This window comes from Aquidulcibacter sp. (genome assembly GCF_044346625.1).
Taxonomy (GTDB): domain Bacteria; phylum Pseudomonadota; class Alphaproteobacteria; order Caulobacterales; family Aquidulcibacteraceae; genus Aquidulcibacter.
On record NZ_JBIIYV010000017.1, the window covers coordinates 1 to 50,857 of the forward strand.

The following is a 50,857-nucleotide window of genomic DNA, read 5'->3' on the forward strand; positions in this document are numbered from 1 at the left end:
AATGATCAATGACCAACCGCCAATCCCCCCGCTCCGCCAGCTATGTGACGAGCGCTGCGCAGGGGGATTAGCTGTCACCGCGTGTTACACCACCAAATGGGACGTGATCCCTTAAGTGATGCAATTTTGACAGAAATGCGACTTTAACCTTACTAAGGTTGTGAAAAACCCCGTTTAGGAGAAACCATGGAAGATTTGATGCGATCCCAACAAATTGAAAACATCCTTGAAGTTGCAGGAGATCTCTTTTTCGAATTTGGCTTTGTGAATACGAAGGTAAGCGACATTGCCGCCCGCAGCGAAATCTCAACGGCTTCGATTTATAAGGCGTTTCGGTCCAAGGAAACTCTTTATTGCGCCGTGCTGGTACATGGTATTGATAAACTAAAGCTACTTACCCGGCCTTTAGCCGTCGAGGGCGATCGGGTAAGTCAGCTCTTGAAAGCTTCCGACCACTATCAAAAACTTTGTGCTGCGGCTTTGTTTCGAGACTTGATCAGGGCACCACTTGAGCACAACACCATTCCGATTTCGTTTTGGCGGTCGATATGTCGCCAACTCAGGTCTGCGCTTGAGCAGATGAGCATGCCCGCCCTAAAGGCCTGCGCAACCGGGGGATTGCTTGATCCCCATCCTATCAAGGAAGCCTTTCGCCTGTTAAGCGCCTATATCGAACATCAGACGATTTGGTCTGGGCTATTCATCAGAGCGACAGCGAGAAAGTCAGCCGAAAAAGTTCACATTGCCGACGAGGCTGTGCGTATCGTATTGGCGGCTTATCCCTCTAAGGTTGGCGGGGCGTTTGACCCCTATGACGCCGCTCTTCAAAGCGCTTAGCGGATACCGCTGCGGATACGTCCCGCTCCAGAGGACTGGGCTCACCGAACGCGAGGGACGCGACATGCTCGGCCAACCAATGCGCGGTAGTAAATCCGCGAGACCCAAGCGCCCCTAGCACAAAGAAACCGGGTCCCTCCTGACTTGCCTTTGGTGAAGCGGCACCGGCAATCGGTAGCCGGTCTTTGGCGGCAACGCGAACGCTGGAACGGCCGAAAGCGGTGGCAAGATTGATGCGGTCGGAAAGCTCGGGCGCAATGCTGGACAGGGAGTCTAGGTTCCGTTGATGGCCCGATGCTAGCACAGCGGGCTTTTCAGATCGGCTCAAGTCCCATGGGTCAAAGGTTGCGCCAAATAAGAGCTGGCTGTGAAATGACGCAGCATAGGGACCACCAGCCAAAGCGGTTTCGGGCAAGACACCGTTGATTTGAGCGAGGCTGATCTGCCCGGCGCGCCCTTCTAATTCCGTGTCCAGCTTTACAAACCGGTCTAGTTGCGTGCCGGAGGCAACAACGCAAACCTCCGCCTCAGCCAAAACATCTCCTGCTTCATTTAAGGCCTGCCACTGCCCAGACTGATAGCGTAGCGCGGCCGCCGTCACCGGGTGCCGGGTGGCATTTCGGGTCAGGCTCGGCAACAGTCGGTCTGGGTAGACCAAGCCACCGGTCCTATGAAGCAAGCCACCAGTATCAAGCCTGCTCAGAAGTTCTGGCGGCAAGGGTGGGTTCTGGCCCAAGTCGTCGAGTCGCACGCGGTCGCGGTCATCGCCGGGCAATTCCTGAACTTGCGTTTGTATAAAACTCTCCCTGTCCACACCCTCATAAAGGCTTGTCGCGCAAAGATACGCGGCCCGGAAAAAGCGTGCTTCGCGTGTATCGCCACGGTCCAAACGGGGCATGACCAGAGCTACAGGATTATGGCTGGCCTTGGATTGGCCGCAAGGGTCCCCGTCCAACAGCTCAACCCGAACGCCCCTGCGCGCAAAAGCAAAGCTAGCTGCGGCCCCGGCAATGCCGCCGCCAATCACCAGGACAGAGGCTGGCTTGGCAGGTGCGCTTTCTCGTTCACCCGGCCAAACCGCTTCCAGTCGTTGGCGTTTTGAGCCAAAGCCCGGCTGACGACTAACGCTAAAGCCGCAAGCCTCAAGGCCACGGCGGACGGCCCCAGCTACAGAGTAAGTCGCAAGTCGGGCTCCCGGAGCGCACAGTCGTGCCACTTCTTGGAGAAGCTCTGGCGACCACATGTCTGCATTGCGGCTTGGTGCAAATCCATCCAGGAACCAAGCATCCGCCTTAAAGTCCATCGCCTGCAGGCTGCGCAGCGCGGGCCCCACTAGGACCGTCAGGCAGAACCCATCATCCTCGAACCAGATGCGCTGGTTGCCAAAAGCCCGAACGGGCCAGCGCGCCAAAAGTTGTCCTGAAAGGTCGGCCAGTTCTGGCCAGTGCGCATGGGCTTTCCCGGCATGCTCAGCCGTCATCAAAAAAGCTTCGGTGGTGATAAAGTGGAGTATCTGGCCGGGCTGGCGGGTTTTGCGCCATAGATTCCAAGTTGCCAGCACATTCAGCCCAGTGCCAAAGCCCAGTTCTGCAAGGATGAAATGTGACTGTGATTGCCAAGCCTCAGGCAGACCGCACCCTTCTAAGAATACTTTGCGTGTTTCTTCTAGGCCATTATCGCGAGAGAAATAGCTGTCGTGAAAGGCTTTACCCAAGATCAGCCCACTGTCGTCGAATGAGATTTCGGGCTCAAGGGGCAGGCGTGAGGAAGGGGTGGTCACGATGTTTCGGCACTCTCTATTGTTCTAGCCCTTGGATTGAGAGGACCCTAACGCAAAAAGGCCGCCCATTGGGCGGCCTTTCGCGCATCTACTTTCGCGTAAGCGAAAGTAAGTGACTTACTTCTTTTCTTCGGTGACTGCGTTCACAGCTTCACCAGCTGCTGCGTCAACAGCGTTGGTTGCTTCGGTAGCTGCTGCGTCGACAACGTTTGCTGCTTCGGTTGCAGCTGCGTCAACAGCGTTGGTTGCTTCGGTAGCTGCTGCGTCAACAACGTTAGCTGCTTCAGTAGCTGCTGCGTCTACGGTGTTGGTGGTTTCAGCTGGCTGGCCGCATGCGGAAACGCCGAGAACTGCAACAACTGCTGCTGCTGCGAAAAGCTTCTTGAGCTCGATCATTGTCTAAATTCCTTCTTTGCCCTGAACGCCTCGTCTCGGGCGCAGTAACGGGTTCATTAGAAGGTGTCTCGTCCTGAAGCAATAGCGTTACATCAGCAACTTTTGCCAAGTCTGCTATGCGTTTTTGCTGTAACAATGCCGTGTCCATACCCGCAACGGCATAGCTGCTGCGGGTGGAAATCCTTGTTAACTAAAAGCAATATCAATCGCTTAACATTAACAGCCGATCATTCAGCAAGCACAACATAAGTCAAATCGGCGACAAGTAAATCTAGTTTTTCTGACGATTTAGATCACTTATGCGTCGTTTGGCATATTGTTGAGGGCCTCTTCCAGCTTGGCGAAAGACGGTGCGAGCGAGCTAGGAACGCTGCCGCGGCCAATTTCTACCGACACTTGCGCAGCATTTCCATGCAAATGGGCGACCAAAACGTCCATGATGATCTTATAGAATTGATGCTCTTCATCCACGACCTGGACCAAACGGGTCGCCATCGGGCCAACGATACCATAGGCCAAGAACACGCCCAAAAAGGTTCCGACTAGAGCTTTACCGATCATGCCACCCAGAACTGCAGGGGGTTCGGTGATGGCACCCATGGTTTTCACGATACCCAAAACGGCCGCCACAATCCCCAGAGCGGGCAAGCCGTCTGCCATGGATTGTAGGGCATGCGATGGGCCATGAGCCTCATGATGATGCTTTTCCAATTGCTTTTCCATCGCAGCTTCGACCTGATGGGGGTCATCCAAGTTCATCGTCATCATGCGCAAGGTGTCGCAGATGAAGTCAGTTGCGTGGTGATCCTTCAAAATCTTCGGATAGCGCTTGAAAATAGCGCTATCCTCTGGCTTTTCGATGTGGGCTTCTAGGGCCACAACGCCCTTAGCCTTCATGGTTTTGGTCAAAGCAAACAAGAGCACCAGCAGATCCTGATAATCTTGCGCTTTCCACTTTGGACCACCAGCAATTTTACCGATGCCAGCGCCAGTCGCTTTGATGGTGTCAAGCGAGTTACCAATCACGAATGCGCCAATGGCGGCACCAAAGATCATCATAAATTCGAGAGGTGCTGCAGCGATAATAACATCAAAGTGGCCGCCGGCGAGCGCAAACCCACCAAAGACCATGCCAAAAACGATCAGGAGACCGATTACGAGAAACATAGTGCTTAACCCATTCTGGAGTAATCGAACGGTGCTAAGTCGCACCAGACACTCAAACTGCTTGCCCCCATTCATACAGGACAAGACTTAACAGGCGGTGCAAAAAAGGTTTTTGAAGTCTTTAATAGATCGATCAAATGCCGAATTTACTTGGCCTTTGCCGAGAAACGTCGCATGGAGGAATGACCCATCGAGGCTTTGGCCCGCTCCACTCAGGCTTAAATCAAACACAAACGAGCTGCCGCCCAATGGCCGACCAAAGTCACAATCCAAACAATCCCAAACAGACCTACCGGCTTTTGTTTGCGTGCCTTGCAATTGTTGGGATTGGGAATTCGATGTTGTTTGCGGTTCTGCCGCCAATTGCGCGTGAAACCGGTATGCCGGATTGGTCAGTTTCGGCGATCTTCACTTTGTCGGCTGTTCTCTGGGTGCTGACGAGCCCTGTTTGGGGTCGCATGAGCGACAGCAAGGGCCGCAAGCCGATGATTGTAATGGGTCTAAGTGCTTATGCGCTATCGACCGGTGCCTTCACCGTGATTGCGGCGATTGGTTTGATGGACCATTTCCACTGGCTGACCCTGTTTATGGGTTTGGCGGCGGCGCGTCTGATCTTTGGCGCTTTTGGTTCTGCAACCAATCCAGCTGCGCAGGCTTATGTCGCCGACACCACCACACCGGAAATTCGGACCAGGGAGATTGCAGCCGTCACCTCTGCGTTTGCTTTTGGGTCTGCGGCCGGTCCTGCCTTGGCCGCAGGCATGATTGCCAATATGGGCTTGTTGGCACCCTTGTTCGCCACCACCATCTTGGCGATTATCGGCGCCTTATCGGCCCGCTTGTTCTTGCCGAATATCGAAATTACCCCGACCGCTAAAAAATCGGCGGCCCCATCTTCGGTTTGGCGGTTGGCACTCAACCCTTCTGTGCGTCCGTGGTTGCTGTTTGGCGTGATTTTGTCAGCTGTTACCGCGGTTATGTTTCAGCAAGTCTCCTTCTATTTTATCGACCGGCTGGGCGTGACGCCGCGAGAAGGGGCAACACTCAGTGCGGTCGCCTTGGCTCTCGGGGCGATGGCGCAAATCATCGCACAATTGGTTCTGATCCCACGGCTCAGCCTCTCCCCGCGCGGCCTGATTGTTTGGGGTTGTCTTATCACTGGCGCGGGCGCTGCCTTGACTGCTTTTGGGGATAGTTTTGGTACGCTGTCGGTCGCGCAAGCCTTGGTTGGGCTGGGCTTTGGGTTGGCGCGCCCGGGATTTACCGGTGGAGCTTCACTCGCCGTCAGCCAAGATGATCAGGGCAGTGTTGCAGGGTTGGTGGTCGCGGCCAATGGGGCTGGATTTGTCGTAGCACCCATATTCGGGGCAGGCCTTTATGCGCTCGTCAGTCACCAAGCACCCTTTGTCCTCTGTGCATTGGTGCTGTTTTTGTTGGCAGTTTATGGCCTCACCAGCAAACAATTGGTGGGCGCACCGATGGAAGAAAGCCCGCCGGATCAGCCCGGGGTTTAGGGCTTTGCCCTAATTTCAGAATTAACGCGCAACTTTGATCCGAACGGATCAAACCGCTCTCGTTTTGGATTAACGCGCAACTTTGATCCGAACGGATCAAACCGCGCTTTAGTCTTCCGCCTCCAGCCGTTCCATATCAGCATCAGAGAGGCCCATATGATGGCCGATCTCATGCACCAGCACGTGGCTGACCATGTCTTCGAGGCTCACATCGCCGCGCGTCCGCCATTCATTCACAATGGCTGCCCGGTAAAGCCAGACTTCTGGCGGTGGCAGGAATCCTGAGTTGGCCAGATCTGCCCGGACACTTGCCCCGCGATAGAGGCCAGCCAATTGTAATGGGTGGCGCAGGCCAAGACCGTGCAAGGTAGCGGGATCCGCGCCTTCAGCCACACGAAACACCACCCGCCCGCACGCAATACGAAAGGGCTCTGGCAAGCGCGCAAACGCTTCTTCTGCCATCAGGGAGAGATCATCGAGGCTGGGTTCACGTGGGAATGAGCCTCTGGATGAGAAAGCGAAATTCTGCATTATCCCCATATGGGGAGGCAGGTCGCCGCGCGAAAGTCCCTACTTTATCCCAGAAAGTGCGAGTTCAGCGCGTGAGGCGGCGGCCGTCACGGCAGCGGTTGCAGCCGGGGCTTCAGGAATGGTCACGCTTGGAAACAAAGCCACCAAGGCAACCACATCTTTTGCCAATTGCGCTGTGCGTTTCTCATCCTTGGCGGCAAGTTTGTTTTGCGCGCTTTTGAAAGCCTGCTCGGCTGCCAAAACAGCCCCGTAAGCGTGCTGGTACTCCGTTGGGTCATTGCCGTCTGGATGGACAACGCCGCTGTAAAGCCCCGATGCAATCCCTAACATGCCTTTGATCACATCGCTCTCTGAGGCGGCTGCGCTGGTTTGGGCGGCTTGCGTCGCTTTGAAGGCTTTCGCAAAGGCTGCTTCGACTTCAGCTTTGCCTTTTTTGCCATCAATGGCTGCCACAACTGCGTCATAGCTCGGCTTCAAGTCTTTGACTTTGCTATCAAGCTCTGCGGCGTCTGGCTGATAAACTTCCAACAGACCTTGGGCGATCAGGACCGAAGCTTCATCAACCTGCCCAGCTGCAAAGGATTTCTGCGCAATCAACAAGAAGCCACCTAAATGGCTCACGCGCAGGCCCAACCAGGAAGCTGGGTCCACGTTGGAATAGGCGTTCGCAGCACCGGCCTCACCACTTTCACCACCTGCACGGGCAGCCGCAGGGGCGGGGGCAGGCTTTGCGCCTTCCCCTTCGCCTTCACCCGCCTTGCTAGAGGCCGCAGCCTTTTCGCCGTCTGCCGCAGAAGTTCCAGCTTCGCCGCCCGGTTGGCATGCCGCAGCACCGGCCAAGGCCATTGCGCTGACACCCATCAAGGTCCACATGCGGGGCTTGAACTCAATCATATCTAATTCCTTGCTGCGAAAAACACTATTTTGTGATTGTGGCCGAGGCTAGATGAAAATGCAAGTCGTTTGCAGGTAGGGTGCTGATGTTGATCATTGTGGATCAGATTCTGGGATCTGAAGACCTTGAGCGCGCGCGTTCAGAGATCGAAACGCTGTCTTTTGTCGATGGAAAAGCCACGGCTGGCGCTTTGGCGAAATCGGTGAAGAACAACCAGCAAGCAAAGGGTGGTGCAGCAGACGCGCTAATTGAATTTGTCCAGCGCGCGCTTGAACGCCACGATGTATTTCAATCTGCGGCACAGGTGAAAACCTATGGGCCGATCCTGATCTCCCGCTATCAACCCGGCATGGCTTATGGCCTGCATGTCGACAATGCCTACATGAATGGTGTGCGATCAGACCTGTCCTTCACGCTTTTTCTGTCTGAGCCTGACAGCTATGACGGCGGCGCTCTGTGTGTTGAACAGCCCGCTGGCCGCCAGACCATTAAATTGCCGGCGGGCAGCTTGGTGCTTTATCCTTCAACGACACTGCATGAGGTTGAGCCCGTCACGCGGGGTGAACGCTTGGCCGTTGTTGGCTGGATCGAGAGCCGGGTGTTGTCCGCAGAAGGCCGCGAAGCTTTGTTTGATCTGGCCCAGGTACGCGCCAGCCTCGCCAGCGTGCCACAGGTTGATCCCATGGTGCGCCTGACGCTACAGAAGGCCGAAGCCAATCTGATACGCCTGTTGAGCCGAGTTTAATCCCATGAACGCCGCTGACCTGTTTTATAGCTTTCCGCGCAAGATCGATCTGGGGCTTGCCCGCGTTGCGGCGGCTTTAGAGGCTTTCGGGCGTCCGCAAGACCTGATCCCGCCTGTTATCCATGTCGCAGGCACCAATGGCAAAGGCTCCACCGTCGCGTTCCTGCGCGCCATGGCAGAAGCCGCGAACTTGTCAGTTCATGCTTATACGTCACCGCATTTGGTCTCGATTTACGAGCGCTGGCGGGTCGCCGGGCAGCTTATCGACGAAGAGGCCCTGCTAGACATTGGCCATCGGATCCAAGCAATAAGCAATCAGATCCCTTTGACAGTCTTTGAAGCAGAAACAGTTGCTGCCTTTGTTGCCTTTAGTGAGACCATGGCCGACCTGACCTTGTTGGAAGTCGGCCTTGGTGGGCGCTTGGATGCGACCAATATTGTCACCAAGCCAAAGCTGACCATCATCACCCCGGTTGATTTTGACCATAAGGAGATGCTGGGCGACACCTTGGCCAAGATTGCGGGCGAGAAGGCCGGCATCTTAAAGCCGCGTGTGCCCTGCATTGTGTCGCGTCAGGCTGACGAAGCCTTGGCTGCAATTGAACGCCGCGCAGAAGCGCTGGCCGCCCCACTCTTGGTCTTTGGTCGCGATTGGGATTGCTATGCAGAGCGCGGGCGCCTGATTGTGCAGACCCAAGACCGCCTGCTGGACTTGCCCTTGCCGGGCCTTGCCGGGCACCACCAGCTTGAAAATGCTGGGGCAGCCGTCGTGGCCATGACCTTGTACGGTTTGGATGAGGCTGCAATCGCTCAGGGCGTCCAAAACGTCAGCTGGCCTGCCCGCATGCAGCGCCTACATGCAGGGCCGTTTGCAGAAGCTGCAGCTTCAGCGGGGGCAGAGCTCTGGCTTGATGGCGGACATAATCCCCATGGGGCTGCGGCCGCGGCTGCCTATATGGCAAGCTTGCAAGCCAAAGACCCCCGCCGCTTGGTGCTGATCACCGGTCAATTGGCGACCAAGGACCCCACAGGCTTTTTCCAGGCCTTTCAAGCACTCAAGCCCGAGGTTATCACCGTGCCGATCCGAACGTCGGATGCCGGGCGGCCACCCGCCGAACTGGCAGAGCTCGCGCGTGCCATGGGCTTTGAGGCCGCGCCTGCTGACACGCCGATGGATGGGCTGAAGCTCGCTTTGGCGCAGGCGGAAGGCCCAGCGCGCGTGCTCATTTGCGGCTCGCTCTATCTGGCTGGGGATGTTTTGGCGGATGGGCCAAAACTCACTTAATCCGCCACGCTGCAACGCCAGCTGCGGGTAAGTCCGGCCCGCCGATGACGTAGTCGAATTTCTCCGCGTCGACGATATGATCGCTTAAGCGCACTGGCTCAGCTTCATAATTGATCGCGAACAAGAACGTGCCGCGCTGGCGCAAGCGCAATCCATCTGGCAGGCTAAATATGGCTAGCCCTAATTCTTCGCAGCGCCGTCGCAGTAAAGTGTCTAAGAGCTCGGCATCAGGCCAGCAGGCCAGATAGTCCACCATGTCTGTGTGATACCAAATCCCATGGCCGCTGGCGGTAGAGGCCTCTGGGACAAGCTCGGACTGGATATGCTCCAGCCAACGCGTCACTTTGAATGGCCCTGCCTGTTCGACATGTCCCGGCCGTAGGCTCTCAACCCGGTTCACCACCAGCGGGATCAAGTCCTGCGCCAAACCGGGTGCAAGATTGGCGGGGATCTGGAAATCATCGGTTTTAGAACCCGCACGTGGCCCCAACACACAAGCAGCCCCGCTGGCCTTGATCCTGGCACTCAAGCCCTCTGGCCAGAAAATCTGCAAGGGGCACAAGATCAGTTGATAGCCGCCTAAATCTGCACTTGGAGACACAATATCTACCGACAGGCCCAAGCGGCGCGCGGCACTGTAGAAGTGGATGAGGAGTTCAAGGCCGCGATAATCCCGGCCTTGCGGCTGGATCTGATTTGCCCAGATGGCTTCATAATCAAACAAAAGTGCGACGGGTGCTTGGGTAGTTGCTGCCCCGGCAACAGCGGCCAATTCAGCGGCGACCTGGCGGGCTTCACCAGCGGCCTCTGCTTCCACGCTGTCGGGCCGCAATAGGCCCGCATGCATTTGTTCTTGCGCAAAGGGTGCTTGCCGCCAGCGGAAATAGGAAACGCATTCAGCGCCATGGGCCAAAGCCTCCCACGTCCAAGCACGCACCATGCCGGGCAAGGGAGCAGGGTTCCATGCCGCCCAATTCACAGGCCCCGGCTGTTGTTCAATCACTTGCCAACGACCACGTCCGACGCCGCGATAGAGGTCGTGATGAAAGGCGGTAAAGTCTGGATGGCCTTGGCGCAAAAAGCGCTCCTTGGTGACGTCCGGCCACCAAGCCTGTTCCAGAAAGCCCAATGGATAGGAATCCCAAGCGGCAACATCAAGCTGCTCACCCAGTTTGAAATGATCAAAGGCGGTGAACATGCCCATATAATTGTGCAGCACATCCCGGCCCGGACTCTGGGCCCGCAAAATATCTGTCTGTACACGGTCAAAGGCGGCAACTTCGTCGCTGGCAAAGCGTGCCCAGTCTTGACGGTGGGCTGGATTGGCTTCGGTGACGGTCTCGACCGGCGGGTCGATTTCCGCAAAGCTTAGATATTCCATACTCCAAAACACATTGCCCCATGCCTGATTGAGGGCTTGGATGGAGGGGTACTTGGCTGCCAACCAGGTTCGAAACCCCTCACGAGCCGCCTTGGAGTAGGAGATAATCGTATCGTGGCAGCCATATTCATTGTCGGTCTGCCAGGAAGCAATTGCAGGATGGGTGCCATAGCGGCGGGCTATAGCCTCCACAATCCGCGCGCACTCGGCCCGATAGGTCAGGCTTGAGAAACAATAATGACGTCGGGAACCGAAATGGCGCGGCCTGCCGTGCGCGTCCAAGGCCAAGACATCTGGATGGGCATCAATCAGCCATTTGGGTGGCGTCGCCGTCGGTGTTCCCAAGACAATGTGCAGGCCCGCTTGATGCAAGGTTTCAATCGCCCGGTCGAGCCAGCCCCACTCAAACACACCCGGTGTTGGTTCAATCCTGCTCCAAGCAAACTCGCCAATCCGCACTTGGCTGATGCCAATTTCGGCCATGCGCTTAGCGTCTTCGGCCCACATGGCTTCGGGCCAATGTTCAGGATAATAGCAAACGCCTAACTTCATGTCCGTGTCCCATCTTGGCAGCGGGCCGAAATAGACCTAGCGGTGTTGCCATGACGACAGCACCTCAGTCTCAGATTGCCCTCGCTCGCTTTAAGGATGCTTTTAGCGGCTCGCCAAGGCTTTTTCGTGCGCCGGGCCGTATCAATATCATTGGCGAGCATGTGGATTATGCAGGCGGCAAGGTTATGCCCGCCGCGATCGACTTTGCTTGTTGGGTGGCGGCCCGTCCAAACGGGTTAGATGTTCTCAGAGTCAGCAGTGACCTTGGCCAAGGCGACCTGCCGCTGGATCACTTTGTAAAACAGGGCGATTGGCGCGATTATGTTGCCGGGGTGGCTTTTGCGCTGGCCGATGCAGGTCATGGGGTGCAAGGCTATGATCTCGCGATTGCCTCAGATGTCCCCATGGGGGCCGGCGTTTCTTCTTCTGCCGCCCTCGAAGTTGCCGTTGGATTGGCCTTGAGTGGCGGTGCTGTGACTGGCAAGGACCTCGCGCTGATCGCCCAAGCAGCCGAGAACAACTATGTCGGCATGGCTTGCGGCATTATGGACCAGTTTGCCAGCGCCTGTGGTGTCGAGGGCCATGCTCTGATGCTGGATTGTGCAACCTTGGCGTATCAGCCAATCCCGTTACCCGCCACGGCTTGCTTCCTGATCGTCGATTCAGGTGTGAAACATCAACACACCAGTGGCGGCTATGCCAGCCGTCGCGCCGATTGTGAAACGGCAGCGCACACTTTGGGCGTGGCTTTGTTGGCTGGGGTAACCGACCTTGGTGCGCTCGATCAGTTGAGCGGGAATCCCTTGAAGCGCGCGCGCCATGTGCTCACCGAGATTGAGCGTACCCAACGCGCCGAAATCGCCTTGGTGCAAGGTGATTTGATGGAACTAGGTCACCTTCTAAACGCCAGCCACGCCAGCCTTTCGGCCGATATGGAAGTCTCAACCCCTGAAGTGGATCGCCTAACTGCTTTGGCGCAGGCCACAGCGGGTGTGTATGGGGCGCGCATGATGGGTGGCGGCTTTGGGGGCTCCATCATTGCCCTGGTTGAACCGGACCTAGCCGCGACGGCACTGGAAGCCATTCTGGAAACCTATTCTGTGTATCTTGGCGGGCGGCCCGGGGCCTTTGTGGTGCGGGCTTCAGCGGGTGCCGGGGAGGTTCTATGACGGACCAGAAGCCACATCGGCGGCAAAACCTACTGACCGGGGAATGGGTGCTGGTGTCCCCCCACCGGATGGGTCGCCCCTGGCAGGGTGAGACGGGAAGCACCGCAGCCCCTGAAGCAATGACCTATGATCCGGCGTGTTATTTGTGCGCCGGCAACACGCGGGTCGGCGGGGTGGTTAACCCCGCCTATGACGGCGTCTGGGTTTTTGACAATGACTTCCCGGCGCTCTTGGGTCCTGACGGGCAAGCCAGCCCACCCGTCGACAACATTCTCATCGCAGAACCTGAAACCGGTGTTTGCCGCGTCATTTGCTATACGCCCGACCATTCCAAAACCATGGCCAGCATGACGCAAGCAGAGATTACCTCGCTCGTAGAAGTCTGGACGACGCAATGGAAAGAGTTATCTGCGCGCGCCGACCTGGCTTCTGTCACTATCTTTGAAAATCGCGGTGCTATGATGGGGGCAAGTAACCCCCATCCCCATGGCCAGATTTGGGCGACATCCAGCGTTCCCAATGAACTGGCGATTGAGGTCGAACGGCAGGCGGCTTGGTTTGACAAAAGCGGTACGCCCCTTTTGATCGATTATCTGGAACGGGAACTGGCAGACGGCACCCGCATCGTGTGTGCAAACACCCACTTTGTCGCTCTGGTGCCGTTTTGGGCGGCCTGGCCGTTTGAAACTTTGGTCCTGCCGCGCCGATCAGTCGCCGCCTTGGATGAATTGAGCGCAGAAGAACAAGGCGATCTGGCCGATATCTTGCGGCGGTTAACTGCCAGCTTTGATCGGCTGTTTGCGGCACCTTTCCCCTACACAATGGGCTTACATCAGCGCCCGACACAGGCCCCGGCCCCGGGCTTTGTATTCCACATGCATTTTTACCCGCCGCTCTTACGCTCCGCCACCGTCCGCAAATTCATGGTCGGCTTTGAAATGCTGGCCATGGCCCAGCGCGACCTCACACCAGAGGCCGCCGCTGAGCGGTTGCGGGCTGTTTTGGTCGACTAAGCGCGTTTTGATCCATTTGGATCAAAGTTGCGCGATAATTTAAGATCAGAGAGCGTTTTGATCCATTTGGATCAAAGTTGCGCGATAATTCAAAATCAGAGCAAATCTAGATTTGCTCTAGGCGGTCACCTGCAAAGGCTCTGCGTCCAAGGGTTCTGCCAAGCGGGTCAGCATCTCCTTGGGCACCACTTGCCAAATATTGCCGATTTCGTTGGCCATATCATCCAAAATCCGCCGCCCTAAGGGTGAGCCAGTGGCTTTGACATGGCGTTCCAGCAATTCCGTGAACTGGCTTTCCCAATGCGGGCTACCAATCCGCCGCCAGACAACGCTGTCGGGATTGATCAGCTTGGGCAAGCGGTTGGCAGGGTCCCAGACATAGGCCATTCCGCCTGTCATACCGGCCGCGAAATTGTCACCAACCGGGCCGAGTGAAATCACCAAGCCGCCAGTCATATATTCACAGCCATTGGCCTCCATGCCTTCCACCACGGCTGAGGCACCCGAATTGCGCACCGCAAACCGTTCCCCCGCTTGGCCAGAGGCCAACAGCATGCCGGAGGTCGCGCCATACAGGCAGGTATTGCCGATGATGGCATTTTCCTCAGGTCTGAGGCCAGAGCCAGAAGGCGGCCGCAAGACAATCGTCGCGCCTGAAAGGCCTTTGCCGACATAATCATTGGCATCGCCCACCACGTCCAAGGTCAGGCCTTGCACGCCAAAGGCACCCAAGGATTGCCCGCACGACCCTTCAAGGCGCACCGTCAAGCGGCCTTCAGGCAGAGCGCCCATGCCAAACTTGCGCACAATGGCGCTGGAAGAACGGGTGCCAATGGCGCGCTGAACGTTGCGCACGCCATAAGCCAATTGCATCTTCTCCCCCCGCTCAAAGAAAGGGGCGGCATCGCGCAGGATTTGGGCGTCCAGCGTATCGGGCACTTCAACGCGTGGCTTATCGGTGCCAAAGCGGGTTGGCTTGGCCCCTTCGACGCGGACCAAAAGCGGGTTGAGGTCCAGGTCATCGAGATTGGCTGCCCCACGGCTGACTTGCCGCAACAGGTCGGTGCGACCGACCACTTCGTTCAAGGTCTTAAAGCCAAGGCTGGCGAGGATTTCGCGCACGTCTTCTGCGATGAAGCTCATCAGATTGACGACCTTCTCCGGCGTACCGGTAAAGCGTTGACGAAGCGCTTCGTCTTGGACGCAGACGCCCACGGGGCAGGTGTTGGAATGGCACTGACGCACCATGATGCAGCCCATGGCGACCAAAGACGCGGTACCAATGCCAAATTCCTCAGCCCCCAGCATTGCGGCCATCACGATATCGCGGCCTGTCCGCAGACCACCATCCGTGCGCAACACCACATGGTCGCGTAGGTTGTTCAGCGTCAGGACTTGATGGGCTTCGGCCAGACCTAATTCCCAGGGAATACCGGCAAATTTGATCGAGGTCTGGGGCGAGGCACCGGTGCCACCGACATTGCCTGCGATTAAAATGATATCTGCCTTGGCTTTCGCCACACCAGCCGCCACTGCTCCAATGCCCGATTGGGCAACCAGCTTTACGCAAACCTTCGCTTCGGGATTGATCTGCTTCAAATCATAGATCAGCTGAGCCAAATCCTCGATCGAATAGATGTCGTGGTGTGGCGGTGGGCTGATCAAGGTTACGCCCGGTGTCGCATGGCGCAGACGCGCGATCATTTCGGTGACCTTAAAGCCGGGCAATTGCCCGCCCTCACCGGGCTTTGCCCCTTGCGCGACTTTGATCTCAATCTCGCGGCATTGGTTCAGATATTCCGCCGTCACACCAAAACGACCCGAAGCCACCTGCTTCACCGCGCTGTTAGGATTGTCGCCATTGGGGAGGGGCTTATAGCGCTCACGGTCTTCACCGCCTTCGCCAGAAACGGACTTGGCACCAATGCGGTTCATCGCCACGTTCAACGTGCCGTGTGCCTCTGGGCTCAAGGCCCCCAGCGACATGCCCGGCGTGTTAAAGCGCTTGCGGATTTCGTTCAGGCTCTCAACGCCTTCCAGGGCTACGGGCTTACTGGTGGTTTGGAAGTCCAAAAGGTCGCGCAATTGGATCGGCGCGCGCCCGCTCAGCAGGCCAACATATTTCTGATAAGCCGCGTACGAGCCCGTGTTACAGGCCGTCTGCAACTGATGGATTTGAGCGGCTTCCAGTGCATGCGGCTCACCCGAGGCGCGCGCCTTATAAAGCCCGCCGATGGGCAGACTGACGACGGCTTCTTCCCACGCCCTGGCGTGAATAGCTTGGGCTTTAAACGCAATCCCTTGCAGACCAATGCCGGAAATACGCGAGCTCATGCCCGGGAAAAAGTCGGCGACCAAAGCGCGCGACAGGCCCAAGGCTTCGAAATTATAGCCACCGCGATAAGAGGAAATGACCGAAATCCCCATCTTGGACAGGATTTTAAGAAGGCCCGCTTCAACCGCTTTCTTATAATTTACGACAGCCTGATTGAGGGTCAGGCTGCCCAAGAGGCCACGCGCATGACGATCCGCAATCGCCTCTTGCGCCAGATAGGCGTTGACACAGGTCGCACCGACGCCAACCAGAACCGCGAAATAATGGGTGTCGACGCATTCGGCGGCGCGCACGGTGATGGAGCAATAGGACCGCAAGCCTCTGGCAACCAAATGGGCGTGTACGCCGCCAGTGGCCAAGATCATCGGGGCCGCAATTCGGCCAGGGCCCTGATGCTCGTCCGTCAGCACCAATTGGCTTTGACCGGCGCGGACAGCATCTTCGGCTTGCGCCTTGATCCGGTCCAACGCTTCGCGCAGAGCAGCGCCTGCAAGATCGGGGTCCTCGGGCATCTCATAGCTGCAGTCGATAAAGGCGACGCCTGCCCCCAACATGGCGACCATGCGGTCATACATGCCCGTGGTCAAAGCCGGGCTGTCGAGCACAAACACATCTTGCTGGGTCGCGTCTTGGGCAAGGATATTGCCGAGATTTTTAAAGCGGGTCTTCAGGCTCATCACGCGCTCTTCCCGCAACGGGTCGATTGGCGGGTTCGTGACTTGGCTGAAATTCTGCTTGAAGAAGTGCGACAATGGCCGATAGCGCGAGGAAAGCACGGCCAGCGGGGAATCGTCGCCCATCGAGCCCAAAGCCTCTTTGCCCTCTTCCGCCATGGGGGCGAGGACGACTTCCAATTCTTCCAGCGTAAGACCCGCAGCCACTTGCCGGCGCAGCAATTCTTGACGCGAATAAAGTTTCGGCTCTGGCCCCGGTCCGATGCGGGCCTCCAGATTAACGACGTTGGAGTTCCATTTGACGTAAGGGTGGGCGCTGGCCAATTTGTCGATAATGGCCTCGTGGGTATAAAGTTTGCCCTTCTCCATATCGACGGCGAGCATCTCCCCGCGTCCAACGCGGCCCTTTTTCGTGATGATGCGGCCATCGAGCGGGCACATGCCGGTTTCAGAGCCAACGGCCAGAATGCCGTCTTGGGTGACCGAGTAGCGCATCGGGCGCAGACCATTGCGGTCCATCCCGGCTACCGCCCAACGACCGTCATAAATCGCCAAAGCAGCAGGCCCGTCCCAAGGCTCCATCACCGCATTGCAATAAGCGTAAAGTGCCATGTGGCTGGGCTTCATGATGTTTTCTTGCTTGGCCCAAGCCTCTGGCACCAAAAGCGCCTTTGCCATCGGGGCAGAACGGCCCGCACGGACGAGGACTTCGCACACATTGTCCAAGGCGGCGGAATCTGACCCGCCTGCTTGCACGATCGGTTTCACGTCTTCCTGATAGTCACCAAAGGCTTCAGACGCCATCGGGATCTCGTGGCTCTTCATCCAATTGATGTTGCCTTTAACGGTATTGATCTCACCATTATGGGCCAACATGCGGAAGGGCTGGGCCAAGTGCCATTGCGGGAAGGTGTTGGTCGAATAGCGTTGGTGGTAGATCGCCACAGCCGACACAAACTTCTCGTCCTGCAAGTCCGGGAAGAAGGTATCGATGCTCTCGGCCAAGAACATGCCTTTGTAGATCACCGACTTGGACGAGAAGGAACAGACATAAAAGCCCGAAACACTCGATGCTAAAGCGCGTTTTTCAATACGGCGGCGGCAGATGAACAAGGTGCGCTCAAGCTCTTCAGCGCTGCGACCACGGGGGTCATAGAACAGGATTTGCTCAATCTCTGGCCGGGTCGCATTGGCCTTTTCGCCGATGACCGAGACATCGACCGGCACTTGCCGCCAGCCATAGATGTAAAAGCCAAAGTTCAGGATTTCGCGCTCAACAATCGTACGCGCGGTTTCTTGCGCGCCAAAATCGGTGCGCGGCAGGAAGATCATGCCCACGCAGATCGGATCATCGGTGGGGCTGTGGCCAGTGCGGGCCACTTGCTCGCGGAAAAAGTCTTGCGGTACGTCTACCCGCACGCCCGCGCCATCGCCGGTCTTGCCGTCTGCGTCGACGGCCCCGCGATGCCAAACGTTCTTCAAGGCCTTCAGGGCCATCGCCACAATATCGCGCCGGGGCTTGCCATCGAGCGCGCAGACAAGACCGACGCCACAGGAATCCTTCTCATCCTCCGGATTATAGGCATGGCCATCGGTCAAAATCTGCCGGTTCTTCAGATAGAGGTCGATGTCGCTGGAGCCGCTGGGAGGGAAAGAAGTGGTCATGATATGGTGCCTTTGGCGGGCCGAAGCCCTCTATTTATCTGCAAGGTGAAAAGCGGCTTACTGGGCCGCGAATTTGGCTGCGGTGGCGCGCATGCGGGCCTGTTTGCGCATCGCCGTGTGCATGTGCTCGGCGGCTTCGCGACCGTCCTTGATTGCCCAAACAACCAGCGAGGCCCCGCGAACAATATCGCCCGCAGCAAACACGTTCGCGATGGAGGTTTCACCGGTAATGGCGTCGGCGCGAATGGTACCCCAGCGGCTGACTTTCAAGGCAGGCTCGTCGAACAAGGTCTGCACGTTTTCGGGGTCAAAGCCCAAGGCCTTGATGACCAGATCGGCAGGCACATCAAACTCTCCGCCTGCGACTTCTTCAGGGCTTTGGCGGCCTGATGCGTCGGCTTCACCCAGGCGCATGCGCGCTGCGAGAACAGAGGTGACGCCCGCATCGCTGGAGTGCACGGCTTTAGGTGCAGCCAACCACTCAAACGTTACGCCCTCATCTTCGGCATTGCTGACTTCGCGTGCGCTGCCTGGCATATTGGCGCGGTCGCGACGATAGAGACAGGTGACTTTGGCGGCTCCTTGGCGGATGGCGGTGCGAACACAGTCCATCGCGGTATCGCCGCCACCAATCACGACCACGCGCTTACCAGCAGCATTGAGCGCGCCGCTGTCAAAGTCTGCCACCTGATCGCCTAGACCCGTGCGGTTAGAAGCGGTCAGATAATCCAGAGCCTCTACAACGCCTGCACCGTTAGAGCCGGGGCAGGGCAAAGCGCGCGCCTTATAAACGCCAATAGCGATCAAGATGCTGTCATGGGTGCCGCGCAAATCAGCCAGTGTGCCGTCACGCCCCACTTCGTAATTGGCTACAAACTTCACGCCCGAGGCTTTCAAATGCTCCACACGGCGGTTCACCACTTCTTTTTCCAGCTTAAAGCCGGGGATGCCATACATGAGAAGGCCACCCGCACGATCATAACGGTCATAGATGGTGACTTGATAGCCCTTGTTGCGTAGGGCCTCGGCTGCGGCCATGCCGCCGGGACCAGCACCGATGATGCCGACATGCTCTGCCAATTCCTTTGGCGGAACGATCGGCTCAATCCAGCCATTCTCCCACGCGGTCTCGGTGATATAGCGCTCGACGGCACCAATGGTGACAGCACCATGACCCGATTGCTCAATCACGCAGGCACCTTCGCACAAGCGGTCTTGCGGGCAGATGCGGCCACAGATTTCAGGCATGGAATTGGTAGCAGAGGACAGCGCATAAGCTTCCTCAAGGCGACCTTCAGCCGTCATTTTCAGCCAGTCGGGGATATTATTCTGCAGCGGGCAGCCCGTTTGGCAGAATGGCACACCACATTGTGAGCAGCGCGAAGCCTGTTCATTGGCCTTTTGCGTGATGAACTCACCATAAATCTCATGAAAATCCGCCGTACGCGCAGAAGCGGGCCGCTTCTCGGGCGTTTGTGGGTCAATGCTGACGAATTTGAGGAGCCGTTCGGCCATGATGTTCTCGCAATTCCATAGATTCAGGGACGCGCATGCTGCGCCTAGTCCGGGTCCGATACAGACAAACCCAACTCTTGCCAAGCCAAAACCGCACAATTAGGTAACATACTTTACCTATATATTTGATGGCGACGCATTCATCTGTCACTTCGTCGCGCAATAGTGAAAACCCGTCTGACTTATTTGGTATATAATCTTACCTAGTTGGCCGGTGTAACCTTGGCTGGTTTTGCGCGTGAAGCCGTGCCATGAGGCCTCAAACAACGCTTATCATTGATTGGATGTCATGAGCGATTATTTCGTAGCCATCTTGTTGGGTATTATCGAAGGCCTGACAGAGTTTCTGCCGATTTCCTCGACCGGCCATTTGATTTTGGCTGAGCAATTTCTGCCAGGAAAAGTCCCGGACACGTTTGAGACCATGATCCAGCTGGGTGCGGTTCTCGCGGTTGTCGTGCTCTATTTTGAAAAGCTGTGGGGGGTCTTTATTACCCTACCGTCCAGCCCCGCGTCACGTCAGTTCGCGGCTGCGGTCATTCTCGCGTTTTTCCCCTCAATGTTTCTCGGCGCGCTGCTGCATGACTTCATCAAGGGCGTTTTGTTTAGTCCGGTGGTGGTCTCGGTCACTTTGGTGGTCGGCGGAGTTCTGATTTTGCTGGCCGAGCGCTTCCGGCCCCAGCCCCAAATCCTTGACGTCGATGATATTTCGGTTGCCATGGGCCTGAAGATTGGCATGTGCCAATGTTTGGCCCTGATCCCCGGCATGTCTCGATCTGGGGCCACCATCATTGGGGCCATGATGCTGGGCGTCGACCGCAAGCCTGCAGCGGAATTCAGCTTCTTTCTATCCATCCCGACCATGGTTGGCGTCTTTGCCTATGAAGGCTGGAGCAATCGCGAAGCGTTGCTGGCGCAAGGCGGGCAGGATTTGATCTTGGTCGCCATCGGCTTCCTCGTCTCCTTCATTACCGCGATTTTCGTGATCAAGCTGTTTATTGGCGTCGTGCAGCGTATGGGTTTTGCGCCCTTTGCCTATTATCGCATTGTCGTCGGGCTTTTGATGCTGGGCATCTTCTGGCCGTTCTAGGCTGTTGTGACGCCGAAATGGGTGGCGATTGCGGCAACCAACCGCTCGGCAATCTGGGCCTTTGGGGCTTCTGGCCAGCTTTGGTGCCCGTCTGAGGTGACCAGCATGATCTGGTTGCTTTCCCCGCCCATGACTTCGCCAGAGACATCGTTCGCCACCACCCAGTCACAGCCCTTTTTCGCCCGTTTGGCAGTGGCATAGGCCAGGACGTCGTGGGTCTCAGCGGCAAAACCGATAACCAGGCTTGGCCTCATTGGCCCGGCTTGGGCGATGGTAGCCAGAATGTCGGGGTTTTCGACCAAAGTCATGGCTGGGGCCTTAGCGTCGCCCTTGAGTTTAAGCTTAACGTCGGCTTTGGCCTCCGGCCGCCAATCGGCGACGGCGGCAACCGCGACAAAGATGTCGGCAGGCAAAGCGGCTTGGCAGGCAGCCAGCATATCCCGCGCACTTTCAACCCGCGCCATGGTCACGCCTAGCACGTCATTCAGCGCGGTGGGCCCAGACACCAAAGTCACGTCTGCGCCAGCGTCGGCGAGCGCTTGGGCGATGGCATAGCCCTGCTTGCCGGACGAACGGTTGGATAGGAAACGAATGGGGTCGAGCGCCTCTAGGGTTGGCCCGGCTGTTACGATCGCGCGTTTGCCCTTCAAGGGCTTATCCGCCGATGCCTTAAGCCAATAAGCTTCCACCGCTGAAGCAATCGCGTCGGGCTCTGCCATGCGGCCTGAGCCATATTCGCCGCAGGCCATTGCCCCGTCATCGGGTCCAATGAAATAAACGCCATCTCCGCGCAAGGTGGCCAGATTGCGCTGCACGGCGGGATGCTCCCACATGCGCACATTCATGGCCGGTGCCATCAAGACAGGTTTATCGGTCGCTAGAAGGGCGGTTGAAGCCAAGTCATTGGCCAGACCATTGGCCACTTTACCGATCAGATCGGCTGTCGCAGGGGCCACAAGAACGAGGTCAGCACTTCGCGATAGTTCGATATGGCCCATCTTGGCTTCATGGGTCAGGTTGAACAGTTCTTGATGCACATCGTCCCTGGTCAAGCTGGCCAAGGTTAGCGGCGTCACAAACTGGCTGCCAGCTTGGGTCAGGATAACCCGACAGCCGATGCCACGCTTCTCCAGCGCCCGCACCAGTTCCGGGGTCTTATAGGCAGAGATCCCTCCACCCACGATCAAAAGGACGCGCTTTAAGCTCATACCTGCCATTTAGACCATAAAAACTTGTACCAAAAGCTAAATTCGCAAAGGCACAGCGGTAGTAAATTTGATCGTCTCCATCGCGAAGCTGGAACTGACGTCACTCAACTTCGCGCTGCGGATCAATTTCTTATAGACACGGTCATAATCGGCGATCGAGGCAACCAATAGCTTGAGGAGATAATCGGTATCCCCACTCATGCGGTAAAACTCGACGACTTCTGGAATGGCCGAGACCGAGCGGGCAAAGTTTTCCAGCCATTCATCGGAATGGTCTGACGTCTTAATGGCAACAAAGACCGTCATGCCAAGGCCCACTGCCTCTGGATCGATCAAGGCAACCCGCTTGGCAATAATACCCGCCTCTTCCATCCGCTTGATGCGCCGCCAAGCGGTGTTGGCAGACATGGCGGTGCGCGACGATAATTCCTCTAAAGATACAGAGGCATCGGTTTGAAGTATGGACAAAAGCTTAATGTCCGCTTCGTCAATTTTTTGATTTTCTGGCTTCATGATCGAAGAAATATACCAAAGCCAAGCTGATTTTCAATAAGAAAGTGAAAATTTACCATAGAATCTGTGAGAACCTTTGTCTTCAAACGGGGAGATAGCAACCATGTTCAAGAAATTGTTTGTCGAGCATCCAGAGAGTGTCGGCGAAAGCTATTTTGAACATTTGGGCGTGGCTTTCAGTTTCGGCTTCCAAATGCTGGGTGCAGCCTGTGCCTGCATTATTCATGGGCTCATCCCCGGCCTGTTTAAGTCCACCGGCAGCCAAACTATTTGTTGCCTGCATGAACGGATGGTCTTGCACCGCAATACCAAGCATGCGGCCGCACCGGCCCCAATTGCACGCTCTGGTGAAACAGCCCTAAGCTGAGCGTGTCGGCGCATTGGCTAGGCGCGCGTGATTGTGGGGCCTTATGTTTAAATCGCTTACAAAGTTTGGCCCCGGTGTTGGCCTGGGCCTCTTTCTGGCCGCCATCGCCTATTTCCCAACCCAAGGCACACGCGTCCCCACCCTGCTGATCGCCCTCCTCTTGGGCATGCTGGCCGCAATTTTTCTAACCAAGCCCACGTTCCAGCCCGGCAATGATTTGTTGGCCAAGCCTTTGTTGCGGGTCGGTGTCGCCCTGATGGGCTTTCGCATCACGATTTCGGACTTGCAAGCCTTAGGCTGGCAGCCGGCTGTGATCGCGGTCTCGGCGGCTTTTGGCACCTTATGCTTAGGCTATCTGGCAGGGCGGGCCTTGAAGCTCCCACGCGCCACCGCATTTTTGACCGCCACGTCTGTCGCCATCTGCGGGGCCTCTGCGGCTTTGGCGATTGCAACGGTTCTGGCACGCAGGCCCAATTCCAATGTTGAGCGCGATGTGGTGGCGACTGTGGCCAGCATCACCATCATTGGCACCATCGCCGTGGTGGCCTATCCGGCGCTTTGCCATTTCTTCAACATCCCGATGATCCCGTCTGCGGTGTTTCTGGGCGCTTCCATCCACGAAGTGGCCCAGGTGGTTGCGGCATCGGATGTCTATGGCGAAGCGGCCACTCCGGCTGCGACCACCGTCAAAATGATCCGCGTCGCCATGATGCCAGTTGTGATCTTTGGCCTCTTGATGATCTTATCCTGGCGCGACCGCAAGGAAGGCGATCAGGAAGAGAATGAAGCCACCGTTCCTGTGTTTCTGCTTGGCTTTGTGGCGGCAATTGTGGTGGCCAATACCGGTTGGCTAACGCCTACGGGCATTGCCGCATTGACCAAATTGTCCAGCATTTGCCTGATCGTCTCCATGGTCGCGCTGGGGGCTAACACGTCAATCAAAGGGGTGATGTTGTTGGGCCCACGCGCGGTGGGCGCACTTTTGATCCAGACCGCCATAATTGCCGCCATCTCCGCAACCGGGGTCGGCCTCATGATGATGATGCCAGCCTAGCGGCTAACCGACATCGAATAGGTGAAATGTTCGCCCGGATGGATGCTGATGCTGGCCTGATAGGCCTGACCCGAGGCATCTAGATAGCGCCGCCGTGTCCGCAAAGCGGGATCGCCCACATGCTCGTGCAAGCTCTTGGCCAGCTCGCGGCCCAATTTGATTGCGGAGATGTCCTGTTCAATCGTTGCGGCCAGAACCCCAGCGTGGCGGGCAATATATTCTGCAATTGCGTGTGGCCAGTCATCTAGGGCATCTCGCGGTGGCGCTAGGTCAGCTCGCACGCAGATACGGGTGTGGGCTAGGGGCCTGCCACCGGTCGTCCGCATGCGCAGGCCATCAATCCCAATCCAAGAGAGGCCCGCGTCCAGACCCATAGCCGCAATGTCGGCTGCGTCCGCCGCGCCATAGTTTAAGATCACAAGGCGGGTATCGCGCGCATATTGGAGAATATCGCCAATCTCGCCCCAGCCTTGCGAGAAAGGGCCAATCGGCTTGGCGGCAATCACGACCGAGCCTGCGCCCCGGCGGCGCTCAATCAGGCCTTCGTCGGTCAAGATCCGCAGCGCGTCGCGGGCAGTATGGCGCGAGACTTGATGGGTAGCGCATAAGTCTGACTCAGTGGGTAGAAGGCTGCCAGTTGGATATTGGCCTGAGGCAATGGCTTTGCGCAGATCATCTGCCAGGCGGCGGTAGAGGGGGGTGGGCGCACTCATGCTTTTGCACCTCTATGTTGGGACCAAGCCGATATCAGGTCCGCCCGATGCTGTCGCGCGGCCAGCGAGATAATCGCCTGCGCCCGGGCGTCTTGGTCCAAGGGCTCCAAATCAATGGCCCCCTGCTCAGTCACCAAGATCGGCGCATCAGAGCGGGCAATAGAGACGCTCGGCGTGGTCAGTCGGGGCACAATCCGAGGCTCGCCTTGCTTGCCGACGCTTTGCACCATCACAATCGGCTTGCCGCCGGGACTTAGGCGCGCGCCGCGCAGAAAGTCGACCGCTCCGCCAACGCCAGCCAGCGTGCGTGAGCCTGCAAACTCACAATTAATCTGGCCGAACAAATCCACCTCCAGCGCCGCATTGAGGCTGACAAAACGTTCTATCGCACCAAGATGGGCCGCACCGTGGGTCTCTGTAATCGGGATCAGCTTCAGGCGGGTCTCTTGCGCCATGCGGGCCTGTAAGGCGTGACTGCCAAGAATGATGCCAGCTTTCAAGCTATCCGCCTGATCGGCCAGCACCTTTGCCTCTATCAAAGGCAGGATCCAATCGCCGATCAGGCCAGAGTGGATGGAAAGCCCGCGTCGCCCGGTCAGCCCTGCCATGATCGCCCCGGGAAGCTTGCCAATCCCGGCCTGCAGGGTCGCGCCATCCTCAATCAAGCTGGTCACATGATGAACGATTGCATCCACGTCGCCTGAAGGGGCGGGGGTAGATAGTTGGGCAGGCGGCGCATCGGCCTCCACCCAAGCATCTAGGGCGCTTAAATGTAGCTTGGGTGCGCCTTTCACAAAAGGTAGGCTCGGATTGATCAAGCCGAGCTTGAACACATCGCGGTCAAAGAAGGCGGGGCTTGCATCTGCCGACAGGGATAGCGAGCAAAAACCTTCCGCATCAGGGGCTGCGACATGAAACACCGCAGCCTTGAACGGGGCCGTCCTCAAATAGCGCCAGGCCGCTGAGTAATGACAAGGGATGACGCGTGTTTGGCCTGTGGCGATGGTGGCGGCAAAATCGGGACTGGGTAGAAAAACCTCAGCCGAGGCTTTGAGTGATAAGGTCGCCCAGTCAAAACGATTGAGGCCCGGTACAAACAAGCCACAAAAACTTAGGTCGTCCGCTAGCTCCGGGTTTGCCCGAAATGCCTCTGCCAAGCTCAAGGGCTCTACCGGCCCGGCAGGTATGAAAACCCGCCCGCCGCGTGCCCGTTCAGCCAGAAGGGCAGCCGCTTCTGCCCGCGACGACAGCTTCACGGGATGGGCACTTTGGGCCGAAGAAGTCTTGGTTTGCACGTTTTTGCGGCCTCTTTCGGCAAAATGGGTCAGAGTGATTGCGCTTCGCTCATAGCATGCTATGTCCCCAATATGTCCGGACAAAGCTCAGAGTCTATACAGGCACAGTCACCACACACAGCGGCCCAGAAGCTGGCTCTGCATGTGGCCTCCACCACTTTGGCGACCTTGCCCCCCGAAGCGGTTCAGGCGGTGCGCAACTTCACCTTGGATTTAATCGGCGTTGGCATTGCAGGCACACGCTCTCCCTATGCGACAGGCGTTCGCCAAGCTGCGGCCAAATGGGGCAGCGGGGCTGAGGCCCATGTCTTTGCCACGGGTGAGGCTTTACCCGCGCCGCATGCGGCTTTTGTCAATGCATTTCAGGCCCATGCTTTAGAGTTTGATTGCGTCCATGAAGGGGCCGTGCTGCACCCGTTCACCGTGGTGATCCCGGTCCTGTTGGCCGAGGCGCAGCGGACAGGTTTGGCCGGCGCTCGTTTCGTCTCTGCTGCCGCAGTCGGGGTGGATGTGGCGGCAGGCCTCGGTGTCGCCGCTAAATCGCAAATCCGCTTCTTCCGCCCTGCGACGTGCGGCCTCTTTGGCGCGGTTGCGGCTTTGGCGCATGCACGGGGTCTCAATGCCGATCAGACCGCACATGCCTTTGGCTATGCGCTCGCCTTTGCGTCGGGAACAATGCAAGCCCATGTTGAGGGCACCCCTGCACTCGCGGCCAGTGTGGCAGGTGCGGCACGGTCTGCCTTCGTCGCGGTGGATTTGGTAGAGGCAGGCCTACCCGGCCCCATGGGGTCCATCGATGGCCCGTTTGGCTATCTCTCGCTATTTGAGTTGGAAACCGCCCTTGAGCCTGTGCTGTCAAGCCTTGGTCAAATCTGGCGCGCGGCAGAAGTTAGCTGGAAACCCTTCCCCAGTGGGCGTGCCTCGCACGGCGGGATCGACATGATCCAGCAATTGGTGAGCTTCGGTCTGACCGCAGACAATCTAGAGCATTTGACGATTTCGGCCCCGCCCTTGATCCATCATTTGGTCGGTCGCCCCATCGCGCCACCGCCCTTAGAGGTCAATTATGCGCGCTTGTGCTTGCCCTATGTCGGGGCGATAGCGCTGACCAAGGGTGACGTGGACCTTACCGATTTTACGCCCGAGCGCCTGAATGATCCGGTGATCCACCAGCTTGCCGCCCGCATGCAAGTGGTAGTCAATGACGTGCCCGAAGCGTCTGCGTTCGTGCCACAATCTGCCCGCGTTTTACTCAAGGATGGTCGGGTCCTGGAAGTGGGGATCGAAAGGCTTTTGGGCACACCTCAGCGCCCCTTGAGCCGCGGGGCGCATTTGGCGAAGTTTAGGGCCTGTTGTGCGTTCGGCTTTGGCGGGGCCAACCCTGCTCTGGAAAGTGCCCTCATTGAGGCTACTGACCAGCTGACTGAACTCACCGATGTCGGCCTGTTGGGCCGCCTTGCCGCAGGGATTTTGTCGTGACGGATTTACATACCAGCTTTGCCCAAAGCCTCGATTATCCAGCGCTCCTCAAAGACCATCCGATTGGCGATGACTTTGTAAAGATGGCGACCACCATCAGTCGCGACTACTTGCGCGCCCATCAAGAGCGCTTGTTTCAAAAGCTGGTTGCCCGGGCCGCCAAAACCCATTTCTACCGGCGCCTGTGGGGCAAGCATGGGATAGAGGCTGGCGACATTAAATCGCTCGACGATCTGCCCAAACTACCGACCTTCGGCAAGCAAGAGATTGTTGAAAGTATCGCGCTTCATCCGCCTTTTGGGGACTTTGCGGGCTTGGATTCCTATCCCGAGGGTGCCCGACCGCCGATGATTTTTCACACCACAAGCGGCACGACGGGGCGGCCACAGCCGCTGTTCTTCGGGGCGAAAACACGGGAAGTGCAGAACCTATTGCTCGCCCGCTTGTTTCGCTGGCAGGGCATGCGGCCAAGCGATGTGGTCCATTCGGTTTATGGTCACGGCATGATCAATGGCGGCCATTATATTCGCGAAGCCGTCACCCGCTGGACAAGTGCGACTTTCATGTCGGCGGGTACCGGGATTGAAACGCGCAGTGCGGCGCAAGTGGGCCTAATGCGCGACTTTGGCGCGACCGTCATTTTGGGCTTCACCGACTATATCAAAAAGCTCGCTGAAGTGGCCCGCGCCGAGGGGTTAGAGCCGGGTGTTGATATTCCGATCCGCATGATCTCGGGTCAATTTGGCCGCGAAGATAAGGATGCAGTCTCCGCCCTTTGGGGTGGGGCGGCATGTTACGATTGGTATGGCGTTGGCGATACCGGCATGATCGCGGGCGAAGGGCCAGACCGCGATGGTCATTATGTTATGGAAGACGCCCATTGGGTCGAAATCTGCGACCTCGATACCGCCCAGCCTGTGCCCGATGGCCAGACTGGTGATCTGATTGTCACCTGTCTGTTCAAGGATGATGTTTATCCCATCATCCGCTTCAACACCCATGATGTCAGCGCTTTTCGAACCGACAAAAGCTCCATCGGGGTGCAGTTTAAGCGGATTGAAGGCTTCCTTGGCCGGTCTGACAATATGGTGAAGCTGCGCGGCATCAATGTCTTCCCGCAAGCGGTCGGGCCGATCCTGGCCGAACTGCCAGCCTTTGCCGGTGAGTGGATTTGTAAGGTCATGCGCGACGCACAAGGCCGCGATGAACTTGTCGTGGTATGCGAGGATCGCGGCGGCAATCCAGAAGCCTATCGCGAGACCTTGAAGCGTAAACTCGGCATCGAAGCGCAAGTCGAATTGGTGCCGCCCGGTGGTACGGCTGCTTTGACCCAGATTGAGTCCAGACAAAAACCCATTCGCCTGCTAGATCACCGCTGATGGATCACTCAACCCTTCTTGCCGCCAATCAGGCCCTCAACGCCTTTATCGCCTTTGATGAAACGCCACCTGCTGCGGCCGGGCCACTGGCTGGCCTACGGCTCGGGATTAAGGGCAATATTGCGGTTCAGGGCCTTGCCAACACGGCAGGGGCCGAGGCGCGGTGCCATGCTATCGCGGCTACGGATGCGCCTGTGGTGGCGACATTGCGCGCTGCGGGTGCTGATATCATCGGTACACTGAATATGCATGAAGGTGCCTTGGGTGCCACCACCGATAACAAGGCCTATGGCCGCTGCATCAATCCCTGGCGGCCCAATTTCTCTCCCGGCGGCTCGTCGGGTGGTTCAGGTGCCGCAATTGCGGCGGGGCTTGTCGACGCGGCGCTGGGCTCAGACACCATGGGCTCCATCCGGCTACCGGCATCTTATTGCGGTGTGTATGGGTGGAAGCCATCAGGAACTTTGGTTTCACAAGTTGGTGTTGTGCCGTTGTCGACCACCTTGGATCAAGTGGGCCCTTTAGCGAAAGACCCGGAGACCTTGTGGGCCGTCGCGAAAGCCTTAGGCGCACCAGCGCCGCTGACTGATATGCAGGGCCTTCGCTTTGCTGTCGCGCGCGACCGTGTGGGTGCGCCACCGCTGGTTCAGCCAGTGTTTGATGCGGCCTGCCAACGCCTGAAAGACGCAGGGGCAGAGGTAGTCGAAGTTGATCTGGCCTTGGGCTTCTCCGATATCGATATCGTTTTGGCCTGCCTCTTGGTGTGTGAAATTGAAGGCGCACGCGAATGGGCCACCGAACTGGCAGATCCGAAGTCGGGCTTAACGGAAGAGTTTCGGGCCATGCTGCTTTACGGCAAGAATTCGCCGAAAGCGCGCATCGATCAGGCTTATGAGACCATTGCGCTGGCCAAAGAGCGCCTGCGCGCTTGTCTCGCGCGTGAAGGATTAGCAGGCGTTATCAGCCCTACCGTTTCACATGTCGCCTTTGACCACGACGTCGGTCCGCCCGTGGATCAGGCCTATGCCACAATGTACGCCAATGTTGGCGATCTGCCTGCCATCAGTGCACCCATGGGCCTGATCGATGGCCTACCCATCGGGTTCCACGCCATGACGGCACCGGGCCGTGAAGACATTGCGTTAGGTCTTGCTGGCATCTTTCCTGCGATGACTTTGCCGGTGTGGCAGGGGTCCTAGAGCACCTAAACACAAAAATATGTCTCGGCGAACAGTGGTTAACCCTTGCCGAATGAGGCCCTTGCGCGCATGTTTAGGTTCGGGACGGGCAAGTGGAGAGATGCGATGAGAACGCTTGTAACTTTAATTGCCCTTGCTGCTACAGTAGGCCTATCGGCTTGTGCCACGACGACGACCAAGTCTGGCCCAACGCCCTATCAAGCCGCAGCAACAGGTAAATTCGGCTTTACTGATCAACGGATTGAAGCCAATCGCTTTCGTATTACGTTTGACGGCAATACCAAGACCACCCGTCAGCAAGTTGAGGACTCGCTTTTGTTACGGGCCGCTGATGTGACCATCGACAATGGCTATGACTGGTTTCAAGTCGCCCAGCGATCCACCGATCCCAAGACCTATAGCCGCCCGCGCACGGGGTCGCGATGGGCATTTGGTGGCGGGATTGGCTATTCTTCGTTTCGAACCTTCCACCCACGGTATGGCTGGGTGAGCTATTATGACCCGTTCTGGTCAAACAGTTTCTACGACCCGTTCTTCGACCGGTTTGACAAAGAAGAAATCACCCGTTTTCAAGCCACGGCTGAGATCATTTTGGGTAAAGGCCCCAAGCCAGCGGATCGGGTCGAGGCGTTTGACGCCCGCGATGTGAAGGCGAATTTGGGCGCACGCATCACGCCGCCTCCAGCACCGCCTGTAGCAAAGCCCTAATGCGGATCATCCTGTTCCGCGATTGTACAGAAGCAATAGAGCCTTGGGAGCCAGAGCCCGATCGGGTTGTGGTTGCCGGGGCCACAGGCGGCACGCAGAACCTGTATGAAAGCGGCGATGGTCGCGTATTTTCAGGCGTCTGGCATGCGACACGTGGTTCTTGGCGGGTCATCTATGACGAGATGGAATATTGCCACATCACCAAGGGCCGTGCCCGTCTTACAGCCTCGAACGGCGACGTCATCGAGGTTCAAACCGGCGATGGCTTTGTCATTCCAAATGGCTTTGAAGGCGTTTGGGAGGTGCTCGAAGACATGGAAAAGCACTATGTGATCGTGCTGCCTGCGGCGGGCTGATTGGCTTGCTTTTGGCTAATCGTCTCGACATGGTTTTGGTGACCCTTCTGGTCCCCAAAACCATGTCGAAAATTCTGAAACGGTGATTTTGCGCGTCAAGGTCAGATTTCCGTTGGAAATCTGTCGCACCGCGACGCAGCAGAGCTGCGACCTTGACCCGCCAAATCACCAAACCAAACTTGAGCTGGGCCTTTGGTGAGGCAGAGCCCTCACCAAAGCGTTCCAGACAGAAGAATCTAGCCACACACGGAAATGCCTAAGGCTTCACCGCCTCAGCATAAAGCTTGGACACCTGGTTCCAATTGATCACGCTCCACCAGGCATCGACATAGTCGGCGCGCTTGTTCTGATATTTCAGATAATAAGCATGCTCCCACACGTCATTGCCAAGGATGGGCTTGCCGCGGAAATCGCCGACATCCATCAAAGGATTGTCCTGATTAGGGGTGGAGCCGACAGCTAGCTTGCCGTCTGGTTTGACGACCAGCCAAGACCAACCAGACCCGAAACGCCCCATGGAGGTGGCACGGAACTGGGTCTTGAAGGCATCAAGCGAGCCAAAGTCGCGGTTGATTGCGGCGGTCAACTCTGGCGACGGCGCGCCGCCCGTGCCTAAGGGAGCCATAATTTTCCAATAGAAACTGTGGTTCCAATGCCCGCCTGCATTGTTGCGAATGGCCGCTGGGGCCGTTGAGGCAGTGGCCAAAAGCGCTTCGAGGCTCTTACCAGCATAGGCCGGCGTGGCTACAATGGCAGCATTGAGGCCTGTGACTTGCGCGCCATGGTGGCGTTCAAAATGGATGCGCATGGTCGCCTCATCGACGATAGGCTCCAACGCGCCAAAAGCATAAGGCAGGGCAGCTTGGGTAAAGGCCGGTGCAGCCGGTGTCGCGGCTGTGGCTGGTACGACTGGGGCCGCTGGGGTTTGTGCCAAGGCAGCTGAGGACAACAAGCTGAAGGCGGTCAGGGTCAAAGTCAGGGCTAGGCGCATGAATTCTACTTTCCTAAAGACGTGGCTGGAACATGGTCTGCGGTGTGGCAAGAAACAAGTCTGAACGTGCTGACAATAATGTCACCAGTCCCGTAGTCTTGCGTTAAGAGCGTGGCACAAAGAGGGCATGAAGATGGAAGAACGCGTTGAGGCCTTAGAAGTTCACGTGATGCATTTGATGCGCACAGTCGAGGAGCTGTCGGATCTGTCGCATCAACAAGCTGATGAGATTAAGCGCCTAAATCGTCGGCTCGAATTGATGCTGGAGCGGGAGGCGCAACGCCAGCATGATAGCTCAGAAGCCCCTCCCCCCGATCAGAAACCACCCCATTATTGACGCGGAATACACTCAAGCCCCGTGCCAATGAACGAAGCGGCCATGGGGATCGATGTCCGCCAAGATACGTCTTCGGCCAGACGGCCATTCGATGAGTTCTAAGGTCATGCCGACCCCATCCTGGGTACGCCCCAAAATGCCACCGGGCTCAAAGCGCAGCCAAGCTAATGGTGCCGCTGATGTGGCGCGCGCGCCTTCCGTCTCAATGGCCAGAGTGATGGCCTCGCGAACGCTCTGAGGCGGATATTGAAAGAAGACAGAATGGTAGATCACGGTCAGTGCGTCTTTAGCGCGTGTTGCAAGCTTGCCCCTGATCCAGTCAGCCGCGTCGCCCGCATCTGGGGTGATCGATTGGGCCTCCGCAATTTCCATGGCGGCATTGAGGCGCTCTAAGCGTTCTGGTTGGTCTGGCCAGATATAGGACCTAAGGCGCAAACGGTCTTCGGCCTTGCCGGCATTCAAAGGGTTCTGATCGCATGCGCCGCGGTTGCGGATAGAGGCATGGGCAGGAAATTGGGGCGCGGGGCCACTCCACTGCGTCGACATGGCGACGCGCGGTCCGGGTATCGGGCTGTCCCACTGCCAAGTGCCGCCATCATAATGAAAATGGTCCATGCTGAGATTTAGGCCAGCCGAAGCCCCAAGCTCCAATACATCCATCGGCCCTTCAAAGGCCTCAGCAGCAGCACATAGGCCCGGCCAAAGGCCCATAGATCGCCGCACTTCATTGGTCTGGGGTGGGGATTTCAAGAACTCGCGCACCCAGCTTTCGCGGGCGCGTAAAGTTGCACTGGCCACAGGCCACGCCTCTGCCATGGACCAAGAACTGCCTCCCCTTGGCCAGACTTGGGCCAGGCTGCCGTCAGGCTCGCTCAGCACAATGGCATGCAACGCGCCTGCCAGCCGCAGGGATAATGCGTCTTGGATCGGGTGGGTGGGCCAATTCCGAGTCAAATGCGCGATAACGCCACCGGCTTCAAAATCATCCGCCATGGTTTCGCACAAGGCAGCCGTAAAAGGAGAGTCAAACGTCTTGCACCAAATCGCTTGCTGCCGAAGGGCTTCGGGGACGGTCACACCAGTCATTAGATGGCACCTCGCTCTTTCAAGGCGGCAATGGCACCGGGTTCAAGACCTGCCTCTGCCGCCAGGCTTTCAGAATCTGCACCATAGTCTGGGAGAGTCAGGCGCGCCTGCCCTGGCTCATCGCGAAAGCGGATGGGTATGCCTAAATGCTTGTTGCCTTGCTCATCGGTCAGCACCATGCCGCGCGAGATTGTATAGGGGTCTTCCATCGCGTCTTTCAGACTGCGGACGGGCGCCCAGCACAGATCGACGTCTTTCAGGAAAGCGCTCCATTCATCTAACGTCTTGCTGGCAAACGTCTCTTCGAAATAGCGCTTCAGCGGGTCTTGGCCGGGCCCGGGTTCCAGCTTGGCATAGTCGAATAAATCGGGCCGACCCAAAGCGTCGAGCAAATTCTTGGCAAAATGGTGCTCAGAGCCACCGAGCACGAGGAACTTCCCATCCTTGGTCTCATAAGGCCGATACATCGCCGCCCCACCAAACGGCCGCATCTCTTTGGCGACCGGATGGGCATTGTCGGCAAAGACAGGGCCCAGCACATTGGGTGTCCAAGACAGAAGTGCGTCATACATCGACAGGTCGATATAATCGCCCTTGCCCGTCTCGGCGCGGCGATAGAGCGCCATCATGATGGCGGCAAACGCCATGAGGCTGGCCGCCATGTCCGCAGCCGGGATGGAGGGGCTAGCGGGCTTATTGTCGGTCAGGCCACGGTTGAGATCGACTAGCCCTGCCATGGCTTCCATCGTCAGATCATGACCGGGCTTGTTCACATATTTGCCGTCTTGGCCAAAACCCGCGATGGAGCAATAGACGATGCGCGGATTGATCGCGGCAATGGCATCATAATCTACGCCCAAGCGCTTCACGACACCGGGCCGGAAGGCCTCGACAATCACGTCGGCTTCTGTGGCGAGCTTCAAGAACATTTCCCGCGCTTCAGGGTCCTTCAGATTGATCTTCAGGCTACGCTTGCCGCGCGCGATGTTGCGAAACCAGACCGACACGCCGTCTTCGGTCTTATAGCCAATCACACGCGTCGGCTCCCCCACACCATTGGCCGGTTCGACCATCACGACATCGGCACCATGGTCCGCCATCATCATCGTCAGATGCGGGCCTGGCAAAAAGGCCGAGAGGTCCAGAACTTTGAGGCCTTGGAGTTTCATGGGGTCACTTTAGGAATTGATTGTGTCTTGGGTTGCGTAAACCAAACTGCGACTAACCCTGCAGCAAGTCCCAAACATAGCGGTGCATAAAGCATACGATCAAGCTCATAAAATGCTGTACCGCGCGCGCTCAGCACAAGTGGCGAGAGATATGTGGACAAGCCACGGGCGAGAAATACCAGAGCAGAGAACCACAAGGCTGCCGCCGGAATCCAAGCCAAGAATTTGGGTAAGGCGGACGTGACCCGATAAGCAATCATCATGCCGGATAGGGCGGGGAGCAGCAAACAGACGGCTACGACTAGGCAAGCCCAAAACGGCGGTACGGGCGTGCCTGGGCGCGCACCAACGACCATATCCACCAAGGATGCAGCGTCATGACCAGGCCAGTATCCGCCAATCCCCCAGTACAAGTGTAAGCCAGCAATTGCCACAAGGGCGCAGCTAACGACTATAGCCAGTCCTTTGTTCACAAATGCTCTCCCATTTTGGGTGCCCGCTTTCCAGCTGGCCGCTTGCCATTGACCTTGATCGGGCTGGCCAACATCCGCAAGCGGCCATCCTTCGCGTCAGGATGATCGACGACATCAGTCATGCCAATCGCCTTCACATGAACACTGTCGAGGGCTTGGCCAATGTCATAAATCGGCGCGACGGGAACATGCCCGCCCAGAAGCGTGATCCACTCGGCCGTCGACTGGGTGCTCAACAGCGCATCAAGGACTTCAGTCAAGGCTGCCAAATTCGCCCGTCTGGCCGGAATGCTGGCAAAGCGGGGGTCTGCCAACAATTCTGGGCAACCCGTCTTGGCGCAAAAAATCTCCCAGAATTTTGGGGTCTGGCACATCAGCATCAGCCAGCCATCTTGCGTCTTAAAGGCCTGGCTTGGCGCGATAGAGGGATGGGCTCCGCGCGGCAAGCGACCCACTTCCACGCCTTCATTCAAATACCAAGTGGCGGGATAGGATAGTTGATGCAGGGCGGTATCAAACAAGGCGACATCAATATCACAGCCTTGACCGGTGCGGTGCGCACCCAGAATGCCGGCGAGCAGGCCCACGGCCAATTGGCTGCCGGTGTGAAAATCAATGATCGACAGACCGCATCGGACCGGGGGTCCCTCTGGCTCCCCACTCATCGACATCAGGCCCGCTTCAGCCTGCATCAGATAATCATAGCCCGGCCAAGACGCGCGATCATTATCCCGTCCGTAGGCGGAAAGATGAGCGCAAACGATCTTGGGATTAACTTCTTTCAGGTCGCCATAGGTAATCGCCATTTTAGCTGGCTGATCGCCGCGCAGATTATTGGCTACCGCATCGGCCTGTTTGACCAAAGCCTCAAACTGCGCACGGCCTTCCGGGCTTTTGATTTCCAGCGCGACCGACGATTTGCCGCGTGAGAAAGTCTGATAGAATTGGCTGTCCTGCTCGCCCAGAAAGTAAGGGCCCGTGGCGCGGCTAACATCACCCCCCATGCTGGGCGCTTCGATCTTGATCACCTCTGCCCCGAGATCCGCCAAAAGCATGGTGCCATAAGGCCCTGCGCCATATTGCTCAATCGACAGGATTTTGATGCCTTTGAGGGGGAGGTTAGCCGTCTGCATCAGGGTTGAACCGTCTCTTTGAGGAGGTCTGTGCGAAAGCCGTTGCGCTCTGCGGCGGCATTAAGCGCAGCCCGCTGTTCGGTCGTGATCGACTTGGTGCGAGCCAAGAGCCACAGATAGGAGCCATTGGGGCTGCCGACCAAGGCTGTTTGATAATTAGGGTCGAGATAGAGCACCCAATAATTACCTTGGCCTTTTGGCAAAGGAATTGGCGCGAAATTGACAGCTAACTTGGTATTGTTCGAGCCAGCGATGACCGCCGCTACGCCTTCAGCGCTTCGCGGCTTACCGTCGCTGGTGCCCGTCGCACAGGTGTTGGTAACTCCCACTCGACCGTCCGGGCGCAGGGCGTATTCGGCGGTGACACCCTCACACTTCTTCTGAAAGCTGTTTGGATAGCGCGCAATCTCATACCATTTGCCCGCATATTTATTGAGGTCAACCGAGGCGACTGTGGTCGGGGGTGCAGCATCTTTCGCTCTCCCCATGGTTCCGGCAATGCAGCCCGATAGTGCGATGCAACCAACCAATGCGCTGGCATAGAGTGAAAGTTTCATGCTGTTTCCCCTTTCGTGGGTGGAGCAGATTTATGCGCCAGTTTGGCGGCATTGGCTTCCCAATTCTGGCCATCAAACGGCACGATTGACAGGGAGGGCGCTTGATCAGGATCAAAGCAATTGGCGTTGACGCTGACCCCATCTGGATTGGAGCGGGGGGTATAAAATGCCTTCACGCCACATTTTCTGCAAAAGGTATGATTGGCGACGCCGGTATTGAAGCGGTAAGAGGTGAGCTTATCGGCCCCGGCCTCGAGTTTGAAATCGTCCAGCGGCACAATGAGATGCACGAAGCCCGTGCGGGCGCAGATGGAGCAATTGCAGGCCTCCACCTCGACTTGATCTGGGGCCCTCACGGAAAAGCGTACATCGCCACAATGACAAGAGCCGGTTCGCCACGTTTTCACCATCCAAGCACCTGTAAGTCTGTGATTTCTTCAAAGTCTTGCGGATTGAGGGTCACCAAAGTTGCCTTAGCATTGAGAGCTTGGGCAGCAATCATGCGGTCTAGGATTTTACGGCGGGAAAACCCGCAGGATTGCAAGATAAATCCATACCGATCCGCATCTTTTTTCTCGAAAGGGAGCACCGGCATATGCGAAAGAAATACATCAAGGCGCTGACGCCTTAATGCGGCAGAAGCTGGCTCCCGATGAACGCCACCTTCAAGCTTCACCCGCGTGATTACAGAAATCGCAAACCGTCCGTTCAATTGATCTAGCTTATCAAGAATGGCCTGACTGCGATCGCGTACTTCAATTGCGACACTGGTATCGAGCAAGTAAAGTCCGCTCATAGACCCTCGCGCTCGGGAAAAATGTCAGAATCGCGTACTTCAATTTCGGTGACGTCTGGCAGTTTGCGTAGCTCAGCCATCATTTGCTTGAAACTAATCTTGCCGGATCGCAGCGTTGGCCGAAGGGTAACAACGTCCCCATCGCGTTTCATTTCCAGCTCCGTGCCGTCTGGAAAGGCCAGCGCTTTGGGTAAGCGTACCGCTTGGCTATTCCCGCTTTTAAACGTCTTCGTTTTGTGCGTCGCCATGTCTGTCTCCGATGCTCGTATATACATGTATATACGAGCATGATCCGGGGTTCAATCAAATTTCAAGCCAAGCTCCGTCTAGGGGCTCGCCGTCAGCTTACTCCGCCGCTGCCAACTTTCCTTTCAATGTCCCTGCGCGCCGCATCTCTTCCTGTACGAAATCAGCGCTCGCATCCCAGCCATTCGGCCAAACCAAGGCATTGTCTTCAATGGATGCACGTGCAAAAAAGTTCGCATCGTGAAGCGGCTGGGCCATTGGGCCCCTACGTCCAGTCATGTCGGCCTGCCAGACGCCATGCGAACCATCTTCAAACCAGATTTCAAGCGTATGGGGGCCACAGGTTTCGACCCGAGTAATTTTTGCGAGCTTCCTCATTTTAAACCCTCAATCTTATGGATCGGCTCATCCTTTGCAGAAAGGTAAAGTTGCTCCCCCTAAATCGGATTGCGCGCCACCAATTGCTTCGCGATGATGATGCGTTGCATTTCATTGGTGCCTTCGCCGATGCACATGAGGGGCGCGTCGCGATAGAGGCGTTCGATGACATATTCCTTGGAATAACCGTAGCCGCCATGGATGCGCATGGCTTCCAGCGAGACTTCGACAGCAGTTTCTGAGGCGAAGAATTTCGCCATGCCGGCTTCCATGTCGATCCGCTCACCCCTGTCAAAGGCTGCGGCCGCATCTTGGGTCAGAAGCTCTGCGGCGCGCGTCTTGGCGGCCATTTCGCCTAGTTTCAGCTGAATGGCCTGATGCTCGCAAATTGGCTTGCCCATCGTCTTGCGCATTTGGGCATATTTGACGCTTTCAGCCAAAGCGCGCTTGGCAATCCCCACCGAGCGAGCAGCGATGTTCACGCGGCCAATCTCCAAGCCGCCCGTAGCCATAACAAAGCCCTTGCCTTCTTCGCCGCCTACCAAGCTCTTCTTGGCGTCGACTTCATAGTCTTCAAAGATGAACTCACCGGAATCAATCCCCTTATAGCCAAGCTTTTCGAGCTTCTTGCCGTTCTTGACGCCCTTGAGCGGAACCTTGGTTTCAGGGTCAATCTTAGGCACGATCAGCATGCTCATGCCCTTATGGCGGGGCTGGGCATCGGGGTCGGTCTTCACCAGCAAGGCGACGCAATGGCCTTCAATGGCGTTGGAGATCCAGGTCTTGGTGCCATTGACGATATAATTGTCGCCTTGGCGGCGGGCGACGGTGCGGATGCCTTGCAAGTCGGTACCGGCATCAGGCTCTGTCAGGCCCAAGCCACCGCGCATTTCGCCTGTTGCGAACTTGGGCAACCAATATTCCTTTTGATAGTCGGTTCCGAAGCGCTGAACGACGGTGGCCATCATCAAATGCGAGTTGAAGATGCCTGTCAGGCTCATCCATTCTTGCGAGATCATCGTCACGATCTTGGAATAGGTGGTCGCGGACAGCCCAAGGCCGCCGTAATCAGGGTGGATGATCGCGCCAAACAGACCCAGCTCCGCCATATCATTGACGAGGTCGGCTGGCCATTCGTTGTCATGCTCCAGCTTCATCGCCACGGGGGCAACTTTCTTCTCGATCCACTTCTGGATGGCGTCCAGCATCTGGCGCTCATCTGCTTCGCTGATATGTCCGAAATTTCCGTCTGCCATCGTCTTAGTCTCCTTCGCAGGCAGCGCCTGACTTCATCCAAATTCGATCAGTAATTGCCGACCTTATCCTCAACCGCGTGGCCGCGGGCGGGGATCAGCATGTTGCGCTTGAAGGTACACACCATGACGCCGTCCTGGTTGAAGCCCTTGGTGACGATGGTCACAATCCCTTGGCCAGGGCGCGATGCGCTTTCGCGTTTGGCGAGGACTTCGCTTTCCGCATAGAGTGTATCACCTGCAAAGACAGGTGCGGTGAACTTCACCTCATCCATGCCCAGATTGGCGATCGCCTTCTGGCTGGTGTCGGTCACACTCATGCCGATGCACAAAGCCAGTGTATAGGGCGACACAACAAGGTTCTTCTTGAACTCGCTGGCGGCGGCAAACTGGGCGTCAAAATGCATCGGGTGGGTGTTCATCGTCATCAGCGTGAACATGTGGTTGTCATATTCGGTGATGGTCTTGCCGGGGCGATGCTCGTAGACGTCGCCGACGGTGAATTCCTCAAAATAGCGACCAAATGTTTCCCGGTAGCGCTGGGGGCCAACTTCTTTCACGTTACGGACCATGGTTAGAACTCAATTCCTGCTTTGGACAAAATGCGCTCTGCGCGCAGATAAACGGGGATGTCGAGCATTTTGCCATCAAGTAATAGGGCGCGGCCATCCTGCGATTTGAAGGCTTCACTTACGCGCTTGGCCCATTCTAACTCGACTTCAGAAGGCGAGAAGACTTCATTGACGATGGCCACTTGGCTGGGGTGAATGCAGGCCTTGCCATCAAAGCCTAAGGCCTTCACGCGCATACATTCGGCGCGGAGACCCTCTTCGTCTTTCACGTTCAGATAAGGCACATCCATCAAGGCTCCGTTGGTCACGCGAGCTTCTGTGGCAAGCGTCGCGCGGGCATGAAATAGGGCTTCCCATTCCATGCCAGTGCCAATGGCGAGCGAATAATCTGCGCCACCAAACAATACGCCACCGCGCGACCCGCAAGTTCCCGCAATGTCAGACGCATTTTTGAGCCCTACAACGGTTTCAATTACAGCCCAAAGCGCCACGCGCTTCTGATTTAGGTCGCGCAAATGCAGCAATTGCTCGAAGTTGGCGAGGGCTGAATAAGAAGAAGCTTTTGGGATCATAAAGAAATTTGGGCGGCCTTTGGTCTCGCTAAAGGCGATGATGTCTTTGAGGCCATCCAAAGTGTCGAGGCCATTCATCCGCACGCCAATGGCGCAATCGGGGTAGCTCTCTGAATTGGCTTCCAGCCAGCCAATGACCCCGGCGCGGGCGGCGGCTTTATCTTGTGGCGGCACAGCGTCCTCAAGATCAATGCAGATGGAATCAGCCCCTGCCGCCAGAGCCTTTTCAAAGCGGTCTGGCCGGGAGCCCGGAACAAAGAGGAGTGAGCGAAACATTTTCATTTGTCCGGACATTTAACCCGATATATGCTGACGTCAATTCGAAACCGCGCCAGTCCATGACTTTGTTTTGGCCTTGATGGGAGCTTTTGAGGTGGATCGACAGCTTAGATTTAGATTTGCAGCCCTTTGGGTGGTGTTGTCGGCGATCATTGCGGTTCCTGCACTGGCGCAGCATGCTCCGCCTCCGCAAGCCGTAGAAGCCCCGTATGCAGGTTCCTATTATAAGCGCCAACTTTATGTTGTTACCGATATGGAGCGTGCTTTAACCCTGTGGCGTGACGTCATAGGCTTCCAACCCGGTGCAATCACCACTTCTGGACCCAATTCCTATTCCCGCGAAGTGTTCAATATCCCCACAGAAGCCCAGATGCGCTTTTGCACCTTAAGTGCGGGACCAACCCAAGTACGCACCTTGGCCTTGCTGGAGGTGAAGGGCGTGCCCCTAGCACCCAAGTCCGGCATTCGCACCACTGGCGCAGTCATCAATGCCAATGGCCGATTGGCCGAGATCATTTCAAGGGCCAAAGCCATGGGCCTCACCGTTTTCGGCGCGCGGGTCCTGGCGTCGGTCGGCCAAGGAGATGGGACCGAACAAGGCTTCCTCGACTGGGATGGCAATGTGATCGTGCTCTATGAGTATCCCAAGTCTGACCCGCCAAGTGTGCGGTAAAGGAAGCCGCTTGGTCCCAAACGCCTCGAGATCACTTCTATTTAGCGCAAGCGCGCGCCCAGCTTTGCCGCTGCTGCGATGATCTTTATACTGACGGCTTCGATCTCTGCATCGGTCAGGGTCCGCTCGCGCGGTTGGAGCGCGACTTCCAGCCCCAACGACACTTCGCCTTCTGCTACGCCTTGGCCTTGATAGCGGTCAAACAGACTTACGTCTGAAATCAGGGCCTTATCGACTTGAGCAACGGCCCGGATCAGGTCACCTGCGGGCAAATCGGCCTTGGCGACGAAGGCAAAGTCGCGGGTCAAAGGCATGAAGGCAGATGCCTCCAGCTTTGCTTTTGTCTTACCGGCTTTCACCTTGGCAGGCGGCAACGCGTCCAAGAATAACTCAAAGCCATAGACCGGGCCATCGACGCCCAATTCTTTCAAAACACGAGGGTGAAGCTCGCCAAATTCCGCCAAGATTGTCTTGGGGCCGAGCTTGAAACTGCCCGAGCGGCCGGGGTGCCACCAAGCGCGAGCGCCTTGAACCGTCTGCATGCCGCCGGTCGACGCGCCCATCGCATCCAGCATGGCCAAGACATCGGCCTTTACCGTGAAGACGTCTGGCTTCTCGGTGCCGCTCCAATGACGGATCGCCCCGCGCGTGACCCCAGCAATGACCATTTCCTGATCCTTAGGGCCATCACCTTTGTAGATCGGGCCTGCTTCAAACAAAGCGAGGTCGCCAAAGCCCCGGTCTGTATTGCGTTGTGCAGCCAGCAGCAAATGGATTAAAGCGCTGGGCCGCATGCAATCCAAGTCGGAGGCAATCGGGTTGGCCAAAACCAAAGCCCCGCCGCCTTGTGCCGCGCCAAACAGCTCACACGTCGCGCGGCTGGCGAAGCTCCAGGTCACCGCTTCCATCCAGCCGCGGGCGGCAAGACTGCGACGGCCGACGCGAACGCGGTTCTGCGCTGGTGTCAGGAGGGGTTCTTTCCGGCCTTTGCGTTCAGGGAGTTTGGCCGTGGGCAAGCGGTCAAAGCCTGCGATGCGGGCAATATCTTCAACGAGATCAGCCGAACCCGCTACATCGCGGCGCCAGCTTGGTACACCGACTTTGCGGAGGCCAGCGCCGGTCACTTCAGGTGTGAAGCCCAAAGCGGACAAGATGGTGTCAATCTCGCCGTCGCTAAGTTCCAAGCCCGTCAAACGATGCACTTCCTTGGTCGCGAAGGGCACGGCCTCCGGCGAAGCGGGTACTTCGCCAGCTACAATCACTTCCGAAGCCGTCCCACCGCAGAGCTCCAGGATCATGGCGGTCGCGAGCTCGAGCCCGTCGACCATGAAGCCAGAATCAACGCCGCGCTCAAACCGGTATTTGGCGTCCGATTGAATGCCCAAGGTGCGCGCGGTTTGCGCGATATTGAGCGGCGCGAACAATGCGCTTTCCACAAAGACATCAACGGTCTCATCCGAGCAGCCCGACGACACGCCACCCATAATCCCGCCCAAGCCTAAGGGGCCGGATGCATCGCCAATCACGCACATGGCAGGGGTCAATTCATAGCTTTTGCCATCGAGCGCCACAAAGCTCTCGCCAGCCTGACCCATACGGGCAACAATACCGCCCGAAAGCCTGGCCGCGTTATAGACGTGCAGCGGGCGGGCGCGGTCGTAGGAAATGAAATTGGTGATATCGACCAGTGTATTGATCGGGCGCAGGCCAATGGCACGCAAGCGATCTGCCAACCATTTCGGGCTGGGGCCGTTCTTTACACCCTTGATCAGCCGACCCGCAAAGGCGGGGCAGGCATCGGGGGATTCGATGGTGACTGTGACCGGGCAAGGAAAATCGCCCGAAACAGACTTAACTGAATGATCTTTCAGTTGACCAAGACCCGCGGCAGCGAGTTCGCGCGCGATACCCACGACACCCAGCCAATCGGGACGGTTTGGCGTCACTTCAAAGTCGATGACCGCGTCGGCGAGGCCTAAGGCCGCAGCCGCCGGGGTGCCAACAGCTAGCGCGTCATCCAACTCAAGGATGCCATCGCTTTCTTCGGCGGTTTCAAGTTCGGCCGCAGAACACAGCATGCCGTTTGATACCACGCCACGCACGGCGCGGGGCTCCAAGGTGATGCCGCTACCAGGGATATAGGTGCCCAAGGGCGCGTAAACGGTCGTAAGACCCGAACGCGCATTGGGTGCGCCGCAGACGATTTCCTTCATGCCTTCAAAGGTTTCCACCTGACAGACCTGCAGGCGGTCGGCATTGGGGTGTCGCTCGGTAGAGATGATCTTCGCGACTGAAAAAGCTTTCAGTTTGTCAGCTGGATCTTCCCAATGCTCAACCTCTAGGCCCGCCATGGTCATGGCGTCGAGCACAGCTGACAAGGGGGCGTCGGTGGCCAAATGATCCTGCAGCCAAGACAAAGTGAATTTCATCGGTACAAATCCCTGAGGGAGCTAATTGGTTTAGTGGGCCTCGGCCCAATTGAGTGCTGCGCGTGCCTCTACCACCAAAGGCACAGACAAGGCCACCGCCGGTAAAGCAGCCTTCTCCATCACATCGGCGACCAGAGCGCATGTCGCATCGGCTTGGCTTGAAGGCGCTTCAAATACAAGCTCGTCATGCACTTGTAGCAACATTCTGGCCTGTAATCCGGCATCTTTTAGGGCTTTTGGCAGGCGGATCATGGCGCGCTTGATGATATCGGCAGCTGCCCCCTGCAAGGGTGCATTGATGGCTTGGCGCTCGGCAAAGGCCTGCTCGGCTTGGCTTTTGGCATTGATGCCTGGAACCCAGCACCGCCTGCCAAAGATGGTTTCGACATAAGTCTTCTCACGCGCCATCGCCTTCATCTGGTCCATATAGGCCTGAATACCGGGGAAGCGTTGCTTGTAGGTGGCGATGTAATCACGCGCTTCGCCTTGCGGGATCGACAATTGACGCGCCAGGCCGAAGGCAGAGATGCCATAAATAATGCCGAAATTGATCGCCTTGGCTTTGCGGCGGATCATTGGGTCCATGCCTTCCAGCGGCACACCGAACATTTCCGACGCCGTCATAGCGTGAATGTCATAGCCTTCGATAAACGCCTTTTTTAATTGCGGAATATCGCCGACATGGGCAAGCAGGCGCAGCTCAATCTGGCTATAGTCGGCCGAGATCAGAACATGGTCGGGCTCTGCCACAAAGGCGCGGCGAATCCTGCGCCCTTCCTCGGTGCGGATGGGGATGTTTTGCAAATTGGGGTCGGTTGAGGATAGACGCCCTGTAGCCGCACCCACCATATTGTAAGATGTGTGCACCCGACCCGTTGTGGGGTCGATCGCGTCTTTTAGGTTGTCGGTATAAGTGCTCTTGAGCTTGGCCAAAGTGCGCCAATCGACCAAGGTGCGCGGCAATTCATGACCTTGGGCTGCCAGATCTTCCAGCGCATCAGCCCCTGTCGCCCATTGGCCAGTCGCGGTTTTCTTGCCACCGGGCAAAGCCATTTTGCCGAACAAGATGTCGCCCAATTGTTTGGGGCTGCCCAGATTGAAGACTTCACCAGCTTGTTCATGGGCTTGGGCTTCAAGGCCAACCATGCGCTGGGCAAAATCCAGCGATAGGCGCGATAATTCTGCCACATCGACCTTGACGCCTGCCCGCTCCATCCCGGCAATCACCGGCACCAAGGGCCGCTCAAGGGTTTCATAGACAGTGGTCGAACGTTCTTGCACCAGGCGCGGCTTCAAGATGTGCCACAGGCGTAAGGTCACGTCCGCATCCTCGGCGGCATAGGCGGTTGCCCGGTCAAGGGCCACTTGGTCAAAGCTAATCTGCGACTTGCCGGTGCCACACACATCTTTGAACGCGATGGGTTGATGGGCCAGCAAGCGAAGTGAAAGATCATCCATGCCGTGGGAGTTGCGCCCAGCATCGAGGGCAAAACTCATCAGCATGGTGTCATCAATCGGGCTGATGGCGATGCCATGCTGGGCCATAACCGAGACATCATATTTGAGATTCTGGCCAATCTTTAAAATCGCATCATCTTCTAGAATGGGCTTCAGGCGGGCCAGAACATCGGCCAACTCCAATTGGCCAGGCAATTTCGCGACCGTGTCTTGACCCCCGCCAAACAGGTCACCTGTCACACCCACATCGCCTGCGCCGCGATGGCCGAGGGGAATATAACAGGCAATTCCGGGCTCAACCGCGAGTGACAGGCCCACCAGAACCCCACTGACACTATTGAGCGAGGCCGTTTCGGTATCAAAGGCAACATAGCCTTGCGTTTGAATCCGGGCCAGCCAGTCGTCCAGGCGGGCAAGGCTCGTAACGGTTTCATAGGCCTTGGTGTCGATAGGGCTATGGACGGCTGCAGGGATAACGGCTTGGTTTGTGTGCGCGCCGTCTGCATTAGGCGCAGAAACGGGAGCCGCACTTGTGTCGCGCGCCGCTGGTAGCTCACCATGATCTGCCTTATCCGCCACATACCCATCCCGGCGAAGCCCGGCTTCGACCCGGCCAGTCAGGGTGCGCAATTCCATCTTGCGCAAGAAATCCAGCAAAATAGTCGGCTCTGGTTCGCGCACCCCGAAATGTTCCAGATGCTCCAGTACCGGCACATTATCCATCAGCGTGACGAGACGCTTAGAGATTTCGATCTGTTCGCGGAACTGGATCAGGGTCTCGCGCCGCTTGGGCTGCTTGATCTCTTCAGCGCGGTCCAGCAGCGTTTCCAGATTGCCATAGATGCCCAGTAATTCTGCGGCTGTCTTCACACCAATCCCGGGTGCGCCGGGCACATTATCCGTGCTGTCGCCAGCCAAGGACTGCACGTCGATGACTTGCGCTGGCGCAACACCGAATTTTTCCATGACCGCCTCGGGGCCCATAGGCCGGTCCTTCATCGGATCATAAAGGAAGATTTTGTCGGTGATCAGCTGCATCAGATCCTTGTCGGACGATAGGATACGAACCTTCGCGCCCTTCTCGGCGGCTTGCCGCGCATAGGTGGCGATCAGATCATCGGCCTCATAGCCGGATAGCTCGATGGAAGGCAGGCCAAAGGCACGGGTGGCTTCCCGGATCATCGGGAATTGCGGTACCAAGTCTTCAGGCGCTGGGGGTCGATTGGCCTTGTAGGCGGGATAAATGTCATTGCGAAATGTCGGGCCAGACGCGTCAAAAATCACGGCCAAATGGGTAGGCTGATCGCCATCACGCTCGTCGGCCAACAGCTTGAAGATCATGTTGCAGAAGCCCGATACCGCACCAATAGGCGCGCCATCGCTTTTGCGCGTCAAGGGCGGCAGGCCATGGAAGGCACGGAAAATGTAACCGGAGCCATCAACAAGGGTTACGCGGGAATCGGGGCCTACAGGATGTGTCATGGGCTGATCTTAGGCCAGCGTGCCGCCACTTCCAATCCCAAAGTCGTGCGTCGACACACCTGAATCCGACGGCCAGACTTAAGGCCGCATATGGGTGGCAACTGGCCCAGTTTGCAGGACGCGGCGGGCTAGGCCTGCCCATTCGCAGAGCAGCGGACGGGTGTCGCGCGGGTCGATGATTTCTTCAGCGTAGAAGCTTTCAGCGGTACGGAACGGACTGCGCAGCCCTTCCATCCAAGCTTTGATTTCTGCCAAGCGTGCGGCCGGGTCTGGATGGGCTTCCAGCTCACGGCGGAAGGCTGCTTCCACTCCGCCATCCATGGGCAAGCTGCCCCAGTCACCCGACGGCCAACAGAAGCGGGCCTTGGCGCGCGAGGGGTTGAACATGGCAGAGCCTGCCAGGCCATAGGCCTTGCGTATGACCACTGCACAGAAGGGCACGCGTGCTTGATAAATTGCACTCATCGCCCGGATGCCCGCACGGGTGACGCCAGCCTGCTCATGCTTACGGCCCACAGCAAAGCCCGGACAATCGACGAAGTGAACGATGGGCAAATGGAAGGTATTGGCGAGGTCAACAAAGCGCTCAACTTTGCGGGCGGCATCTGCCGTCCATGCCCCGTCGAGCACATAGGGGTCGCCTGCCATGATGGCGACAGGCCAACCATCGATCCGCGCAAGGCCAGTAATAATCGAGCGGCCCCACGCTTTACCCATCTCAAAGAACGAGCCTGCATCAACGCAGGCTTCAACGATCTTCCGGCTCTTGTAGGGCGTCACCCGGTCGCGCGGCACGATGGAGAGGAGGAACTCCTCTTTTCGATCGGCGGGGTCTAGGCTAGGCGCACGAGCTGGCAGATCATCGACAGAGCCCGGCAAGTAAGAGAGGAAGCGCCGCGCATAGGCCATGGCTTCGGCTTCACTGTCGACTGCTTCATCGACGACGCCATTGCGCGCTTGGATTTCCCAACCACCAAGACCCTCCTTGTCGATGTCTTCGCCAATGGCGCGTGCCACAGGTGGCCCTGCGACAAAGACTTGGGACAGGCCTTTGACCATGATCGAATAATGGCTGGCGGCCACCCGTCCGGCACCTAATCCTGCACAGGGACCTAGTGCCAGCGACACAACAGGGATTTGGCCCATATTGGCGACCACAACTTCCCAGCCCGGTGTCTCCGGGATGTAGGTGCGCGGGTCCTTTTCTAGCATCTTCACGCTGCCGCCACCGCCGGTGCCATCCACCATCCGGATCAGGGGCATGCGATACTCGCCAGCGAACTTTTCGGCCTGCACCATTTTTTGCCAGATGGCAGCATCTGCAGCCCCACCGCGGACGGTGAAATCATCGGCAATCACGCCAACCGGGCGACCGTCGATCCGTCCACGTCCTGTCACCATATTGGACGGCAGATAGTTCTTGAGGGAGCCGTCGGAATTGTATTCCGCAACGCCTGCGATCTTGCCAATCTCGTGGAAGCTGCCGGGGTCCAAAAGCGCATCGACCCTGGCGCGGGCTGTAGATTTGCCTTGCGCCAGTTGGCGGGCCACCCGTTCTTCCCCGCCCATTTGTTCGGCGAGGGCTTCACGGGCACGCAGTTGTTCGATCTCAGGTTTCCAGCTCATCATTAGACTGTAACCAGACTTTTCAGGCGTGCAAACACCTAACCCATCAGCCCGCCAACAAATAATCCGCTAAAGCGGCCTTCTTGGCGGCATCGACGCCCAGACGGTCGAGATAGCCATCAAGCCCACCATCACGAAGCGTCATTTCAGCCCAAGCTTCAGCCAAATAGTCCTGATGCACGCCAATCATCGGCCTTAGGGCTTCAGGATCTATGTGCTTATCAAATTGGCTCCCCATCATTGTGGCATATTGGGCCAGTAAATTGGCGTCGTGTGCAACATGGTTGGTCAACAGATAATCATGCTCAATGCGCTCTAGATCGACACCGAGGGCATAGAGGATGAGACCACACAAAATCCCCGTACGATCTTTGCCAGCGGCGCAATGGATCACAACGGGGCCTTTTCCTTCTGCCAAGCGATCAAAGGTCTCCGTAAAGAGCGCCAGATGCGGAGGCTCCCATGGGATCCGCCGATAAGTCGACAGCATGTAGTCGTGGGTCGCTTTTGGCGTCAGGTCGGTATCGCGCAAAAACTGCAAATGCGGCGGCAGGGTCTGCCCATCACCATCGCCCAAAGTGGAGGACAAGATTTCGACCGGCAGCCCGTCTAATTGGCTTGGTTGCATGTCGCGCTCAAAGCTGTGACGAAGATCAACAACGACTTTAATCCCCGTTTCGCGGAACGTCGCTTTACCCGCCTCAGTCACTTGCGCATAATTGGCAGAGCGGAAGAGCTTTCCTGCTTGCACAGTCTGGCCGGATTGGGTTGGATAGGTGCCAAAGTCGCGAAAATTGCGAACGCCTTCGACAAAAACGAATGGGGGCGGCAGAGGTGAGGTCATCAGACGGACATGGACTACAGAACCGCGCGCTTCAAGACGTTTGACGGCCTAAATCTGGCTTGGACTGAAACTGGTTCGCCAAATGGACGGCCAACACTGGTTCTGCATGGCTTTCTTGCCAGCGCACAGCTGAATTGGATTGACCCCGGCCTCGCCGCCGCGATGGCCACAACCGGGCGACGCATCATCCTGCCCGACTTGCGCGGTCATGGGCAATCAGACGCGCCGACCGACCCAACTGCCTATCCCAAAGACGCGCTCCCGCAGGATCAAGAAGTGTTGTTGGCCCAACTCGGCATTACCGATTTTGACCTCATCGGCTATTCCTTGGGTGCGCGCACGGCCGTGCGGATCCTGGCGCGCGGCCATAGCCGTCCTGCCAAAGTCTTTTTGGGAGGCATGGGTGATGCAGGCATCACAACGGTCGGCACGCGCAAGGACTATTTTGAGGATGGCATCAAAAATGGCCCAAACGCCAAAGACGCGCGCGCCGGAGCCTACATCCAAACGATCCTGAAACAACGCGGCATGAGCCCAGAGGCAGCCTTAGGCGTCCTCTCCACCCAAGTCTCCACCCCAGGTGACGTGCTGGCCACGATCAAAACCCCTGTGCGCGTCGTCAATGGGGATCAAGACCGCGACAATGGTGACCCGATGGCCTTGGCTGCAGCACTCGGCAATGCCACCTGCCAATTGGTGCCCGGCAATCATCTAAGTGCCGTGGGAGAGCCCGCATTTCGCGACACACTGGTGGCGTTTTTGAGTTAGGGCTTGGTGTGAGCTGCGTCTGGGCCTGCGCAAGACCAAATTTTATTCACTTGGAACGGCTTGTCTTATGACGATCCTGCCTTTCCGGCGAAGAAGAGGGTGCTTTTGGTGAGGGATCAACCCACCAAAAGCGGGAGAGGATGGATCGCGGAACGGATGGAGAGTTTTGGCAAGGAAGGAGAAGCCTACAAGTTAAACAGCCGCGGGTCGCCGCCTTGGGCGGCGCGGTTGATGGTTTTGGTACGTTCAGTGGCGAAGCGGTGCAAATAATGGGGACCGCCTGCCTTTGGGCCGGTGCCCGATAGGCCTTCGCCACCAAAGGGTTGCACGCCGACTACCGCGCCCGTCATGGTGCGATTGACGTAGTAATTGCCAGCGGGAACAGCCGCTTCCACCTCATCCACAAAACTGTCGAGCCGTGTGTGGCACCCGAGCGTGAGGCCATAGCCCTTGTGTGCCAAGGCGGCGCCAACGCTTTCAATCGCCTCAGGGTGATAGCGGATCACATGCAGGATTGGGCCAAAAACCTCGGTTTCCAAGACGTCGAGGCTATCAATCTCGACCAGGCATGGGCCATAGAAATGGCCCTGCTCTGCCAGTGCGCCCGTATCGATCTTCTTCAAAATCTTGGCCTCTTGCGCCATGCGGGCTTCATGCGCTTCCAAAATTGTCCGCGCATCGCCATCAATCACAGGGCCGATGTCGGTGGAGAGGCGTGCAGGATCGCCCAACACCAACTCATCCATGGCACCCATCAGACAATCCAAGACCGCATCAGCCGTTTCATGTGGCAGGAACAACAGGCGCAGGGCCGAACAACGCTGACCCGCAGAGCCAAAAGCCGAGATGATGACATCATCCACCACTTGTTCCTTCAAAGCCGTGGTGTCGACAAACATGGCGTTGAGGCCGCCCGTCTC

General features: G+C 57.3%; 47 protein-coding genes. 17 read left to right on the plus strand and 30 right to left on the minus strand.

Annotation, left to right across the window (positions count from 1 at the left end):
- Nucleotides 1-186 precede the first annotated feature (186 nt).
- Entirely contained in the window at nucleotides 187-837 is a 651-nt protein-coding gene (locus tag ACIQ20_RS06435; RefSeq protein ID WP_395778535.1) for a TetR/AcrR family transcriptional regulator, read from the plus strand.
- On the opposite strand, the gene mnmD is transcribed toward ACIQ20_RS06435, so the two are convergent.
- From mnmD to motA, 3 genes are all read right to left on the minus strand, one after another.
- Nucleotides 785-2,617, minus strand: a complete 1,833-nt coding sequence (mnmD, locus tag ACIQ20_RS06440; RefSeq protein WP_395778537.1) for a tRNA (5-methylaminomethyl-2-thiouridine)(34)-methyltransferase MnmD — start codon at nucleotides 2,615-2,617, stop codon at nucleotides 785-787. The genes ACIQ20_RS06435 and mnmD overlap by 53 nt on opposite strands.
- 117 nt (nucleotides 2,618-2,734) lie before the next feature.
- The gene (locus ACIQ20_RS06445; RefSeq protein WP_395778539.1) at nucleotides 2,735-3,013 is read right to left on the minus strand and encodes a hypothetical protein; all 279 of its coding nucleotides are present in this window, start codon (nucleotides 3,011-3,013) and stop codon (nucleotides 2,735-2,737) included.
- 297 nt (nucleotides 3,014-3,310) lie between these two features.
- On the minus strand, nucleotides 3,311-4,180 hold the full coding sequence (gene motA / locus ACIQ20_RS06450; protein ID WP_395778541.1) for a flagellar motor stator protein MotA: 870 nt from the start codon (nucleotides 4,178-4,180) through the stop codon (nucleotides 3,311-3,313).
- 248 nt (nucleotides 4,181-4,428) lie between these two features.
- Here motA and ACIQ20_RS06455 point away from each other — a divergent pair, with 248 nt between their 5' ends.
- Nucleotides 4,429-5,694 (plus strand): MFS transporter, encoded by a 1,266-nt coding sequence (locus ACIQ20_RS06455; RefSeq protein WP_395778543.1) that lies wholly within the window; start codon nucleotides 4,429-4,431, stop codon nucleotides 5,692-5,694.
- A 108-nt stretch (nucleotides 5,695-5,802) separates the two neighbouring features.
- On the opposite strand, the gene ACIQ20_RS06460 is transcribed toward ACIQ20_RS06455, so the two are convergent.
- Both ACIQ20_RS06460 and ACIQ20_RS06465 read right to left on the minus strand, forming a co-directional pair.
- Entirely contained in the window at nucleotides 5,803-6,225 is a 423-nt protein-coding gene (locus ACIQ20_RS06460; RefSeq protein ID WP_395778545.1) for a metallopeptidase family protein, read from the minus strand.
- 39 nt (nucleotides 6,226-6,264) lie between these two features.
- Entirely contained in the window at nucleotides 6,265-7,119 is an 855-nt protein-coding gene (locus ACIQ20_RS06465) for a hypothetical protein (protein ID WP_395778547.1), read from the minus strand.
- 86 nt (nucleotides 7,120-7,205) lie between these two features.
- Between ACIQ20_RS06465 and ACIQ20_RS06470 the strand changes: the two genes are divergently transcribed.
- Nucleotides 7,206-7,865, plus strand: coding sequence for a Fe2+-dependent dioxygenase (locus ACIQ20_RS06470; protein WP_395778549.1), 660 nt, complete (start codon nucleotides 7,206-7,208; stop codon nucleotides 7,863-7,865).
- Between the two features lie 4 nt (nucleotides 7,866-7,869).
- Nucleotides 7,870-9,150: a bifunctional folylpolyglutamate synthase/dihydrofolate synthase gene (locus tag ACIQ20_RS06475; protein WP_395778551.1), complete on the plus strand. Its 1,281-nt coding sequence runs from the start codon at nucleotides 7,870-7,872 to the stop codon at nucleotides 9,148-9,150.
- Here ACIQ20_RS06475 and ACIQ20_RS06480 read toward each other — a convergent pair.
- Nucleotides 9,143-11,083 carry a beta-galactosidase gene (locus ACIQ20_RS06480; RefSeq protein WP_395778553.1) on the minus strand — a complete coding sequence of 647 codons (1,941 nt, stop codon included), beginning with the start codon at nucleotides 11,081-11,083 and terminating at the stop codon, nucleotides 9,143-9,145. The two genes, ACIQ20_RS06475 and ACIQ20_RS06480, sit on opposite strands and share 8 nt — an antisense overlap.
- 50 nt (nucleotides 11,084-11,133) lie before the next feature.
- Between ACIQ20_RS06480 and galK the strand changes: the two genes are divergently transcribed.
- Nucleotides 11,134-12,252 carry a galactokinase gene (galK, locus tag ACIQ20_RS06485; RefSeq protein WP_395778555.1) on the plus strand — a complete coding sequence of 373 codons (1,119 nt, stop codon included), beginning with the start codon at nucleotides 11,134-11,136 and terminating at the stop codon, nucleotides 12,250-12,252.
- Nucleotides 12,249-13,265: a UDP-glucose--hexose-1-phosphate uridylyltransferase gene (locus tag ACIQ20_RS06490; RefSeq protein WP_395778557.1), complete on the plus strand. Its 1,017-nt coding sequence runs from the start codon at nucleotides 12,249-12,251 to the stop codon at nucleotides 13,263-13,265. The genes galK and ACIQ20_RS06490 overlap by 4 nt, the downstream gene beginning before the upstream one ends.
- A gap of 117 nt (nucleotides 13,266-13,382) precedes the next feature.
- Here ACIQ20_RS06490 and gltB read toward each other — a convergent pair whose 3' ends face one another.
- Together gltB and ACIQ20_RS06500 are read right to left on the minus strand one after the other, a co-directional pair.
- Nucleotides 13,383-17,939: a glutamate synthase large subunit gene (gene gltB / locus ACIQ20_RS06495; RefSeq protein WP_395778559.1), complete on the minus strand. Its 4,557-nt coding sequence runs from the start codon at nucleotides 17,937-17,939 to the stop codon at nucleotides 13,383-13,385.
- 57 nt (nucleotides 17,940-17,996) lie between these two features.
- A complete protein-coding gene (locus ACIQ20_RS06500) occupies nucleotides 17,997-19,454 on the minus strand; it encodes an NAD(P)-dependent oxidoreductase (protein WP_395778561.1) in 1,458 nt (485 codons plus the stop codon).
- A 289-nt stretch (nucleotides 19,455-19,743) separates the two neighbouring features.
- Here ACIQ20_RS06500 and ACIQ20_RS06505 point away from each other — a divergent pair, with 289 nt between their 5' ends.
- The gene (locus tag ACIQ20_RS06505) at nucleotides 19,744-20,544 is read left to right on the plus strand and encodes an undecaprenyl-diphosphate phosphatase (protein ID WP_395778563.1); all 801 of its coding nucleotides are present in this window, start codon (nucleotides 19,744-19,746) and stop codon (nucleotides 20,542-20,544) included.
- On the opposite strand, the gene coaBC is transcribed toward ACIQ20_RS06505, so the two are convergent.
- Both coaBC and ACIQ20_RS06515 read right to left on the minus strand, forming a co-directional pair.
- Nucleotides 20,541-21,752, minus strand: a complete 1,212-nt coding sequence (gene coaBC / locus ACIQ20_RS06510; protein WP_395778565.1) for a bifunctional phosphopantothenoylcysteine decarboxylase/phosphopantothenate--cysteine ligase CoaBC — start codon at nucleotides 21,750-21,752, stop codon at nucleotides 20,541-20,543. The genes ACIQ20_RS06505 and coaBC overlap by 4 nt on opposite strands.
- A gap of 36 nt (nucleotides 21,753-21,788) precedes the next feature.
- Entirely contained in the window at nucleotides 21,789-22,265 is a 477-nt protein-coding gene (locus ACIQ20_RS06515) for an Lrp/AsnC family transcriptional regulator (RefSeq protein WP_395778567.1), read from the minus strand.
- A 103-nt stretch (nucleotides 22,266-22,368) separates the two neighbouring features.
- Between ACIQ20_RS06515 and ACIQ20_RS06520 the strand changes: the two genes are divergently transcribed.
- The gene (locus ACIQ20_RS06520) at nucleotides 22,369-22,632 is read left to right on the plus strand and encodes a DUF6356 family protein (protein ID WP_395778569.1); all 264 of its coding nucleotides are present in this window, start codon (nucleotides 22,369-22,371) and stop codon (nucleotides 22,630-22,632) included.
- A 43-nt stretch (nucleotides 22,633-22,675) separates the two neighbouring features.
- On the plus strand, nucleotides 22,676-23,686 hold the full coding sequence (locus ACIQ20_RS06525; protein WP_395778571.1) for a YeiH family protein: 1,011 nt from the start codon (nucleotides 22,676-22,678) through the stop codon (nucleotides 23,684-23,686).
- Here ACIQ20_RS06525 and ACIQ20_RS06530 read toward each other — a convergent pair.
- On the minus strand, nucleotides 23,683-24,399 hold the full coding sequence (locus ACIQ20_RS06530; RefSeq protein ID WP_395778573.1) for a GntR family transcriptional regulator: 717 nt from the start codon (nucleotides 24,397-24,399) through the stop codon (nucleotides 23,683-23,685). The two genes, ACIQ20_RS06525 and ACIQ20_RS06530, sit on opposite strands and share 4 nt — an antisense overlap.
- The gene (locus tag ACIQ20_RS06535; RefSeq protein ID WP_395778575.1) at nucleotides 24,396-25,694 is read right to left on the minus strand and encodes an acetyl-CoA hydrolase/transferase C-terminal domain-containing protein; all 1,299 of its coding nucleotides are present in this window, start codon (nucleotides 25,692-25,694) and stop codon (nucleotides 24,396-24,398) included. The genes ACIQ20_RS06530 and ACIQ20_RS06535 overlap by 4 nt, the downstream gene beginning before the upstream one ends.
- 72 nt (nucleotides 25,695-25,766) lie before the next feature.
- Between ACIQ20_RS06535 and ACIQ20_RS06540 the strand changes: the two genes are divergently transcribed.
- The 5 genes from ACIQ20_RS06540 to ACIQ20_RS06560 all read left to right on the plus strand — a co-directional run bounded on the left by ACIQ20_RS06540 (nucleotide 25,767) and on the right by ACIQ20_RS06560 (nucleotide 30,815).
- Complete coding sequence (locus ACIQ20_RS06540; protein ID WP_395778577.1) at nucleotides 25,767-27,173, plus strand: MmgE/PrpD family protein; 1,407 nt, start codon at nucleotides 25,767-25,769, stop codon at nucleotides 27,171-27,173.
- On the plus strand, nucleotides 27,170-28,552 hold the full coding sequence (locus ACIQ20_RS06545; RefSeq protein WP_395778579.1) for a phenylacetate--CoA ligase family protein: 1,383 nt from the start codon (nucleotides 27,170-27,172) through the stop codon (nucleotides 28,550-28,552). Before ACIQ20_RS06540 ends, ACIQ20_RS06545 begins: the two co-directional genes overlap by 4 nt.
- Nucleotides 28,552-29,751 carry an amidase gene (locus tag ACIQ20_RS06550; RefSeq protein ID WP_395778581.1) on the plus strand — a complete coding sequence of 400 codons (1,200 nt, stop codon included), beginning with the start codon at nucleotides 28,552-28,554 and terminating at the stop codon, nucleotides 29,749-29,751. The genes ACIQ20_RS06545 and ACIQ20_RS06550 overlap by 1 nt, the downstream gene beginning before the upstream one ends.
- Before the next feature lie 105 nt (nucleotides 29,752-29,856).
- On the plus strand, nucleotides 29,857-30,459 hold the full coding sequence (locus tag ACIQ20_RS06555) for a CC0125/CC1285 family lipoprotein (RefSeq protein WP_395778583.1): 603 nt from the start codon (nucleotides 29,857-29,859) through the stop codon (nucleotides 30,457-30,459).
- Nucleotides 30,459-30,815 carry a cupin domain-containing protein gene (locus ACIQ20_RS06560; RefSeq protein ID WP_395778585.1) on the plus strand — a complete coding sequence of 119 codons (357 nt, stop codon included), beginning with the start codon at nucleotides 30,459-30,461 and terminating at the stop codon, nucleotides 30,813-30,815. The genes ACIQ20_RS06555 and ACIQ20_RS06560 overlap by 1 nt, the downstream gene beginning before the upstream one ends.
- 256 nt (nucleotides 30,816-31,071) lie before the next feature.
- On the opposite strand, the gene ACIQ20_RS06565 is transcribed toward ACIQ20_RS06560, so the two are convergent.
- Nucleotides 31,072-31,806, minus strand: a complete 735-nt coding sequence (locus tag ACIQ20_RS06565; protein ID WP_395778587.1) for a superoxide dismutase — start codon at nucleotides 31,804-31,806, stop codon at nucleotides 31,072-31,074.
- A 133-nt stretch (nucleotides 31,807-31,939) separates the two neighbouring features.
- Between ACIQ20_RS06565 and ACIQ20_RS06570 the strand changes: the two genes are divergently transcribed.
- The gene (locus tag ACIQ20_RS06570; RefSeq protein ID WP_395778589.1) at nucleotides 31,940-32,143 is read left to right on the plus strand and encodes a SlyX family protein; all 204 of its coding nucleotides are present in this window, start codon (nucleotides 31,940-31,942) and stop codon (nucleotides 32,141-32,143) included.
- Nucleotides 32,144-32,155: 12 nt separating this feature from the next.
- Here the strand turns inward: ACIQ20_RS06570 and ACIQ20_RS06575 are convergent, their stop codons facing one another.
- The 12 genes from ACIQ20_RS06575 to ACIQ20_RS06630 form a co-directional block, all read right to left on the minus strand.
- On the minus strand, nucleotides 32,156-33,229 hold the full coding sequence (locus ACIQ20_RS06575) for a DUF2332 domain-containing protein (protein ID WP_395778591.1): 1,074 nt from the start codon (nucleotides 33,227-33,229) through the stop codon (nucleotides 32,156-32,158).
- Nucleotides 33,229-34,398 (minus strand): CaiB/BaiF CoA transferase family protein, encoded by a 1,170-nt coding sequence (locus ACIQ20_RS06580; protein ID WP_395778593.1) that lies wholly within the window; start codon nucleotides 34,396-34,398, stop codon nucleotides 33,229-33,231. Before ACIQ20_RS06580 ends, ACIQ20_RS06575 begins: the two co-directional genes overlap by 1 nt.
- Nucleotides 34,395-34,871 carry a DUF3995 domain-containing protein gene (locus ACIQ20_RS06585; protein ID WP_395778595.1) on the minus strand — a complete coding sequence of 159 codons (477 nt, stop codon included), beginning with the start codon at nucleotides 34,869-34,871 and terminating at the stop codon, nucleotides 34,395-34,397. Before ACIQ20_RS06585 ends, ACIQ20_RS06580 begins: the two co-directional genes overlap by 4 nt.
- Nucleotides 34,868-36,004 carry a CaiB/BaiF CoA transferase family protein gene (locus tag ACIQ20_RS06590; protein ID WP_395778597.1) on the minus strand — a complete coding sequence of 379 codons (1,137 nt, stop codon included), beginning with the start codon at nucleotides 36,002-36,004 and terminating at the stop codon, nucleotides 34,868-34,870. Before ACIQ20_RS06590 ends, ACIQ20_RS06585 begins: the two co-directional genes overlap by 4 nt.
- The gene (locus ACIQ20_RS06595; protein ID WP_395778599.1) at nucleotides 36,004-36,561 is read right to left on the minus strand and encodes a lipocalin family protein; all 558 of its coding nucleotides are present in this window, start codon (nucleotides 36,559-36,561) and stop codon (nucleotides 36,004-36,006) included. Before ACIQ20_RS06595 ends, ACIQ20_RS06590 begins: the two co-directional genes overlap by 1 nt.
- Nucleotides 36,558-36,971 carry a GFA family protein gene (locus tag ACIQ20_RS06600; protein WP_395778601.1) on the minus strand — a complete coding sequence of 138 codons (414 nt, stop codon included), beginning with the start codon at nucleotides 36,969-36,971 and terminating at the stop codon, nucleotides 36,558-36,560. Before ACIQ20_RS06600 ends, ACIQ20_RS06595 begins: the two co-directional genes overlap by 4 nt.
- The gene (locus tag ACIQ20_RS06605) at nucleotides 36,965-37,357 is read right to left on the minus strand and encodes a type II toxin-antitoxin system VapC family toxin (RefSeq protein ID WP_395778603.1); all 393 of its coding nucleotides are present in this window, start codon (nucleotides 37,355-37,357) and stop codon (nucleotides 36,965-36,967) included. The genes ACIQ20_RS06600 and ACIQ20_RS06605 overlap by 7 nt, the downstream gene beginning before the upstream one ends.
- The gene (locus ACIQ20_RS06610; protein WP_395778605.1) at nucleotides 37,354-37,605 is read right to left on the minus strand and encodes an antitoxin; all 252 of its coding nucleotides are present in this window, start codon (nucleotides 37,603-37,605) and stop codon (nucleotides 37,354-37,356) included. The genes ACIQ20_RS06605 and ACIQ20_RS06610 overlap by 4 nt, the downstream gene beginning before the upstream one ends.
- A 97-nt stretch (nucleotides 37,606-37,702) precedes the next feature.
- Entirely contained in the window at nucleotides 37,703-37,981 is a 279-nt protein-coding gene (locus ACIQ20_RS06615; RefSeq protein ID WP_395778607.1) for a DUF2442 domain-containing protein, read from the minus strand.
- Between the two features lie 59 nt (nucleotides 37,982-38,040).
- Nucleotides 38,041-39,237, minus strand: coding sequence for an acyl-CoA dehydrogenase family protein (locus tag ACIQ20_RS06620; RefSeq protein ID WP_395778609.1), 1,197 nt, complete (start codon nucleotides 39,235-39,237; stop codon nucleotides 38,041-38,043).
- A 47-nt stretch (nucleotides 39,238-39,284) separates the two neighbouring features.
- Nucleotides 39,285-39,806, minus strand: coding sequence for a MaoC family dehydratase (locus ACIQ20_RS06625; RefSeq protein ID WP_395778611.1), 522 nt, complete (start codon nucleotides 39,804-39,806; stop codon nucleotides 39,285-39,287).
- A gap of 2 nt (nucleotides 39,807-39,808) precedes the next feature.
- On the minus strand, nucleotides 39,809-40,654 hold the full coding sequence (locus ACIQ20_RS06630; protein WP_395778613.1) for an HpcH/HpaI aldolase/citrate lyase family protein: 846 nt from the start codon (nucleotides 40,652-40,654) through the stop codon (nucleotides 39,809-39,811).
- Nucleotides 40,655-40,751: 97 nt separating this feature from the next.
- Between ACIQ20_RS06630 and ACIQ20_RS06635 the strand changes: the two genes are divergently transcribed.
- Complete coding sequence (locus tag ACIQ20_RS06635; protein ID WP_395778614.1) at nucleotides 40,752-41,330, plus strand: VOC family protein; 579 nt, start codon at nucleotides 40,752-40,754, stop codon at nucleotides 41,328-41,330.
- Between the two features lie 41 nt (nucleotides 41,331-41,371).
- Here ACIQ20_RS06635 and pheT read toward each other — a convergent pair whose 3' ends face one another.
- The 4 genes from pheT to ACIQ20_RS06655 form a co-directional block, all read right to left on the minus strand.
- Nucleotides 41,372-43,759, minus strand: a complete 2,388-nt coding sequence (gene pheT / locus ACIQ20_RS06640) for a phenylalanine--tRNA ligase subunit beta (protein WP_395778616.1) — start codon at nucleotides 43,757-43,759, stop codon at nucleotides 41,372-41,374.
- Between the two features lie 30 nt (nucleotides 43,760-43,789).
- Nucleotides 43,790-46,699 carry a DNA polymerase I gene (polA, locus tag ACIQ20_RS06645; protein WP_395778618.1) on the minus strand — a complete coding sequence of 970 codons (2,910 nt, stop codon included), beginning with the start codon at nucleotides 46,697-46,699 and terminating at the stop codon, nucleotides 43,790-43,792.
- Between the two features lie 78 nt (nucleotides 46,700-46,777).
- Nucleotides 46,778-48,325, minus strand: coding sequence for an acyl-CoA carboxylase subunit beta (locus ACIQ20_RS06650; RefSeq protein WP_395778620.1), 1,548 nt, complete (start codon nucleotides 48,323-48,325; stop codon nucleotides 46,778-46,780).
- Between the two features lie 46 nt (nucleotides 48,326-48,371).
- Nucleotides 48,372-49,169 (minus strand): tyrosine-protein phosphatase, encoded by a 798-nt coding sequence (locus ACIQ20_RS06655; protein ID WP_395778622.1) that lies wholly within the window; start codon nucleotides 49,167-49,169, stop codon nucleotides 48,372-48,374.
- Nucleotides 49,170-49,178: 9 nt separating this feature from the next.
- On the opposite strand from ACIQ20_RS06655, the gene ACIQ20_RS06660 reads away from it, so the two are divergent.
- The gene (locus ACIQ20_RS06660) at nucleotides 49,179-49,937 is read left to right on the plus strand and encodes an alpha/beta fold hydrolase (protein ID WP_395778624.1); all 759 of its coding nucleotides are present in this window, start codon (nucleotides 49,179-49,181) and stop codon (nucleotides 49,935-49,937) included.
- Between the two features lie 185 nt (nucleotides 49,938-50,122).
- Here the strand turns inward: ACIQ20_RS06660 and ACIQ20_RS06665 are convergent.
- Nucleotides 50,123-50,857 (minus strand): aldehyde dehydrogenase family protein (locus tag ACIQ20_RS06665; protein WP_395778626.1); only part of this gene is annotated, 735 nt, incomplete at its 5' end.

Coding starts and splice junctions, on each gene's coding strand:
- ACIQ20_RS06570 (WP_395778589.1), top strand. CDS start 31,940: ATGGAAGAACGCGTTGAGGCCTTAGAAGTTCACGTGATGCATTTGATG.
- ACIQ20_RS06660 (WP_395778624.1), top strand. CDS start 49,179: ATGGACTACAGAACCGCGCGCTTCAAGACGTTTGACGGCCTAAATCTG.
- ACIQ20_RS06470 (WP_395778549.1), top strand. CDS start 7,206: ATGTTGATCATTGTGGATCAGATTCTGGGATCTGAAGACCTTGAGCGC.
- ACIQ20_RS06500 (WP_395778561.1), bottom strand. CDS start 19,454: ATGGCCGAACGGCTCCTCAAATTCGTCAGCATTGACCCACAAACGCCC.
- ACIQ20_RS06565 (WP_395778587.1), bottom strand. CDS start 31,806: ATGCGCCTAGCCCTGACTTTGACCCTGACCGCCTTCAGCTTGTTGTCC.
- coaBC (WP_395778565.1), bottom strand. CDS start 21,752: ATGAGCTTAAAGCGCGTCCTTTTGATCGTGGGTGGAGGGATCTCTGCC.
- ACIQ20_RS06595 (WP_395778599.1), bottom strand. CDS start 36,561: ATGAAACTTTCACTCTATGCCAGCGCATTGGTTGGTTGCATCGCACTA.
- ACIQ20_RS06445 (WP_395778539.1), bottom strand. CDS start 3,013: ATGATCGAGCTCAAGAAGCTTTTCGCAGCAGCAGCAGTTGTTGCAGTT.
- ACIQ20_RS06625 (WP_395778611.1), bottom strand. CDS start 39,806: ATGGTCCGTAACGTGAAAGAAGTTGGCCCCCAGCGCTACCGGGAAACA.
- motA (WP_395778541.1), bottom strand. CDS start 4,180: ATGTTTCTCGTAATCGGTCTCCTGATCGTTTTTGGCATGGTCTTTGGT.
- ACIQ20_RS06525 (WP_395778571.1), top strand. CDS start 22,676: ATGTTTAAATCGCTTACAAAGTTTGGCCCCGGTGTTGGCCTGGGCCTC.
- ACIQ20_RS06605 (WP_395778603.1), bottom strand. CDS start 37,357: ATGAGCGGACTTTACTTGCTCGATACCAGTGTCGCAATTGAAGTACGC.
- ACIQ20_RS06540 (WP_395778577.1), top strand. CDS start 25,767: ATGTCCGGACAAAGCTCAGAGTCTATACAGGCACAGTCACCACACACA.
- ACIQ20_RS06475 (WP_395778551.1), top strand. CDS start 7,870: ATGAACGCCGCTGACCTGTTTTATAGCTTTCCGCGCAAGATCGATCTG.
- ACIQ20_RS06560 (WP_395778585.1), top strand. CDS start 30,459: ATGCGGATCATCCTGTTCCGCGATTGTACAGAAGCAATAGAGCCTTGG.
- ACIQ20_RS06515 (WP_395778567.1), bottom strand. CDS start 22,265: ATGAAGCCAGAAAATCAAAAAATTGACGAAGCGGACATTAAGCTTTTG.
- ACIQ20_RS06615 (WP_395778607.1), bottom strand. CDS start 37,981: ATGAGGAAGCTCGCAAAAATTACTCGGGTCGAAACCTGTGGCCCCCAT.
- ACIQ20_RS06655 (WP_395778622.1), bottom strand. CDS start 49,169: ATGACCTCACCTCTGCCGCCCCCATTCGTTTTTGTCGAAGGCGTTCGC.
- ACIQ20_RS06610 (WP_395778605.1), bottom strand. CDS start 37,605: ATGGCGACGCACAAAACGAAGACGTTTAAAAGCGGGAATAGCCAAGCG.
- ACIQ20_RS06580 (WP_395778593.1), bottom strand. CDS start 34,398: ATGAAACTCCAAGGCCTCAAAGTTCTGGACCTCTCGGCCTTTTTGCCA.
- ACIQ20_RS06480 (WP_395778553.1), bottom strand. CDS start 11,083: ATGAAGTTAGGCGTTTGCTATTATCCTGAACATTGGCCCGAAGCCATG.
- gltB (WP_395778559.1), bottom strand. CDS start 17,939: ATGACCACTTCTTTCCCTCCCAGCGGCTCCAGCGACATCGACCTCTAT.
- ACIQ20_RS06435 (WP_395778535.1), top strand. CDS start 187: ATGGAAGATTTGATGCGATCCCAACAAATTGAAAACATCCTTGAAGTT.
- galK (WP_395778555.1), top strand. CDS start 11,134: ATGACGACAGCACCTCAGTCTCAGATTGCCCTCGCTCGCTTTAAGGAT.
- ACIQ20_RS06460 (WP_395778545.1), bottom strand. CDS start 6,225: ATGCAGAATTTCGCTTTCTCATCCAGAGGCTCATTCCCACGTGAACCC.
- ACIQ20_RS06620 (WP_395778609.1), bottom strand. CDS start 39,237: ATGGCAGACGGAAATTTCGGACATATCAGCGAAGCAGATGAGCGCCAG.
- ACIQ20_RS06650 (WP_395778620.1), bottom strand. CDS start 48,325: ATGAGCTGGAAACCTGAGATCGAACAACTGCGTGCCCGTGAAGCCCTC.
- ACIQ20_RS06590 (WP_395778597.1), bottom strand. CDS start 36,004: ATGCAGACGGCTAACCTCCCCCTCAAAGGCATCAAAATCCTGTCGATT.
- ACIQ20_RS06490 (WP_395778557.1), top strand. CDS start 12,249: ATGACGGACCAGAAGCCACATCGGCGGCAAAACCTACTGACCGGGGAA.
- ACIQ20_RS06550 (WP_395778581.1), top strand. CDS start 28,552: ATGGATCACTCAACCCTTCTTGCCGCCAATCAGGCCCTCAACGCCTTT.
- pheT (WP_395778616.1), bottom strand. CDS start 43,759: ATGAAATTCACTTTGTCTTGGCTGCAGGATCATTTGGCCACCGACGCC.
- ACIQ20_RS06630 (WP_395778613.1), bottom strand. CDS start 40,654: ATGTTTCGCTCACTCCTCTTTGTTCCGGGCTCCCGGCCAGACCGCTTT.
- ACIQ20_RS06600 (WP_395778601.1), bottom strand. CDS start 36,971: ATGGTGAAAACGTGGCGAACCGGCTCTTGTCATTGTGGCGATGTACGC.
- polA (WP_395778618.1), bottom strand. CDS start 46,699: ATGACACATCCTGTAGGCCCCGATTCCCGCGTAACCCTTGTTGATGGC.
- ACIQ20_RS06505 (WP_395778563.1), top strand. CDS start 19,744: ATGAGCGATTATTTCGTAGCCATCTTGTTGGGTATTATCGAAGGCCTG.
- ACIQ20_RS06465 (WP_395778547.1), bottom strand. CDS start 7,119: ATGATTGAGTTCAAGCCCCGCATGTGGACCTTGATGGGTGTCAGCGCA.
- ACIQ20_RS06575 (WP_395778591.1), bottom strand. CDS start 33,229: ATGACTGGTGTGACCGTCCCCGAAGCCCTTCGGCAGCAAGCGATTTGG.
- ACIQ20_RS06455 (WP_395778543.1), top strand. CDS start 4,429: ATGGCCGACCAAAGTCACAATCCAAACAATCCCAAACAGACCTACCGG.
- ACIQ20_RS06530 (WP_395778573.1), bottom strand. CDS start 24,399: ATGAGTGCGCCCACCCCCCTCTACCGCCGCCTGGCAGATGATCTGCGC.
- ACIQ20_RS06555 (WP_395778583.1), top strand. CDS start 29,857: ATGAGAACGCTTGTAACTTTAATTGCCCTTGCTGCTACAGTAGGCCTA.
- ACIQ20_RS06520 (WP_395778569.1), top strand. CDS start 22,369: ATGTTCAAGAAATTGTTTGTCGAGCATCCAGAGAGTGTCGGCGAAAGC.